The sequence below is a fragment of the Piscinibacter defluvii genome, from assembly GCF_004011805.1.
Lineage (GTDB): Bacteria > Pseudomonadota > Gammaproteobacteria > Burkholderiales > Burkholderiaceae_C > Piscinibacter > Piscinibacter defluvii.
In genome coordinates, this window is sequence record NZ_RCHJ01000003.1 from 613917 (window position 1) to 670012 (window position 56096).

General features: G+C 67.7%; 55 protein-coding genes (2 of these 55 cut by a window edge). 17 read left to right on the forward strand and 38 right to left on the reverse strand.

Annotated features, from left to right (window positions below; all coding sequences use genetic code 11):
- The 35 genes from D9C15_RS12415 to D9C15_RS12590 all read right to left on the reverse strand — a co-directional run.
- On the reverse strand, window positions 1–8 hold the 5' end (the start) of the coding sequence (locus tag D9C15_RS12415; RefSeq protein WP_112184008.1) for a four-helix bundle copper-binding protein. It extends 322 nt beyond the left edge of the window; only the first 8 of its 330 coding nucleotides appear in the window; the start codon lies at window positions 6–8; its stop codon lies beyond the left edge, outside the window.
- A 532-nt stretch (window positions 9–540) separates the two neighbouring features.
- On the reverse strand, window positions 541–1635 hold the full coding sequence (locus D9C15_RS12425) for a hypothetical protein (protein ID WP_127997740.1): 1095 nt from the start codon (window positions 1633–1635) through the stop codon (window positions 541–543).
- A gap of 384 nt (window positions 1636–2019) precedes the next feature.
- Entirely contained in the window at window positions 2020–2472 is a 453-nt protein-coding gene (locus D9C15_RS12430) for a hypothetical protein (protein ID WP_127997741.1), read from the reverse strand.
- Window positions 2473–2486: 14 nt separating this feature from the next.
- Window positions 2487–3083, reverse strand: a complete 597-nt coding sequence (locus D9C15_RS12435) for a hypothetical protein (protein ID WP_127997742.1) — start codon at window positions 3081–3083, stop codon at window positions 2487–2489.
- A gap of 30 nt (window positions 3084–3113) precedes the next feature.
- The gene (locus D9C15_RS12440; RefSeq protein WP_240668387.1) at window positions 3114–3353 is read right to left on the reverse strand and encodes an SHOCT domain-containing protein; all 240 of its coding nucleotides are present in this window, start codon (window positions 3351–3353) and stop codon (window positions 3114–3116) included.
- Between the two features lie 24 nt (window positions 3354–3377).
- Window positions 3378–3824 carry a DUF302 domain-containing protein gene (locus tag D9C15_RS12445; protein WP_127997743.1) on the reverse strand — a complete coding sequence of 149 codons (447 nt, stop codon included), beginning with the start codon at window positions 3822–3824 and terminating at the stop codon, window positions 3378–3380.
- Window positions 3825–3837: 13 nt separating this feature from the next.
- Window positions 3838–4245 carry a hypothetical protein gene (locus D9C15_RS12450; RefSeq protein WP_127997744.1) on the reverse strand — a complete coding sequence of 136 codons (408 nt, stop codon included), beginning with the start codon at window positions 4243–4245 and terminating at the stop codon, window positions 3838–3840.
- Window positions 4246–4418: 173 nt separating this feature from the next.
- Window positions 4419–4652 carry an SHOCT domain-containing protein gene (locus D9C15_RS12455; protein WP_127997745.1) on the reverse strand — a complete coding sequence of 78 codons (234 nt, stop codon included), beginning with the start codon at window positions 4650–4652 and terminating at the stop codon, window positions 4419–4421.
- A gap of 25 nt (window positions 4653–4677) precedes the next feature.
- Window positions 4678–5712 carry a type II glyceraldehyde-3-phosphate dehydrogenase gene (locus tag D9C15_RS12460; RefSeq protein ID WP_127997746.1) on the reverse strand — a complete coding sequence of 345 codons (1035 nt, stop codon included), beginning with the start codon at window positions 5710–5712 and terminating at the stop codon, window positions 4678–4680.
- 29 nt (window positions 5713–5741) lie between these two features.
- Entirely contained in the window at window positions 5742–7307 is a 1566-nt protein-coding gene (locus D9C15_RS12465) for an ABC1 kinase family protein (RefSeq protein ID WP_240668388.1), read from the reverse strand.
- A gap of 52 nt (window positions 7308–7359) precedes the next feature.
- Window positions 7360–8421: an NAD(P)-dependent oxidoreductase gene (locus D9C15_RS12470; RefSeq protein ID WP_127997748.1), complete on the reverse strand. Its 1062-nt coding sequence runs from the start codon at window positions 8419–8421 to the stop codon at window positions 7360–7362.
- Window positions 8418–9110, reverse strand: coding sequence for a class I SAM-dependent methyltransferase (locus tag D9C15_RS12475; protein ID WP_127997749.1), 693 nt, complete (start codon window positions 9108–9110; stop codon window positions 8418–8420). The genes D9C15_RS12470 and D9C15_RS12475 overlap by 4 nt, the downstream gene beginning before the upstream one ends.
- Window positions 9110–9781, reverse strand: coding sequence for a DUF6629 family protein (locus D9C15_RS12480; protein ID WP_127997750.1), 672 nt, complete (start codon window positions 9779–9781; stop codon window positions 9110–9112). Before D9C15_RS12480 ends, D9C15_RS12475 begins: the two co-directional genes overlap by 1 nt.
- A complete protein-coding gene (arcC, locus tag D9C15_RS12485; protein WP_112183984.1) occupies window positions 9781–10710 on the reverse strand; it encodes a carbamate kinase in 930 nt (309 codons plus the stop codon). The genes D9C15_RS12480 and arcC overlap by 1 nt, the downstream gene beginning before the upstream one ends.
- 19 nt (window positions 10711–10729) lie before the next feature.
- Window positions 10730–11728, reverse strand: a complete 999-nt coding sequence (argF, locus tag D9C15_RS12490; protein WP_127997751.1) for an ornithine carbamoyltransferase — start codon at window positions 11726–11728, stop codon at window positions 10730–10732.
- Window positions 11729–11762: 34 nt separating this feature from the next.
- Complete coding sequence (locus D9C15_RS12495; protein WP_127997752.1) at window positions 11763–12980, reverse strand: arginine deiminase; 1218 nt, start codon at window positions 12978–12980, stop codon at window positions 11763–11765.
- 43 nt (window positions 12981–13023) lie between these two features.
- Window positions 13024–14490: an arginine-ornithine antiporter gene (gene arcD / locus D9C15_RS12500; RefSeq protein WP_127997753.1), complete on the reverse strand. Its 1467-nt coding sequence runs from the start codon at window positions 14488–14490 to the stop codon at window positions 13024–13026.
- A gap of 76 nt (window positions 14491–14566) precedes the next feature.
- A complete protein-coding gene (locus D9C15_RS12505; RefSeq protein ID WP_164886713.1) occupies window positions 14567–15157 on the reverse strand; it encodes a VTT domain-containing protein in 591 nt (196 codons plus the stop codon).
- A 12-nt stretch (window positions 15158–15169) separates the two neighbouring features.
- Window positions 15170–16336: a S1C family serine protease gene (locus tag D9C15_RS12510; protein ID WP_127997754.1), complete on the reverse strand. Its 1167-nt coding sequence runs from the start codon at window positions 16334–16336 to the stop codon at window positions 15170–15172.
- A complete protein-coding gene (locus D9C15_RS12515) occupies window positions 16333–17232 on the reverse strand; it encodes a ribose-phosphate pyrophosphokinase (RefSeq protein WP_127997755.1) in 900 nt (299 codons plus the stop codon). Before D9C15_RS12515 ends, D9C15_RS12510 begins: the two co-directional genes overlap by 4 nt.
- The gene (locus D9C15_RS12520; protein WP_127997756.1) at window positions 17229–18767 is read right to left on the reverse strand and encodes a thymidine phosphorylase family protein; all 1539 of its coding nucleotides are present in this window, start codon (window positions 18765–18767) and stop codon (window positions 17229–17231) included. The genes D9C15_RS12515 and D9C15_RS12520 overlap by 4 nt, the downstream gene beginning before the upstream one ends.
- A complete protein-coding gene (locus D9C15_RS12525) occupies window positions 18764–20122 on the reverse strand; it encodes an MBL fold metallo-hydrolase (RefSeq protein ID WP_127997757.1) in 1359 nt (452 codons plus the stop codon). The genes D9C15_RS12520 and D9C15_RS12525 overlap by 4 nt, the downstream gene beginning before the upstream one ends.
- Window positions 20123–20145: 23 nt before the next feature.
- Complete coding sequence (locus tag D9C15_RS12530; protein ID WP_127997758.1) at window positions 20146–20643, reverse strand: TPM domain-containing protein; 498 nt, start codon at window positions 20641–20643, stop codon at window positions 20146–20148.
- Between the two features lie 2 nt (window positions 20644–20645).
- Window positions 20646–21527 carry a TPM domain-containing protein gene (locus tag D9C15_RS12535; RefSeq protein ID WP_127997759.1) on the reverse strand — a complete coding sequence of 294 codons (882 nt, stop codon included), beginning with the start codon at window positions 21525–21527 and terminating at the stop codon, window positions 20646–20648.
- Window positions 21524–22138, reverse strand: a complete 615-nt coding sequence (locus tag D9C15_RS12540; protein WP_127997760.1) for a LemA family protein — start codon at window positions 22136–22138, stop codon at window positions 21524–21526. The genes D9C15_RS12535 and D9C15_RS12540 overlap by 4 nt, the downstream gene beginning before the upstream one ends.
- A gap of 2 nt (window positions 22139–22140) precedes the next feature.
- Entirely contained in the window at window positions 22141–23463 is a 1323-nt protein-coding gene (locus tag D9C15_RS12545; protein WP_127997761.1) for an MFS transporter, read from the reverse strand.
- 21 nt (window positions 23464–23484) lie between these two features.
- Window positions 23485–24180 (reverse strand): copper resistance protein B, encoded by a 696-nt coding sequence (locus D9C15_RS12550; RefSeq protein ID WP_164886714.1) that lies wholly within the window; start codon window positions 24178–24180, stop codon window positions 23485–23487.
- A gap of 26 nt (window positions 24181–24206) precedes the next feature.
- On the reverse strand, window positions 24207–25928 hold the full coding sequence (locus D9C15_RS12555) for a copper resistance system multicopper oxidase (RefSeq protein WP_205854782.1): 1722 nt from the start codon (window positions 25926–25928) through the stop codon (window positions 24207–24209).
- 67 nt (window positions 25929–25995) lie between these two features.
- Window positions 25996–28494, reverse strand: coding sequence for a heavy metal translocating P-type ATPase (locus tag D9C15_RS12560; protein ID WP_127997763.1), 2499 nt, complete (start codon window positions 28492–28494; stop codon window positions 25996–25998).
- A 24-nt stretch (window positions 28495–28518) separates the two neighbouring features.
- Window positions 28519–29391, reverse strand: a complete 873-nt coding sequence (ppk2, locus tag D9C15_RS12565) for a polyphosphate kinase 2 (protein WP_127997764.1) — start codon at window positions 29389–29391, stop codon at window positions 28519–28521.
- Between the two features lie 9 nt (window positions 29392–29400).
- The gene (gene petA / locus D9C15_RS12570) at window positions 29401–30006 is read right to left on the reverse strand and encodes a ubiquinol-cytochrome c reductase iron-sulfur subunit (RefSeq protein ID WP_127997765.1); all 606 of its coding nucleotides are present in this window, start codon (window positions 30004–30006) and stop codon (window positions 29401–29403) included.
- A 77-nt stretch (window positions 30007–30083) separates the two neighbouring features.
- Entirely contained in the window at window positions 30084–30734 is a 651-nt protein-coding gene (locus D9C15_RS12575) for a methyltransferase family protein (RefSeq protein WP_127997766.1), read from the reverse strand.
- Between the two features lie 12 nt (window positions 30735–30746).
- Window positions 30747–31046, reverse strand: coding sequence for a DUF2933 domain-containing protein (locus D9C15_RS12580; protein ID WP_127997767.1), 300 nt, complete (start codon window positions 31044–31046; stop codon window positions 30747–30749).
- Window positions 31047–31124: 78 nt separating this feature from the next.
- Window positions 31125–31556, reverse strand: a complete 432-nt coding sequence (locus D9C15_RS12585; protein WP_127997768.1) for a hypothetical protein — start codon at window positions 31554–31556, stop codon at window positions 31125–31127.
- A gap of 197 nt (window positions 31557–31753) precedes the next feature.
- Window positions 31754–32194: a hypothetical protein gene (locus D9C15_RS12590; RefSeq protein ID WP_127997769.1), complete on the reverse strand. Its 441-nt coding sequence runs from the start codon at window positions 32192–32194 to the stop codon at window positions 31754–31756.
- Here D9C15_RS12590 and D9C15_RS12595 point away from each other — a divergent pair.
- The 4 genes from D9C15_RS12595 to D9C15_RS12610 all read left to right on the forward strand — a co-directional run bounded on the left by D9C15_RS12595 (window position 32193) and on the right by D9C15_RS12610 (window position 38112).
- Window positions 32193–32771 carry a MerR family transcriptional regulator gene (locus D9C15_RS12595; RefSeq protein WP_240668389.1) on the forward strand — a complete coding sequence of 193 codons (579 nt, stop codon included), beginning with the start codon at window positions 32193–32195 and terminating at the stop codon, window positions 32769–32771. The two genes, D9C15_RS12590 and D9C15_RS12595, sit on opposite strands and share 2 nt — an antisense overlap.
- Before the next feature lie 546 nt (window positions 32772–33317).
- A complete protein-coding gene (locus D9C15_RS12600; RefSeq protein ID WP_240668390.1) occupies window positions 33318–34607 on the forward strand; it encodes a type II restriction enzyme NmeDI-related protein in 1290 nt (429 codons plus the stop codon).
- 115 nt (window positions 34608–34722) lie between these two features.
- Window positions 34723–37263: a cation-translocating P-type ATPase gene (locus D9C15_RS12605; protein ID WP_127997770.1), complete on the forward strand. Its 2541-nt coding sequence runs from the start codon at window positions 34723–34725 to the stop codon at window positions 37261–37263.
- Between the two features lie 87 nt (window positions 37264–37350).
- Window positions 37351–38112 (forward strand): helix-turn-helix domain-containing protein, encoded by a 762-nt coding sequence (locus D9C15_RS12610; RefSeq protein WP_127997771.1) that lies wholly within the window; start codon window positions 37351–37353, stop codon window positions 38110–38112.
- On the opposite strand, the gene D9C15_RS12615 is transcribed toward D9C15_RS12610, so the two are convergent.
- Window positions 38096–39001, reverse strand: a complete 906-nt coding sequence (locus D9C15_RS12615) for an alpha/beta fold hydrolase (protein ID WP_127997772.1) — start codon at window positions 38999–39001, stop codon at window positions 38096–38098. The genes D9C15_RS12610 and D9C15_RS12615 overlap by 17 nt on opposite strands.
- Window positions 39002–39049: 48 nt before the next feature.
- A complete protein-coding gene (locus D9C15_RS12620; RefSeq protein WP_127997773.1) occupies window positions 39050–40612 on the reverse strand; it encodes a molybdopterin-dependent oxidoreductase in 1563 nt (520 codons plus the stop codon).
- A 280-nt stretch (window positions 40613–40892) separates the two neighbouring features.
- Between D9C15_RS12620 and D9C15_RS12625 the strand changes: the two genes are divergently transcribed.
- From D9C15_RS12625 to D9C15_RS12670, 10 genes are all read left to right on the forward strand, one after another.
- Window positions 40893–41186 (forward strand): CopK family periplasmic copper-binding protein, encoded by a 294-nt coding sequence (locus tag D9C15_RS12625; protein WP_127997774.1) that lies wholly within the window; start codon window positions 40893–40895, stop codon window positions 41184–41186.
- 43 nt (window positions 41187–41229) lie between these two features.
- Window positions 41230–41733, forward strand: coding sequence for a cupredoxin domain-containing protein (locus D9C15_RS12630; protein WP_127997775.1), 504 nt, complete (start codon window positions 41230–41232; stop codon window positions 41731–41733).
- Window positions 41734–41829: 96 nt separating this feature from the next.
- A complete protein-coding gene (locus tag D9C15_RS12635) occupies window positions 41830–42195 on the forward strand; it encodes a copper-binding protein (protein WP_127997776.1) in 366 nt (121 codons plus the stop codon).
- A 258-nt stretch (window positions 42196–42453) separates the two neighbouring features.
- Window positions 42454–43377, forward strand: a complete 924-nt coding sequence (locus D9C15_RS12640; RefSeq protein ID WP_127997777.1) for an NAD(P)/FAD-dependent oxidoreductase — start codon at window positions 42454–42456, stop codon at window positions 43375–43377.
- A 240-nt stretch (window positions 43378–43617) separates the two neighbouring features.
- Complete coding sequence (locus D9C15_RS12645) at window positions 43618–44055, forward strand: hypothetical protein (protein WP_127997778.1); 438 nt, start codon at window positions 43618–43620, stop codon at window positions 44053–44055.
- A gap of 150 nt (window positions 44056–44205) precedes the next feature.
- A complete protein-coding gene (locus D9C15_RS12650) occupies window positions 44206–44670 on the forward strand; it encodes a hypothetical protein (protein WP_127997779.1) in 465 nt (154 codons plus the stop codon).
- Window positions 44671–44845: 175 nt separating this feature from the next.
- Window positions 44846–46162 (forward strand): TolC family protein, encoded by a 1317-nt coding sequence (locus D9C15_RS12655; protein WP_127997780.1) that lies wholly within the window; start codon window positions 44846–44848, stop codon window positions 46160–46162.
- Window positions 46159–47841, forward strand: coding sequence for an efflux RND transporter periplasmic adaptor subunit (locus tag D9C15_RS12660; RefSeq protein ID WP_127997781.1), 1683 nt, complete (start codon window positions 46159–46161; stop codon window positions 47839–47841). Before D9C15_RS12655 ends, D9C15_RS12660 begins: the two co-directional genes overlap by 4 nt.
- 12 nt (window positions 47842–47853) lie before the next feature.
- Window positions 47854–51036 (forward strand): efflux RND transporter permease subunit, encoded by a 3183-nt coding sequence (locus D9C15_RS12665; RefSeq protein ID WP_127997782.1) that lies wholly within the window; start codon window positions 47854–47856, stop codon window positions 51034–51036.
- 10 nt (window positions 51037–51046) lie between these two features.
- Window positions 51047–51502 (forward strand): DUF411 domain-containing protein, encoded by a 456-nt coding sequence (locus D9C15_RS12670; protein WP_127997783.1) that lies wholly within the window; start codon window positions 51047–51049, stop codon window positions 51500–51502.
- A gap of 114 nt (window positions 51503–51616) precedes the next feature.
- Here D9C15_RS12670 and D9C15_RS12675 read toward each other — a convergent pair whose 3' ends face one another.
- Window positions 51617–51913, reverse strand: a complete 297-nt coding sequence (locus tag D9C15_RS12675; protein ID WP_127997784.1) for a CopK family periplasmic copper-binding protein — start codon at window positions 51911–51913, stop codon at window positions 51617–51619.
- Between the two features lie 307 nt (window positions 51914–52220).
- Here D9C15_RS12675 and D9C15_RS12680 point away from each other — a divergent pair, with 307 nt between their 5' ends.
- The 3 genes from D9C15_RS12680 to D9C15_RS12690 form a co-directional block, all read left to right on the forward strand.
- Window positions 52221–53429, forward strand: a complete 1209-nt coding sequence (locus tag D9C15_RS12680; protein WP_127997785.1) for a DUF1173 family protein — start codon at window positions 52221–52223, stop codon at window positions 53427–53429.
- A 199-nt stretch (window positions 53430–53628) separates the two neighbouring features.
- Complete coding sequence (locus D9C15_RS12685) at window positions 53629–54807, forward strand: putative sulfate/molybdate transporter (RefSeq protein ID WP_127997786.1); 1179 nt, start codon at window positions 53629–53631, stop codon at window positions 54805–54807.
- A 236-nt stretch (window positions 54808–55043) separates the two neighbouring features.
- A protein-coding gene (locus tag D9C15_RS12690; protein WP_127997787.1) for a recombination directionality factor crosses the window boundary here: on the forward strand, window positions 55044–56096 show its 5' portion. It continues 216 nt past the right edge of the window; only the first 1053 of its 1269 coding nucleotides appear in the window; its start codon is at window positions 55044–55046; its stop codon lies beyond the right edge, outside the window.

Here is a 56096-nt window from a genome sequence, read left to right on the forward strand (position 1 = left end):
TTGGGCATAGTGGTTCTCCAAGTGTGTGTGACGGAACCAAACGATCGTCCTCCCTGTGCCGCCCAGCAGTCGTAGGACGGCGGCGGCGACGGGCGTAGAAGAGATTCGTGGCTGGTTGAGGGGCAAGGGGCGTTCCAGGCCTCGCCAGCCTCAGCGCAGGAAATCGCGCATCAGGCCCCCAGCGACGCGTCGGTCTTCTCGATGGATCTCGCCGAATCCGACTTTATGCCGGGGAGAGCCCGGATCACGATCGCCTGGTTGAAGACCTGCTGGAGCCACCTCCCACATGTCACCACGTGGGCGGCCAAGATCGGCCATCAAATCGACCGTGCCTGTTCATCGCCACGATTCCGTCCAACGAGAGCACGAACGCGATTCGCGGTGCCGCCCGGAGCGCGGCGAGCACCTCGTCGCGCGTCGCCGGCCGGGTGAGTTTGGCCCAGAGTTGTGCGCCGCATTCACCCGCGATCGTCACCACGTCGAGGCGGCAACGACGGTGCGGGCGTCCGAACTCCGACCCTTGGGGTAAGGCCTCTGTACTCAGAACATGAACCACCCCATCAGGAACCAGTTGTTGTTGTCGGCGGCGTTGCGGCCGAAGCCGTCGTAATCCGTGCTGCCGCCGTTGAACTTGCGATAGGCAGTGCGTCGCAGGGCCAGCTTGACGTTCTCGACGGGAAGGTAGTCCAACTCGGTAACCCAACCGGCGGTGTCCGGCCTGCCGTTGGCGCTGCCCATGACCGGACCCATACCGTAGCGCCTCGAGTCGGCGCTGCCGCGCGTCGAGAACACCTGAACCCCGCCACCAAGCGTGCGGCGGTAGGCGTAGTGGGCTCCGATGCGGGCAGTCTTGAGGGAGTTGCTCTCGTTGGATGCCATCCCTTGCGCGAAGCCGGCCGTCAGACGCTGCCGTTCACGCATGTACAGCGCCTGGTTCGAGAAGGCATGCGCACCGTCGATGTACTGGTACTGGGCATCGAACGCGATGTCACGAAACCGATCGCTGGACATCGAGGGGTCATTCCGATCGAGCCAGACCTTGGTGTTCAGACCGAGCAGGCCGGCGGCGACGCTGTGCGATCCGAACTCGCGCTGGAGCGCGAGGCGCCAGTAGGGAGCGTATCCATCGACGACGCGTGCTTTCTCGACGCCCCAGCCCAGCGGCCTCATCACGCCGGTCTTCGCGGACCGATAGAAGCCGGCCTCGGCGTACACGAGGTTGTCGAAGAGGGCATAGGCCGTAACCCCGCCGACCTGAGAGTTCAACTGCATGTCGAGCATCGTGCTCGCGGCCGGCATCACGCCGGCGGAGTCGACGTGCGGAAACATCGGCATGCTGTTCCACACATTCGTGAGCGTCGGCGCGTTGTTCAGGGTGACGCCGAACAGCAGGTCGCGCCCCCCGGCGATCGTCGTGGAGTCGGCAAACCGCATGTCGGCCATCTCCACGCCCCACCGGCGCTCGATGCCGTCATGGCTGTACTGGACCATCGCACCCGTGCGCTCGGTGATTCGTCCTGCGTAGTAGACGCCCGCCGTCTGCGCGATGGTCTGCCGATCGCGCGGCAGCACCTCCGCGTCGACGCCGGACGCGCTCGCGGTCGAGGTGCGCGTGATCTGAAGAATGGCGGACACCGGGAGGTTCGCAGGGAACGCGGCATCGGCGTTCGCATTGCCAAGCGTGTAGGCCTGCAGCTTGAACCGACGCCCGAAGCTGTTCAGCTACGGGAACACGGTGTGGCAGCCGGAGCACTGCGTGCCGGTCCGGCGCGCGAAGCTCGGCACGGCATGAGCGGTCCGCGGCATGAGGGTGAACAGGAACAGCGAGAACAAGAACCAGAGATGCAGCGCGTGCCGAGACGGGCTCGGCTGTAAACGTGACGAGGCCATGGGAGTCTCCGTGGGCATGAAGTGAAGGCGTGCGTGCGCCCGTGGCGAGCACGTTGCACGAGCCGATGCAATGGGCGCCTCAGAGCGAGGCTGAAGCGCGCGTGGGGGCGCGAGCGACCCGTCCCGGGTCTAAATGGTCAAGCGCATGAATCGCATGGTGAGCGGCGCCTCCGGAGGAGGCGCAGCGCCCAGGCGGGCTTGCAGGACCAAGGCCGCAGAGGGCGGCGAGCTCCAGATCACTGCCGTGGTCGAGCTTGCCATGGGCGCGACCTCGAGGGCCTTGTCGTGCTTGACTACCGTCGTGGCTTCGTCGTCGCAGAACTTCTGGCACGCCGGCTTGAGCGTGCGTGACCCGTCGGCACCGCGGGCCTGTTCGGTGCCGGTCGACGCACCAGCGCCGTGATCATGCCCGGCCATGGTCGCCTGGTGCTCGCCGCTGGCATGCGACGAGTCAGGCCTACCGGACGCGCACGCGTTGGCAATGCCGACCAGCAACGCCAACACCCACACGCCGAGCATCACGATGGCGGTGCGTCGGCGGGTGCGGGTGTACGCGAAGAGGGGCATGGGCTGCACGAACATCGATCCGCTCAATGTCATTGCTTCGGCGTGGCCGGTCCTTGAACTGGATCAACGTTCTCAGAGGCGAGACCCGACGCCTCACGCGCGCGCGAGGAACGCCACAGCCACAGGCCCGCAACGCCGAGCACCGCGTAGTTCAGCGCCATGAACCAGGGCGTGGGCCAGGCGATGCCGTCGAATCCTCGATCGGTGATCGGATAGAGCACCGGCGAAGGGTAGTACTCGCTCGAATGCGTGAAGACGTCGATCACGATGTGCGACCACCAGCCGGCCAGCGGAACCAGCAGCCATCGCCACCGAAACCAGGCGAGCATCGTGACGACGGAGGCGACGACGGCGCTGTGCATCACACAGTGCAAGGTGTGCGACCAGGCCTGCACTGCGGCCGGCAACCAGGGCTCGGCGCCCGGCGTCGCGAACGCATAGCCCTGGAGTGCCTGCCAGGAGCCGCCGCCCAGCAGTCCCCAGAGGGCGATGGGGATCAGGTGTCCGATGTCGGGCAGTGCCGCGAGCGCGACGGCTGTGCGCGCCTGGCTGGTGCTGACCGGCCAACGGCGCGCCACCGCCGCGACGCCCAAGCCGGCCCACAAGGAGTGTGCAACGATGTCCATCGCGTGCGACAGCTCACATCATGGGGCGGCTCAGCCCGAACTGCCGGCGTCGCGGTCGAGCAAGGCCTTTCGCTGCTCGTACTCCTGCGCGTCGATCTCGCCGCTGGCAAGGCGTCGCCGCAGCACGTCGTGCGGTGTCTCTCTTGAACCGCGCCGGCGCCCAGACGGACGACCCCATGCCGCGTGGGCCAATGCGCCGATCAGCACGATCCAGAAGAGCCACCACAGCCCGTGCATGCCGCCCATGTAGAAACCATTGCCGAAGTACATCAGTGCTCCTCGGTCCGCGTTGCGTCAGTCGGTCGTTGTGCCGTCGAGCGCCGATCGCACGCGCTGCAACTTGCCTCTCACTTCCTGGGCCACTGCAGCGACCTCCGGATGCGCCGTCAACTGCAAGACGGCCTCGGGGTCCATGAAGCCGACCACCAGCCGACCGTCACTCTCCTGGCGAACAACGACATTGCAGGGCAGCAGCAAGCCGATGTCCGGCTCCGCTGTCAGCGCACGGTGTGCGAGGGGCGGGTTGCAGGCGCCCAGAATCCGGTAGGGCGGTACGTCGATCCCGAGTTTGGCCTTCATCGTGGCCTGAACGTCGATCTCGGTCAGGACACCGAAGCCCTCGGACTTGAGGGCGGCCGTGACCTGCTCGACAGCTCGGCCGAAGTCGCGCTCCCGCAGCACGCCATGGAAGCCGTAGGCCGACGGCGCGGCGGCGCGGGTGGGGTTGTTGGAGTTCGTCACGATGCGGCTCCCGTCACTTGGCCGCCGGCGCAGGCGCCGTGCGGTCCATCATCATCTGCATCATGGACTGCATCATCTCCATGCGCTTTTCCATCATCTGCTGGCGCGTGGTCATGTCCATCGGTGCACTCGCGGCCCCCATCGGTCCCACCCCTCGCATGCCTCCCATGCCCATGCCGCCCATCATGTCCATGCCGCCTTGCATCAGCTTCATTTGCTCGGCCATGAGCTTGCTGCGCTCTTCTGGCGTGCGTGCCGCGAGCAGTTTGTTGCGCATCTCCTGCATGGACTGCATCTGCTTGTCCATGTTCTGGCCCCAGGCTGACGGCGTTGCCGGTGCCTGAGTCGCGGTTGATTGCGCCCATGCCGGCACAGCGGCTGCCAACATGGCGAGGACCGTGAACGTACGAATGGATTTCATGAAGACTCCTGAGTGATGTGATGAGAAGCCCGCGCCCGACGGGTGTCGGTGCGGGGATACATACCGGACACAAGCCGCCGGAAAAAAACCATGACCATGCTTACGTTGGTGCGAAAAAAGCTGCCCTGGTTTCAGCATCTTGAGCAGACGGCACCACGTCGTGTTGATGCAGCTCAGCGCGATTGGCTCGGGTCGTCGCCGAGCAAGCGAAGGCGCCGCTCGTAGTCCTCCCGCGAGATCTCGCCATCCTCCAGGCGCCGCAAGAGCTCCTCCTGAGCCGTGCCGCGCCGACTGCCGGTCTTCCAGAACGAGCCTTGGCCCAGGAAGATGACCCAGCCGGCAACGGCAACCCAGAACAGCCACCAGGCACCGGCTGTGCTGCCGAGGAAATTCAGGTCAAGGGACACTGGGAACCTTCCAGACCCTGCTGCGTCAGCGCAGGAAGTCGCGCCGCATTCCCAGCGAGGCGTCGGTCTTCGCGATGGACCTCGCCGGGTCCGTCTCGATGCCGGTCAGAGCCCGGATCGCGTCGATGGTTTCCGGGATCACGATCGCCTGGTTGAAGACTTGGTAGGTGTAGTACGCCTGGTCGCCATCGACGGCCAGCACGTCCTCCCACAGCGCCACCTCCCACATGTCGCCGCGCGGGCGGCCAAGGTCGGACATCAGCTCGACCGTGCTGTTCAGTGCCACGATCCCGTCCGACGAACGCACGAACGCGATCCGCGGCGCTGCCTGGAATGCCGCGAGAACCTCATCGCGCGTCGCCGGCCGGGTGAGTTCAACCCACCAGGTGTGCAGGTGGCTGGAGTTGTGTGCGGCCTTCACGGCGATCGTCACGACATCGAGATCGGGGATGACGGTGCGGGCGTCCGGACCCTGATGGCTGGGAATGACTTTCTCGGGGACCACCGTGTTGACGATGCCGTCGGCATGCGCCTCCCAGGGGTCGGAGGCGCGACGGATCAGCGTGCCGCGCGCACGCTTGAGCAGGCCCGCCGCCTTGAGCGCCCCGAGCGTGCGAACGATCGATGTCGTGTTGCACGACACGACGCGCGTCGACGAGCGCCCCAGGGCCGATGCATAGTTCGCCTGCGCGACGAAGGAATGTCCGGTGAGCGCATGCGATTCGCCGCCGTGGAAGATGGCCTTCACGCCAGCCGCCTCGTACACGCCCTTGTTGATCGTGGCCACCTTCTTCGGCGTGCAGTCGACGACGACATCGGATTGCGCGAGCAGTTCGGCAAGGCCGCCTGTAACCGCGATGCCGGCTGCGCGCATCGGTGCCTCGGCCTGCGGCGTCGCCGCATGGACGGGCAGCCTGGCGCCGGCCGCGACCTGCAGCCGGTAGTCGTCGACGATGTCGGCCACGCCGGCGAGCGTCATGTCGTCCTGCAGGCGAACCGCGTCGGCGACGCGCTTGCCGATGACTCCGTAGCCGTTGACGGCAACCCTGATCCTGTCCATGTCCACTCCTTTGACGGCGAATTCCCCGGTCAGCGCAGCGCGCGCCCGCGGGCGATGGAAAACGTGAACCGGATGGCGAGCGCATAACCCGCCAGCGCGAGCAGCGGCATGCCGCCCCATTGCGGGCCCACGGCGTGCTGCATCAGCAGGCTCGAGGCGATGTACAGCCCGAGCGTCACCAGCGCGAGCGCAATGCGCCGGCTGGCGCGGTCGACACCTTCCTGCAGGCGCGCGTCGGGCACGATCGCGATCTCGAACAGGCGCCCGCGGGCGAGTGCGCCGTGCAGCCGCTGCGCCAGCAGCGCGGGCAGGGCGCTCGCCGCGCTGCTCATCTCGAAGGCCAGGCGCTTCGATGCTTCCGGCTGCGGCGCCTGCCGGAGCGGGCCGGCCGCGGCATGGCGCGACAGCGTCTCGAAGATCGAGAACGCCGGCGCCAGTGCGCGGACCGTTCCCTCGAGCAGCAGCATCGTGCGGGTCAGGACGAGCAGGTCCGTGGGCAGGCGTACCGCCTGTGAGCGGCCGGCGGCGACCAGCCGTCCCAGCGCAGCCGGCAGCGACCAGTCGCGCAGCGGCCGCTCCGCACAATCGGCCAGCAGCGACTGCACCACCGGCAGGAAGGCGCGGCGCTCCACCTGCGCCCCCATCAGGCCCATGTCGAGCCAGGCATCGACCACCCAGTCGGCGTCCTGCTCGACGAACGCGAGCGCGAACGCCGTCAGCGCGCCGCGCAGGCGGCGGTCCAGGCGGCCGACGATGCCGAAGTCGTGGAAGCAGATCCGCCCGTCGGCCATCATGAACAGGTTGCCCGGATGGGGATCGCCATGGAACAAGCCGTGCTCGAAGAGCTGCGTCACGTAGCTGTCTACGAGGCGGCGCGCGCAGGCCTCGCGTTCGGGCGCGGCGGCGGCGTCGATACGCACGCCGCTGCTGAAGCGCTGCACCATGACGGAAGATGCACACAGGCCGTCGACCACGTCCGGGATGTCGACATCGGGCGAGCCGCGCCACGCATCGGCAAAACGCCGCACGAAGCGAGCCTCGCGCGCGAGGTCCATCTCGAGCCGCAGGTTGCCGGCGATCTCGTCGACGATCGCCATGAGGCCCCAGCGCCGCAGCGGTGGGAGCAAGGCCTGCGCCACAGTGGTGACCGCGTGCAGGATGCGCATGTCGGATTCGACGGCCTCGGCGGCGCCTGGCCGGCGGATCTTGACGATGACCTCGGTGCCGTCGGGAAGCGCGGCACGGTGGATTTGCGCCACCGACGCCGCGGCCAGCGGTGCCAGGTCGAAGCGTGTGAAGAGCTGCGAGCAGGGGCGGCCAAACGCGGATTCGACGGCCAATTGCGCCTGCTCCGATGGAAACGCACCCACATGATCCTGCAGCCGCGCCAGGGTTTGCTGTGCCGTGTCAGGCAACAGGTCGGCGCGCAGGCTCAGATGCTGGCCAAGCTTGACGAAGGTGGTGCCCAGCCCTTGCAGGAGGGCCGCGAAGCGTTCGGCCACGGGATGGTCGTCGCAACGCATCACGCCGCGGTGCCAGGCCCACCACAGCACGAAGCCGGCAAAGGCCAGACCGATCCGGAGCGCGCGCCCCACCGGGGATCGGCGTTGCGACGGCGTGGAAGGAGCCTGTGCCGTGTCAAACATCTCAAGCCACACGGTGTCGAGGCCGGCCAGCCTTCCAGGCCGCGATGTTCTCGACCGTCTCGTGCAGGATGCGCGCGACCGCCTCACGGGTGTTGAAGCCGACATGGGGTGTCGCGAGCACGCGCGGGTGGCGCAACAGCGGGTGCGACGCCACCCAACCGCGGTCGCAGCCCAGGCCGCCGCAGCCCATGGGGGCCTCGGGTGCGGCTCCGCCCTCGTGCTCGAGCACGTCGAGACCGGCTGCGGCGACCGTGCCGCGGTCGAGCACGCGCAGCAGCGCTTCCTCGTCGATCAACGCGCCGCGCGCGGTGTTGAGCAGCAAGACGCCAGGCTTGACGCGGGCGAAAGCCGCGTCGTCAAGAAGGTGGTGCGTCTCCGGGCTCAGCGGCACGTGGAGACTCAGGACGTCGCTGCGCTCGAGCAACTCGGACCATCCGACAAACTCGATGCCAAGGGCAATCGTGGCTTCCGGCCGCGGTCGTGGGTCGAACGTCACGACTTTCATCCCGAAACCGTGCGCGATACGCGCGACATGCGTTCCGATGCGTCCACAGCCGACGACACCCATCACCTTGCCTTCCAGCTCAAAGCCGGTGAGGCCACGGTACGAGAAGCTGCCCTGGAGTGCCCGGGCGCGGGCCTCGCACAGGTGGCGGGCAAGCCCCAGCAGCAGCGTGAAGGTGTGTTCGGCGACGGTAGCGGCCCCATAGTCGGGCACGTGACTGACCATGATGTTGCGTTCCCGGCAAGCCGCGAGGTCGATGTGGTCGACGCCGGCGGAGCGTGTTGCCACCAGGCGCAGGGCGGGCATGCGCTGCAGCAACTCGCGCGACACCGGCGTGCGGACGAACACGCACAGCACCTGCGCCAGCGCGGCCGCCCCGTCGTCGGTGTCGAGTTGCGCGTCGGGCAGGAAGCGTGGCCACCACGACCGTTGGCACAGCGGTTCGAGCGTGGCCCGGTCATCGGGTCCGACGTCGACGAACAAGACTCGCAGGGCCCCAGGGGCGCCTTCCGCGGGCGCTCCTGGGGGCGGCTTGTGCTGGCTGGGTGAGGTGTTCATGCCGTGCTTCCAGCCGGGTGCTGTTCCGACGAAGCCCCGCCCTTCACGGCCCGATACAGCGAGACAACGCCGAAGACCGTGGGTATGCGGCGCGTCTCTTCGACATGGCGGAAGCCCGCCGACGCGAACACGACCGGCAGCAGTCCGGCAACGTTGTCGCTTGTGGTGTCGAAGCCGTCCAGGAGCTGGATCGCCAGAAAGGCGGTCCGGCTCGCCAGGCCGCCTGCGCGGCCCCAATCGGCGACGTGCAGTTCCCCGGCGGGGCGCAGTACGCGGTGCATCTGGCGCGCCGTCAGCAGCTTGTCACCCCAGGACAGGTGGTGGAAGAAGAGGCTCGACAGCACACGGTCGAAGCGCGCGTCGGAGTAGGGCAGAGCGGACGAGCGCCCCAGGTCGAAGGCGATGTCGACGCCCGCCTCGCGTGCTTTGCGCGTCGCAATGGCGAGAACCGTGGGGTCGGCGTCGAGCCCCGCCACGCGCACCCCCTGCTTTCGACGCTGTGCCGCTATCGCCAGCGTGCCGGTGCCGCATCCGACATCCAGTACTTGCTGGCCCGGCTCGATGACTGCCTGATCGAGCAGTGCACCCTTGAAGGTCCGCTCGCGCGTGGTCACCGCCACCACGCGGTCGTACAACGGCGTCAACAGGTGAAAGCCGAGCGCGGGCGTGAACCCCCTCGTCTCATCCATCACTGCACCTCCGGTTCCGGTGGAGCGCCGGGGACCGGCACGGTGCGACGCGGCCCCTTGAAGTACAGGAACACGATGACGCTGAGCACGCCGGCGAAGAAACACCACACCGAGATGAACCATGTGGCGTAGAAGGCATAGGCCGCCACCGCGGATGCGAACGAGGCCACTCCGAAGGCAACGACCCGGGCGTGGCTGGAGAACATCAGGCTTGCGCACGTGCCCAGCAGGTAGAGCGACATCGCGGCCAGTGCATAGAAGTGCGGCGACTCGTAGGCGATGTGCTGGCCCTTCACCGTGGCCACGATCGGCAGCGTGAACAAGGTTGCCAGCAAGTACAGCCCTACGGCGCTGCCTGCGATGGCGATGACGGCAAGGATCCGCCGCCGCCAGGGCACGGTCTCCAGCGCCAGTGCGGCCAGCGGCACGTAGATCGGCCACAGCACGTGCGAGAAGAACGAATAGGCGTGCGTTAGCACCGTGTTCAGCAGCGGCGCGCGGTCCGGGAAGGTCAGCCAGAGCGCGCCCTCGAGCAACTGCTGGATGCCGAAGAGGACCGGGATCCAGGCGTACGGCAGCTCCGCGCGAACGCGCGCGCGCCGCACGGTGGCTGCACCGACGAGAAGCAACACGGTGCCGGCGGTAAAGCTCGCTTGCGCGGAGAAGCACATCAGGCGCTCCTTTCGCGTCCGGCCGTCGGGACGACTTCGGTTCCTGCACGGCCCTGCACCATGGCCTCGATGTGGTCCAGAGAGCCGATGACGGCGCGGCGCCCGGTCGCCGCCACAAATGCACGGGCGGCCTCGACTTTCGGTCCCATGGAGCCGGCCGGAAACTTCATGCCCGACAGCGCATCGACGTCCACCTGGCGAAGCGCACGTTGGCCCGGCGTGCCGAAGTCCAGGTAGACCGCATCGACGTCGGTCGCGATCACGAGACAGTCCGCCTGCAGTTGGCGCGCCAGCAGGCTGCTGCACAGATCCTTGTCGATCACGGCTTCGATCCCCTGCAGCGACCCGTCGGGCGGGATCGCCGCGACGGGAATTCCGCCGCCCCCGGCCGCGATCACCAGAGCTCCGTGCGAAAGCAGCCACTGGATCGGTTGCAGGCCGAGCACGCGCTGCGGCGACGGAGACGCGACGACGCGGCGGATGCCCTTGCCGTCTGGCGCCATGGACCAGCCTCGCTGAAGGCCGATGCGCTCAGCCTCGGCCGCTGTGTAGACCGGACCGATGGGCTTGGTTGGAGATGCGAATGCCGGATCCGAGGGATCCACCTGAACGCGGGTCATGAGGGTCGCCACCACGCGCGAGGGCAGGATGTTTCCCAACTCCTGCTCGAGCAGGTAGCCGATCATCCCGTCGGTCTGCGCACCCAGCACATCCAGCGGAAACCCTTCGCCCGCCGCATGTTCGGCAGCCTGGAGGGCGAGCAGGCCCACCTGTGGTCCGTTCCCATGGGTGAGCACGACCTCGTTGCCGTCCACGATGCGCGCCAGCTGACTGGCTGCGCGGCGGATGTTGGCGAGCTGATTCGCAGAAGTCAGCGCTTCGCCCCGGCGAAGCAGCGCGTTTCCGCCCAGGGCGACAACGATTCTCATTGGGGGTTCTCTCTGCAGTTCAACCGAGGCTCGCGACGAGCACGGCCTTGATGGTATGCATGCGGTTTTCGGCCTGGGTGAATACGATCGAGGCCTCGGACTCGAAGACCTCGTCCGTCACCTCGAGCTCCTTGAGACCGAACTGCTCGTGGACCCAGCGGCCGACTTCGGTGTCCAGGTTGTGCAACGCCGGCAGGCAGTGCATGAAGCGCGTCCGCGGGTTGCCGGTGGCGGCCATCAAGGCGCTGTTGACTTGGTACGGCAGCAATTGGTCGATGCGGTCCTTCCAGACTTCCTGCGGCTCTCCCATGGAAACCCACACGTCGGTGTAGAGGAAGTCGACGCCTGACACTGCACGCACCGGGTCGGACTCGATCGTGATCCGAGCACCGGTCCGCTTGGCGAGCGCCCGCATCCGAGCTACCAACTCTTCCGGGGGGCGCAGGCTCTCCGGTGCGGCGATTCGAACATCCATGCCCATCTGAACACCGCCGACAAGCAGGGAGCAGCCCATGTTGAAGCGGGCATCGCCCAGGTAGCAGAAGGACAGCCGGTGAAGTGGCTCTTGGCCAAACTCCTCCATCGTCAGCAGGTCGGCGAGGATCTGCGTCGGATGCGCTTCGTCGGTCAGCCCGTTCCACACCGGAACGTGGGAGTAGCGCGCGAGCTCCTCGACAACGCTCTGGTGGAAGCCGCGATACTCGATCCCGTCGTACATGCGCCCGAGGACGCGGGCTGTGTCCTTCAAAGACTCCTTGTGGCCCAGCTGCGAGCCCGTTGGGTCGATATAGGTGACGTGTCCGCCCTGGTCGTGAACTGCGACCTCGAACGCGCAGCGCGTTCGCGTCGAAGCCTTCTCGAACACCAACGCGATGTTCTTGCCCTTCAGGCGCTGGTGTTCGTTGCCGACGTACTTCGTGCGCTTGAGCTCTGCCGACAGGTCGAGCAGGTAGCGGATGTCCCGGGGCTCGAAGTCCGCGAGATCAAGCAGGCTGCGATTGCGCAGGTTGAAACTCATGATGGGTTCCTGATGTTCGTGGGTAACGGACGGATCAGACGGGGTCGCGCTCGATCGGGCAGGACATGCAGTGGCTGCCGCCACGGCCGCGGCCAAGCTCCGCGCTGGGGATCGTGATGACCTCGATCCCCGCCTTGCGGAGCAGCGTGTTGGTGTAGACGTTTCGGTTGTACGCAACCACGACTCCGGGCGAGAGGGCGAGCAGGTTGTTGCCGTCGTCCCACTGTTCCCGCTCGGCCTCGTACGTGTCTCCCCCGGTCATGACCGTGCGCAGGCGCTTCAGACCCAGAGCACGGCTGATCACGTCGAGCAGCGGTCCTGACTCAGGTCGGACGTCCAGCGTCCCCTCCTTGTTCCCGGGACGAAGGCTGTGCGCACGAATCTCGGCCACGACGTCGGGGAATGCGGTCACCAGGTCGACGTCGCAGAAGGTCAGTACCGTGTCCAGGTGCATGGCTCCTCGCGACTTCGGCATGCGAGCGGCGATGACCTGCGCTGCCGCGCTGCGCTCGAAGAGGCGGCGCGCGAGCTGGCTGACCGCCTGAGGCGACGTGCGTTCCCCCATGCCGACCAGCACGACGCCGTTGCCCAGCGGAACGACGTCGCCTCCTTCCAGCGAGGCCATGCCGTGGTCGCGATCCGGATCACCCCACCACTCGACCGCCTGGCCGCGAAACGTCGGGTGGAAGCGGTAGACGGCAGTAAGCAGCAGCGTCTCCTGGCGCCGCGCCGGCCAGAACATCGGACTCAGCACGACCCCACCGTAGACCCAGCAACTGGAATCGCGGGTAAACAGCGTGTTCGGCAGCGGCGCGAGCAGGAAGTCGGAGGGCGACAGACAATGAGCCGCGAGTCCTTCCAGATCGACGGGGACCTCGCCGCGCAGGAGCCCGCCAATCAGATGCTCAGCGAGGCGATTGGCCTGGAGGGCTTCCAGCCAGGGGCGCAAGCGTGCCGCCGCCTCGGGATCGATGAAGTCCTCGCCGAGTTTGCGATCGAGCAGCCAAGCCCGCGCGTCCTGCTGCGCAACGACGTCGGCCAGCAGGTCGTGCAACTCGAGCACTTCAACGCCTCGCTCGGTCATCACATTCGTGAAGGCGTGGTGGTCGTTCTTGGCCTGGGAGACCCACAGCACGTCGTCGAAAAGCAGCTCGCGGCAGTTGGCCGGCGTCAGCCGGGCCTGGGCAAGTCCCGGTCTGCAGACCAGTACCTTGCGCAGTCGGCCGACCTCTGAAAATACTCCGAGCGTCATGTGAGTACTCCTGTTGAATCAAAGGTGACGGACGAGGTCGCGGTCACAGGCTGAGTCCGCCGGTGGCCAGCAGGTAGGCAGCTAGCACTGCCAGCAGCAGCAGGACCGCGGCAAGGCCGATCTCGAAGCCCTTGAACGGGCGCGCGCCCTGTTCGCGCCTGGCCCACATGAACAGCAGGGCGCCCGGCACATACAGCAAAGAACTCAACAGCAGGTACTTCGGACCCGCGGCGTAGAGCAGCCAGACGCAGTAGAGCGTGGCCCCCGCTGAGACGGCCAGGTCCGAAGGATGAACGCTGGCGGCAGATCCTTCGCGCCGGGCCGCGAGCGTCAAGCCGTAGATCGCGCTGAACAGATACGGCAGCAGAATCATCGCCGTGGACAGCGAGATCAATGCCAGGTAGGAGGCCTTGGAAAACAGTGCCACCAGCAGGAAGACCTGCACCATCGCGCTGGTGAGCCACAGCGCGTTGGCAGGCACGCCGCGGGCGTTCTGGCGCGCGAGACCGCTGGGCATCACGCCGTCGCTGGCGGGCGAGAACAACGATTCGGCGGCCAGCAGCGTCCACGCGAGGAAGCCCCCGCCGACGGAGACGATCAGCCCGCCATAGATGAGCACGGCGCCCCATGTGCCGACAGCTCTTTCGAGCACACCGGCCATCGACGGATTCTTCAGCCCGGCCAGCTCGGGCTGCTGGAGCACCCCCAGGGAGAGGATCGAGACGGCCATCAGCAGGAGCAGCGTTGCGCCGAAACCGATGACGGTTGCGCGTCCCACGTCTTCGCGCTGGCGCGCGCGAGCGGAATAGACGCTTGCACCTTCGATGCCGATGAAGACCCAGACCGTGACCAGCATCGTGCTCTTGACCTGATCGAGGACGCTGCCCAACTTCGCGTTGCCCCAGAAGTCCAGGCTGAAGGTCTCGACGCGAAAGGCGGTCGCCACAAGCACGATGAACAGCAGGAGCGGGAGCACCTTTGCCAACGTCACCACCGCGTTGAGGACCGCGGCGCCGCGAATGCCGCGAAGCACCATGAAGTGCACGAGCCAGAGCACTGCCGACGCGCCAGCCACGGCGGGTGCCGTGTTTCCGTCGCCGAACGCCGGGAAGAAGTAGCCGAGCGCTCCGAAGGCAGCGACGAGATAGCCCACGTTGCCGATCCAGGCACTGACCCAGTAGCCCCACGCCGAGTTGAAACCGACGTAGTGGCCCGCAGACTCCCGTGCGTAGGCATAGATGCCGTTGTTCAGTTGCGGCTTGCGCAACGCAAGCATCTGGTAGACCCGAGCGAGTGCGAGCATGCCGATGCCGGTGATGAGCCACCCGATGAGGATCGCTCCTGCGGACGCACCCGCGGCCATGTTCTGCGGGAGACCGAAGATGCCGCTGCCAATGATCGATCCAACGACGAGGGCGATCAGCAATCCGAGGCCGAGACGGTCGTCGGTGCGAGTGGTTGGCCGAGACGGGGATGCCGCGCCGGCTGCTCCCGGGATGTAGGTGCTCATGGTGGTGTCTCTCGTGGGTTGCGGTTGATGGAACAAGTCGGACAGCGCGGCGAGACTGCCCGGGTCGGACTAGGCTTCATGGAACTCCCGATCGCACTTGCTCCTGTCCTGCGCGCCCGAGCACGGCATTCAGGGTCGTCAGGCGGCCACGGGCGCGCGCGATCCAGAGGCTCGGGAATGCCGATGCCAACGCCGCGTAGACGAGGTACTTGGCCAACTTGCCGACCCAAAGAGCCAGAACCACTTCGGCGACGGGAAGCCGGGAGATCGCGGCGAACATCAGCGCGGGGGTGAGCGGCAGGGGCAGTGCGGCAATGACGAGGAGCGAGGCCACCCCGTACATGCTCAACCAGCGCGTGGCGTCCTGCCACGCCACCGAACGAACCACATCGGGGTAGGCCGCGAAGAGCCGGGCCCAGCCGAGGTGGTGGAAGACGAGATAGAGAATGCTCCCGCCGAGGGCCGCGCCGAGGCTCGACCAGAGCGCGATGGCGACCCACCGGCGAGGCGCCATCAGTACCGCGGCCACCAGCAGGCCGGCGAAGGGCACGGACATCGACAGCGTCGCCACAACGGCGACCGAGGCGACCACCATCGGGAACGCGCGTGTGTCGGCACGGCGCACAAGCGTGCGCACCAAACCGGATTCGAGTGCGTTGCGCAACACGATGCCTCGGCATCACGGTTTGCGGGTGATGGGGCGCTGCCCCAGTTCGACCGCCAGCGAAAGCGCCTCACGGCCACGCATGACCTTGAACTGTGCTTTCGTCCCCGGATTCAGCGCAGCGGTTTCGTTGATCAGCGCAGCCGTGTCGCCGATCTCTTTGCCGTTGATCGAGACGACGGCGTCACCGGCCCGCAGTCCGGCGCGGTCCGCCGGGCCGCCGCGCTGCACAGCGACCAGCGCGGCGCCGACCGCGGCACCCGTGGTTTCGTGGATGACGTCGCGTGCACTCACGCCGAGCCAGCCGCGGCTGACGCGGCCGGTGGCGATGATCTGCTCCATCACCTGCCGAGCGAGACTCACCGGGATCGCGAAGCCGATGCCTTGCGATCCGCCGCTGCGCGAGTAGATCGCCGTGTTGATGCCCACCAGGTGGCCGGACGTGTCCACCAGCGCGCCGCCCGAGTTGCCGGGGTTGATCGCCGCATCGGTCTGGATGAAGTTCTCGAAGGTGTTGATGCCGAGTCGATTGCGGCCCGTGGCGCTGACGATGCCCTGCGTCACCGTCTGGCCGACGCCGAACGGATCGCCGACGGCCAGCACGATGTCGCCGACCTGCACCGAGGCAGGATCGGCGAAGGTGATCGGCTGCAGGCCCTTGGCGTCCACACGCAGCACGGCGAGATCGGTCTCGGGATCGGTGCCGACGACGCGCGCCTCGGCCACCTTCCCGCCGGGCAGCATCACGGCGATCTCGTCGGCGCCCTCGACGACATGGTTGTTGGTCAGGATGAAACCCTGGGCGGCGACGATGACGCCGGAGCCCAGGCTGGATTGCCCCTGCGCCGCCTCTTCGTCGGAGCCGCCATAGGGTCGCAGCCAGCCAGGCAACTGGCGTGGGGGTGTCTTGCGTGTGTAGATGTTGACGACCGAGGCCGACGCCTTGGCCGACGCAGCACGGAAGCCCGCTTCGAGGCGGGTCGAGACGGCCTTGCCGGCCGGTGCCGACGCCGATGCATCGGCATGGGGCGCCTCACGCAGCGCCACGACATCGGTGCGGGCCGGCGCCACGGGTTCTGGCCCGAAAGCCTTCCAGGCGATCAGCAGGCCGGCCGACACCGCGATCACCTGCGCGACGAGCAGCCACAGCCGCCGGACAAGGGTCGGTTGATTGTTGTTCACGACGTGGTTCCCTCCATCAACTCTTCAAGCGCGCGCGCCATCGGTTCGACGACGCTGATTTCGTTGGATGCGTGCGGCACCGTGTCGCAGGTGAGCACGCGGGCCGGCCGGCTGGCCAGCAGTTCCTCGTAGGCGCCCGGCGCGAACAGCGCGTGCACGCCGATGCACAGCGGCGCCGGCAGGCCGACGCGACGCAGGCTGGCCACGGCCTGGATCATGGTGCGTGCGCTCGAGACGATGTCGTCGACCAGCACCGGCTGGCGGTCGCGCCACGCCGAGATGTCCGGCAGGCTGACCTCGACATCGCGGTCGCCGCGGCGGATCTTCTGCAGCACGGTCCACGGCGCGCCGGCGGCGGCGGCGACCTCCGAGACCCATTGCTCGCTCTCCGAGTCGGGGCCGATCAGCAGCGGACGTACGACCTGTGCCGCGACCCAGCGGGCGATCAGCGGCGCCGTGTGCACGACCCGTGCCGGAATGCGGTAGATCTCCTCGAGCGCGTGGTAGCGGTGCAGATGCGGATCGGCCGTCACGAGCGCATCGAAGGCGGTCGACAGCAGCGCCGCGTAGGAGCGCGACGTCACGGCCTCGCCGGCATGAAAGCGCCGGTCCTGCCGCAAGTAGGCGAGGTAGGGGGCCGCCAGCAGGACCTTCGCCGCGCCGAGGTCGCGTGCGGCGTCGGCCGCGAACAGCAGCGGCAGGGTCTTCTCGTCGGGCCGCGCGAGGCTGCAGGTGAGCACCACGGTTCGGCCCGTCACGTCGGCGTCCAGGCGGACCAGCGATTCACCGTCCGGAAAGCGGTGCAGTTCCAATGCGGCACGCTCGGCCTGCAGCGCACGCACCAGCCGATCAGCGAAGCCCTCGTCGCCGGGCAGATGAAAGACGATCGGTCTCAAGACGCCTCCGAGATCTGGAAGATGGGTGGACGGCCTTCGACGTACTGCCGCGCGTAGGCCAGTTCGCCTGGCGCCTGCGCATGGAGCGTGAAGAGCGGCTGCCCGGCTCGTACGATGTCGCCGAGGCGGACGTGCACGTCGATGCCCGCCGTCGGCGCGTTCGGGGCGCCTGCGAGCTTGGCGGCCCGTGACAGCACCCGGTTGTCGATCACCGTGACGCGGCCGGCCGAGGGTGCTTCGACGACCTGGCGGTGCGACGCGACCGGTACGTCGCGCGGGCCGCCCTGGGCTTCGCAGATGGCGGCGAACTTGACCCAGGCCCGTCCGTCGGCGAGGACCTCGGTCGCCAGGCGCAGTCCAGAACCCGCCGCGGCGGCGCCGCCCAGTTCGAGGATGTCGCCGGCCAGGCGCAGCGCACGCTGCCGCAGATCGTCCGGCGCGTCGGCCTGTCGGCGCAGCACGGCCAGCACGTCGCGCGCCTCCAGGCCCGGGCCGATGCCGCGCCCGACCGGCTGCAGGCCGTCGGTGATGCGCAGTGCCACCTGCAACCCGATGGCCCGGCCGACCTCGACGAGGCGGCGTCCGAGCGTCTGCGCAGCCTCGGCGCTGCGGACCTTGGCCGTCGGCCCCACCGGCAAGTCGATCAGCACATGCGTCGAGCCGGCCGCTGCCTTCTTGGACAGCACGGAGGCGACCAACTGTCCCTCGCTGTCGAGATCGAGCGGACGCTCGACGCGGATCAGGATGTCGTCGGCCGGGCTCAGCCGCACCGATCCGCCCCAGACGATGCAGGCGCCAGTGCGCTCCACCGTGCGCCGCATCGCGGCGATGTCGAGGTCGACCGGGGCCAGCACCTCCATCGTGTCGGCCGTGCCGGCGGGAGAGGTGATCGCCCGCGACGAGGTCTTGGGCATCGTCAGCCCGCAGGCCGCGACGATGGGCACGACGAGCAGCGTCGTGCGGTTGCCCGGCAGGCCGCCGACGCAGTGCTTGTCGACGACCACGTCGCGGCCCCAGTCCAGCCGCTCGCCCACGTCGATCATCGCCCGCGTCAGCGAGACGGTTTCGTCGAGGTCGAGGTGGTCGCCTGCGCACGCGGTGATGAATGTGGCCAAGTGCAAGTCGGAGTAGCGGCCGGCCGCGATGTCGCCGATGACGGCGCGGAATGCGCCGGCATCAAGACGGCGGCCGTAGACCTTCGCGCGCACATGGCTGAGCGAGTCGAGCACCGGCGCGTGGCTGACGGTGATCCACTGGCCCGGCTGGGGATGCAGCGCCCTCCAGGCCGCCTCGGACAGACCCGCGATGCCGTGCCCGAGCCAAGGCCCATCCACGACACTGAGCGTGGCCACGATGCTGCCGGAGCCGGCATCGAGCTGGACGCGCGCCTGGGTCGTGAAGCCCTCGGAGCGGCAGACGGCGCAATCGCGCCGCATGTAGACGACCGGCTCCTGGTAAGTGTCGATGCCGGTGCGCCAGGCGCGCAGCGTGTTGTCGGTACCGTCACCGTGGGCGGAGGTCGGATCCGCGCTCATGACAGGTCCACCGTCTCCAGGTAGTCGGGCACGCGGCACGGCCAGCCCAGTTCGTGCTCGATGCGCGATCGCATCGCATCGGCCGCCGCCGGTTCGCCGTGCGTGATGAAGGTCTGCGTGGGTGGCGCGTCGAAGTCGCGCAGCCACTGCAGGATCTCACCGGCGTCGGCATGCGCCGACAGGCTGTCCAGCGACGCCACCTCGGCGTGGATCGGCACGTCCTCGCCATGAATGCGCACCGAGGTGGCGCCCTGCAGGATGGCCGCGCCGCGCGTGCCGCCGGCCTGGTAGCCCGCGAACAGGATCGTGTTGCGGCGGTCGGGCGCGAAGGCCTTGAGGTGGTGGACGACCCGCCCGCCCGTGGCCATGCCGCTGGCTGAGATGATGACCATCGGCCCGCGCCGCGCGCTCAGCGCACGCGAGTCATCGGGCTTGTTGACGATCGTCGCCGCATGGCACATCGCCTCGCACTGTTCGGGGCTCAGCCGGTGCTCGCTGCGGTGCGTGTGATAGATGCGCGTCGCGTCGGTGGCCATCGGGCTGTCGAGGTAGACCGGCAGGTGATGGATGACGCCGCGCTCCTTGAGCAGATGGATGCAGTACATCAGGTTCTGCGCGCGGCCCACGGCAAAGGCCGGGATCACCACGACACCGCCGCGAGCGGCCGTCCGGTTGATCACCTCACCGAGCTTGAGCAGCGGGTCGCTGGCCTCGTGCTGGCGGTCGCCGTAGGTCGACTCGACCACGGCGTAGTCGGCACCCGGGACGCGTGCCGGCGCGACCAGCACCAGGTCGTTCGGACGACCGATGTCGCCGGAGAACAGGATCGACCGCCGACCGTCGTCGATCCTCACGAAGGCGGAGCCCAGCATGTGCCCCGACGGATCCATGCGCGCCTGCAGTCCGGGAGCGGGGCTCCACGGGCTGCCGTAGGGCCGGGGGACGAACTGCTTCAGGCAGCGCTCGGCGTCCTCGCGGGTGTACAGCGGCAGCGCCGGCTTGTGCTTGGAGTAGCCGCGCCGGTTGGCGTACTCGGCTTCCTCCTCCTGCAGGTGGCCGCTGTCGGGCAGCAGGATGCGACAGAGCTCGTAGGTCGCTTCCGAGCAGTAGACCTTGCCCTTGAAGCCCTGGCGCGCAAGCAGCGGGACGTAGCCGCTGTGGTCGATGTGGGCGTGCGTCAGCACGATCGCGTCGATGCCGGCGGCCGGCACGGGCATCGGTGCCCAGTTGCGCAACCGCAGTTGCTTGTAGCCCTGGAACAGGCCGCAGTCGACGAGCAGCGTCGCGCCCTCGTGGCGCAGCAGGTACTTCGAGCCGGTGACGGTGCCGGTGGCCCCGAGGAATTGCAGTTGCATGGGAGTCCTCTTGTGGTGTGTGTTCAGAGCAGGAGCGGCGCATCGGGCAACTCGTTGCGGTCGCCGGACGCAAGAGGGAAATGGCGCGTCACCAGCTGCGTGACGGCTTCGATGCCCTGGACGGCGCCGCGGCCGAAGTCGCCGGCACCGAAGTCCGCTTCCATGCCGCGGCAGATGGCAGACCAGGCCTCGGCACCGGCCCTGGCATGGATGCCCCGGTCGGCGACGATCTCGACGCGCCGGTCCGCCAGCAGCACATAGATCAGCACACCGGTGTTGTGTTCGGTGTCCCAGACATGCAGTCGCGCGAAGAGCTCGATGGCGCGTTCGCGCGCCGTCTGGCCACGCAGCAGCGGCAGGCCGTCGAGCGCGCCTTCGACGACGAATCGAAGCTCGCCCGCATGGGTGGCCTCGCTCGCGGCGATCGCCTGCTCGATCGACCGCAGCGCGGACGCGGGAAACGCGCGACGCACACGCGCCGAGGTCGTCGCGAGGTGATGCAGGAGTCGTGCGAGATCCATGCTCACCACCTGCCGGAGGCACCGCCCCCGCCAAAACCGCCGCCGCCGCCTCCGAACCCGCCGCCTCCGCCGAAGCCACCGCCGCGGTGCCCGCCATGACCGTGCATGCCACCGTGGCCGCCCATGCCGATACCCAGCAGCGTGACGAAGAAGCCGGTCAGGCCCGCGGTGGCTGCGATGGCCAGGGTGCCGAGCGCGAACCAGGCGACGACGCCAAGCACGCCGCCGACAGCCAGGGCGCCGGGCACCCGACCCAGCACCTGCCGCAACACGCCGCCGAGCACCAGCGCGACGATGAACAGCACCGGCCAGCTTTGCCCCAGGCCGTTGTCAGCGGCTGCCGAGCCGCGCCGCGTTGGCGGTGGCAGGGCCTCGCCATCTAGGACGCGCACGATCTGATCCAGCCCTGCAGTGAGGCCCCCATAGAAGTCGCCCTGCCGGAAGCGCGGCGTGATGACCTCCGCGATGACCCGCGCAGCTGTCGCGTCGTTCAGTGCGCCTTCGATCCCGTAGCCGACCTCGATCCGTACGGCGCGGTCGTCCTTCGCAACGAGCAGCAACGCGCCGTCGTCGACCTTGCGGCGGCCCAGCTTCCATTGCTCGACCACCCGCAGCGCGAAGGGTTCGATCGCCTCCGGCCGCGTCGTCGGCACGATCAGCACCGCGATCTGCGTGCCCTTGCGCTCCTCGAACGCGCGCAGCGATTGCTCGAGCGCGGCGCTCTGCTGTGCCGTCAGCGTGCCGGTCAGGTCGGTCACCCGACCTTGCAGAGGCGGTACCGGGACCAGGTCCTGGGCGGCTGCGCCGAGTGCGGCCGAGCACAGGAGCCAGAAGACGGCGAGCCAGCGCAGGAAGCGTCCAACCGGGACGCGGGCTGCTGTCATTTCTTGGCACCCGAGGCGCCGATGCCGCCGAGATCGACCTTCGGCGGCACCGCGAGCGCCGCCTCGTCGGTGACGCTGAAATTAGCTTTGACGCCGTAGCCGAACACCATCGCCGTCAAGTTGCTCGGGAAGGTGCGGACTGCGACGTTGTAGTCCTGCACGGCCTTCACATAACGGCCGCGCGCCACGGTGATGCGGTTCTCGGTGCCTTCGAGCTGCCCGCGCAGATCCTGGAAGCCCTGGTTGGCCTTCAGGCTGGGGTAGTTCTCGGTGACCACCAGCAGGCGCGACAGCGCGCTCGACAGTTCACCCTGCGCGGCCTGGAACTTGTTGAACGCCTCGGGATTGTTGACCAGCTCCGGCGTGGCCTGGATCGAGGTGGCCTTGGCGCGCGCCTCGACCACCTTGGTGAGAGTCTCCTGCTCGAAGTTGGCCTCGCCCTTGACGGTGGCGACGATGTTCGGGATCAGGTCGGCGCGGCGCTGGTACTGGTTGAGCACCTCCGACCAGCTGGCCTTGATCTGCTCGTCGGTGGACTGGAAGGTGTTGTAGCCGCACCCGGACAGCGCGAGCGTCAGCACGGCGAGAAGGGTGACGAGGAAGTGGCGCATGGTCAGGGCTCCTGGGGGTGTCGTTGGGGAAGGGGGTCGGAAGGAACACGCGGCGACCGGGGCAGAGGGTCCTCGAGAGACCACCACGCGGGCCGCACGATCAGGGTGCCCAGCGTGGCGAGCAGAGGCAACGCAAGCCACGCGAAGCTGAGCTGGGCCACCGCGCCGAAGAGCCAGCCGGCGGCCGCCGAACCGAGCGTCTGCCCGAAGCCCGCTGCCGCAGCCAGCCCGCCCATCGTCGCGCCGAGCCGCCGCCGGGACGCTCCGGCCGCGAGGTAGGAGATGGTCGGCAGCACGAGGCCGGTGCCCGCGGCGGTGAAGCTGACGCCGACGTACATCCAGGCGTCGCTGCGGTGCTGCGCCAGCATCGCCAACCCGGCGATCGCCAGCACGAGCCCGGCCGCCATCACGCCGCGGCCGGCGGCGCGCTCGAGCAGCCCGGTGAAGAACAGCAGCGCGTTGACGCCGAGCATCACGAGGCTGCACTCGGCGAACATCAGCGAGATCTCGCGCGACGACAGCGTCGGGTGCTGTTGACCCTGCAAAACGATGCCGAGTTCGAAGCCGGCCAGCACGAACATGACCGTGCCGTTCAGTCCCCACAGCGCCATCGCGCGCTTGCGATCGGCAGACGCCGGCAGCGTGTCGTCTTCGGGGGCGGCTGGTGCGACGCGCGGCAGGGTGGCGGCCAGTCCCAGCATCATCAGCCCGCCCAGCGCCGCCGACATGACGATCACCAGATCCGTCGGATCGAAGGCGCCGGCGCCGGCGCTGGCGAGCGCGGTGGACACCTGCACGGCGCCGGCATTGAGCCCCGGTCCGAACAGGAAGCCCAGCAACGACATGGCGCCGAGCCACGCGAACCGGCGGGCGCGCTGGGCCTGCGGCGTGTGCTCGGCGACGAGCGCGGGCACAACAGGTACGACGGCAGCGACGAAGAAGCCGGTGGCCCCGCGCGACGCGTAGATGCCGGCGAGCCCGATCCAGTCAGGCCGCAACATGGGCAGCAGGCTGGCGACATAGCCGACCAGGCCAATCACCAGGATGCGGCTCCGGCCCCAACGATCGGAGACCAGGCCCCATAGTGGCGCACCGACCAGCACCCCCGCGGCGTACAGGCCGCTGAGCAGGCCGACGTGGCGCGAGACCTCAGCCTGGCCGTCGGCCGCCATCAGCGGCGCCAGCCAGGCCGGCAACAACGGCATCAACGCGCCATAGCCGGCGGAGACAACGAAGACGGCAGCCGCCAGCCACGTCAGTTGCCACGCCCCCAGCCCCGACGCCGCCGGCGATCGCTGTGGTCCGATGTGGAGTGGGCGGTTCATCGCGTCGACCCGGCGGATGGATCAGAGCACCAGCCGCAGTCCGGCCCGCACCGAGTTCACGCTCGCGCCGCCGTCGGCGCCGCGCTGCCATTGGCGGCTGACCTCCAAGTACGGGGCGACGGCGCGCGCGATTTCGTAGCGCACGTTGAGTCCCCACTCCGACGACCTCACCCCGGCCTTGATGCCGTCCGAAGGGATCGATCGGGCCGCCCAGTCGATACCGACGAAGGGCCTGGCGATGAGGCGGTTCGTGAACAACATGTCGTACTCGGCGCGGGTGCGGGCGAACAGGCGCCCGTCGCTGCGTACGAACGCGGCCACGTCGACATCGAAGGCGTAGGGTGCCAAGCCGCGCACGCCGATCACACCGAAGTTCCGTGCCTCGGGTTTGAGTTCGCGGCGCAGGCCGAGCTGCAGGTCCCAGAAGGGCGCGACATAGCGGCTGTACAGCGCCTGCACCTCGGCGTCCTCGAGACGGCCGTCGCGGCGCGAGCCCTCGGTGCGCCAAGCGAAACGGTTGTAGTCGGTACCGATCCAGCCATCGGCGCGCCAGGCCGCGACGCTCTTCGAGTCGCTGCGGCCGGCATCGACCTCGATGCGGGTGGCCTGGAAGATCGCGTCGTCCTCCATGGCGCGGGCGGGGCCGGCCAAGCGGGCCAGTGCCGCGGCGAGCGCGAGCGCCAAAGAGCCGGCCCGGTGGTTCTTCTTCGTGTTCATGCGTGCGTGTTCCATGAGCGAACGGTTCACTTGACGACGATGGCCTGCACCATGCCGGCGGCCGCGTGATAGAAGAGGTGGCAGTGGAAGACCCAGGGCCCCGGTTCGTCGAAGCTGGTGTGCACCGTGATGGTCTCGCCCGGCTTGACGATCACGGTGTGCTTGAGCGGAGCGCGCTCGCCCTTGCCGTTGTCGACCACGAAGAACGCGCCGTGCATGTGCATCGGGTGTTCCATCATGGTTTCGTTGATCAGGCGGATCTCCAGACGCTCGCCGACGCGCGCCTCGAAGAAGGTGGCCTGCGACAGCTTCTTGTCGTTGATCGACCAGATGTAGCGGTTCATGTCGCCGGTCAGACGCATGTCGATCTTCTTCGCCGGGCCCGCGGGCAGCCGCAACGGCGTCAGCGCCTCGAGATCGGCGTAGGCGAGGCGGTCGTTCAGTCCGTCGCCGAGCGAGTCGGTCGCCTTCGCGTCTCCCATCGGCATGCCTTCCATGCCTTTCATGCCACCGTGCATCGCGTGCGGGTCCGCGGTCAGGGCGGCCTGGGACGCCGGCGCGGCACCGTGGTCACCCCCATGCGCGCCGGCCATCTCGGCCATGCTGCGCACGGGCCGAGGGCCCATGGGCGGGATCTCGCCCTCCATGCCGAGTTCGGGCGCGAGCGTGCCGCGCGCGAAGCCGATGCGCCCCGAGGTCGCGGCGAACAGCGTGTAGGCCTTGCGCTCGGTGGGCTTCACGATCACGTCATAGGTCTCGCCGTTGCCCATGCGCAGCTCGCGGACCTTGACCGGCCGCACGTTCTGCCCGTCCGCCTGCACGACGGTCAGGTCCAGGCCGGGGATGGACACATCGAAAAAGTTCATCGCCGACGCGTTGATCAGGCGCAGGCGGATTCGCTCGCCGGGCTTGAACAGCGCGGTCCAGTTGTCCTCGACGCGCTGGCCGTGCACGAGGAACCGCCACTGGCTCCCGCCGTCGGTGGCATCGGTGGGATCCATGCGCATGCGCGCCCAGGCCACGCGCTCGTTCCAGATCGCCTCGCGCTCTTGCGGACTGCGCGCCGCCTTCAGTTCGGCATAGAGGTCGGGCAGGGTCTGGCGGCGGTCGTTGTAGTAGCCCTCGACCTTCTTCAGGTTCGCCAGCACCTTCTCCGGCGGCGTGTCGACCCACTCGGACAGCATCACGACGTACTCGCGGTCGTAGCCGAAGGGCTCGCGGCCCTGCGGGTCGATGATCAGCGGGGCGTAGAAGCCGGCGGGTTCCTGCAGGATCGCGTGGCTGTGGTACCAGTAGGTGCCGCTCTGCCGCAGATCGAAGCGGTACTGGAAAGTCTCGCCTGGCTTGATGCCGGGGAAGGTCACGCCGGGCACGCCGTCCATGTTGTTCGGGACCTTCAGCCCGTGCCAGTGCGCCGCGGTCACCTCGTCGAGACGATTGGTCAGGGCAATCGTGACCTCACGACCTTCGTGCATGCGCAGCAGCGGGCCCGGAACCGTGCCGTTGAGGGTGATGGCCGACGCCGCCGTGCCGGTGAAGTTGACCTGGGTGCGCGCCAGCGTCAGTTCGAACTTGGTGTCGACCCGCGAGGACGACAGCGGCAGGGCGAGGTGCGATTCCTTCACGACGGCATTGGCGCCGAGCGGCCAGGCCAGCATAGCGGCCATGCCGGCCGTGCCCTGCAGGAAGCGGCGCCTCGGCAGGGCGTGGCCTGCGGCGGCCCTCCGGCCGGCGTTGTGGGGGTTCATCGAAAGGACTCCTGTGGGTTCGACGATGGGGTCGGGGATGTGTGGGTCGGCCGGTTGCAGCTCGGCTTCAGGCCGACGCGCCCTGCGCCACCGGCGACGGCGCGGCCGGCGAGGGGTGGGGGCTGCGGATGCCGGCGAGCTTGGTGCGCTTGAGCATCAGCGCGTTGATCGCGACGATGGCCGAGCTGCCCGACATCGACAGCGCCGCGACCTCGGGCGAGAGCGTGAACGGATAGAACACGCCCGCCGCGAGCGGGAAGGCGATCACGTTGTAGCCCACCGCCCACCACAGGTTCTGGTGCATCTTGCGCAGCGTCGCGCGCGACAACTCGATCGCGCCGACGACGTCGTAGGGGTCGCTTTTCATCAGCACCACCTGCGCGCTTTCCATGGCCACGTCGGTGCCCGCGCCGATGGCGAAGCCGACATCGGCCTGCGTGAGGGCCGGGGCATCGTTGATGCCGTCGCCGACCATGGCGACCTTGTGGCCCTGGGCCTGCAGTTCCTTGATCTTCGAGGCCTTCTGACCCGGCAGCACATCGGCCAGCACGATGTCGATGCCGAGTTCCTTGCCGATGCGCTCGGCGGTGGCTTGGTTGTCGCCGGTGATCATGGCGACCTTGACACCGCGTTCCTGCAGCTTGGCGATCGTGGCCTTGGACGTCGGGCGCACCGCATCGGCGATCGCGATCAGGCCGATCAGGCGGCCGCCGCGCGCCACGTGGACGACCGTACGGCCGCCGCCTTGGAGCCGTGCCGCCTCGGCCGCCAGTCCTGCCAGGCTGACCTGCTCGGCTTCCATCAGCTTGCGGTTGCCGAGCAGCACGACGTCGTCACCGATGGTCGCGCGTGCGCCCTGACCGTCGATGTTGGTGAAGGCGGTTGCCGTCTCCGGCGTGTCCGGGCCGGCTCTCTTGAGCACCGCCAGCGCAAGCGGGTGCTCCGAGAACTTCTCCACCGCAGCCGCGGCGGACAGCAGCTGCGCCTCGGTCGTGCCGGGCGCCGGGACCATCTCGACGACGTCCGGCTGGCCCAGCGTCAGGGTGCCAGTCTTGTCGAAGACAACCACCGTCAGCTTGGTGGCGTTCTCCAGCGCCGCGGCGTTCTTGAACAGGATGCCGTTCATCGCGCCCAGGCCGGTGCCGACCATGATCGCCATCGGCGTGGCCAGGCCGAGCGCGTCCGGGCAGGCGATCACGAAGACGGTGATGGTGAGCGTGAGGGCGAACAGCAGCGGCTGGCCGAGGACCCAGAACCACACCGCGAAGGTCGTCAGGCCGACGAGGATGGCGATCAGGACCAACCACTGCGACGCCTGGTCGGCCAGCAACTGACCCGGCGCCTTCGAGTTCTGCGCCTCCTGGACCAGCTTGACGATCTGCGCGAGCGCCGTGTCGGCGCCGACCTTGGTGGCCTGGTAGCGGAAGCTGCCGCTCTTGTTGATGGTTGCGCCGATCACGGCGTTGCCGACCACCTTCTTCACCGGCATCGACTCACCGGTGAGCATCGATTCGTCGACTTGCGATGCGCCCTCGGTGATCTTGCCGTCCACCGGGATCTTGTCGCCCGGCTTGATGACCACCGTCTCGCCGACCAGCACCTCGGAAGTCGGCACCTTGGTCTCGACGCCGTTGCGCAGCACGGTGGCCATCGGCGGCGCCAGATCCATCAGCGCGCGGATCGCGTCGGAAGCGCCGGCGCGCGCACGCATTTCCAGCCAGTGGCCGAGCAGGATGAACACCAGCAGCACGGAGGCCGCCTCGTAGAACACCTCACCTTCGTAGAAGAAGGTGGCGCCGAGGCTGAACACGTAGCCGGTACCGACGGACAGCACGACCAGCGTCGCCATGTTCGCCACCTTGTTGCGCGCCGCGCGCCAGCCGGCGAGGAAGAACGGCCAGCCGGGATAGGCAATGGCGCCGGTCGCGACGATGAACAGGAAGAGGTTGCGATCCATCCCGAACGGCGTCGCGAAGTCGCCGAACATCTTGCCCATCGGCGAGTAGAGGAACACCGGAATCGCGAACAGCAGCGCGACCAGGAAGCGATTGCGCATGTCGTTGGCCATGTCCTGCATCGACATGCCGGGCGCGTGGCCCATGTCGTGCATCATGTCGCTCATCTGGTGGGCGGCCTCGCCGCCGTGGCCGGCGTGTCCCGCATGTGGCGTGGGGGGTAAGGCCTTCGTGGTGACAGAGGTCGAGGCGGAGGCCGTCGCGGCGGCATGCCCACCGTGACCGTGAGCAGCATGCCCGGCGTGGGCGCCATGCGCGGCATGGTCTTCGTGGCCAGCGTGCGCTGCGTGCCCGTGGGCCTCGGAATGCCCCTCGGGTGGGCAGACGTGCGCGGGCAGCATCTCGCCGCGGCAGTGGTAGCCGCACTCGATGACGCGCCGTCGGATGTCCTCCAGCGAGGTCTTCGTCTCGTCGTAGTGAACGGTGGCGCTCCCGGCGACGTAGTTCACGTCGACGTGGTGAACGCCCGGCAGCGCGGCGATCTGGCGCTGCACGCCGGCGGCGCTCAGGCTCGAGACCAGTTCGCCGACTTCTACGGTGCTTGTCTTCATGGGGAGGATCCTTTGGATGGGATGTCAGCGGGCCAGGCGGCCGGCCTCGAGGCAATCGGGGGAGAACACGAACACGATGTCGGGGTCGGGTCGCACGAGCTTGTCCTTCCGGCCCGCGTAGTGGAGCCGCGAAAGGATGTCGCGCATCAGGTTGAGCCGGGCCAGGCGCTTGTTGTCGGCACGCACGATTCGCCACGGCGCCGTCGCCGTATGCGTGCGCATCAGCATGGCGTCACGCGCGGCGGAGTACGCCTTCCAGTGCTTGACCGCCACCGCGTCGATCGGGCTCGACTTCCACTGCTTGAGCGGGTCGCGGCGGCGTTCCTCGAGGCGCTTGACCTGTTCGTCCTTGCTGACGTCGAGGTAGTACTTCAACAGCTTGATGCCCGATCCGACCAGCATCTCTTCGAACTTCGGCACCGAGTGCATGAACTCTTCGTGCTGCTCCTTGGTGCAGAAGCCCATGACGTGCTCGACGCCGGCACGGTTGTACCAACTGCGGTTGAACAGCACGAGTTCCTCGGCCACGGGCAGGTGCGGCACATAGCGCTGGAAGTACCAGCCGCTGCGTTCGCGGTCTGAAGGCTTTCCCAGCGCCACGACGCGGGTCTCGCGCGGACTGAGGTACTCGACGATGCGCTTGATGCTGCCGTCCTTGCCGGCGGCGTCGCGGCCTTCGAGCACCACGAGGATCCGGTCCTGGCAGCGGATGAAGTGGCGTTGCAGCTTGACCAACTCGACCTGCAGCACGTGCAGTTGCGCCTCGTACTCTTCCCTCGACAGGGATCGGTCCGAGGGCGTTGCGCCGTCCGACCTCGGTGTGGCCGCTCCGCCTGCGCTGTCCGCGCCGGAGCCGACCTTGTCGTGCTTGTCTTGCTTCTTGTGCTTCTTAGTCATGGCGGGCCTTCAGGCGCTTGGGTCCGCGCCGATCAGCAGCACGGCCTCGGAGAGGAAGCGGTGCGGCGGCACGGTCAGGTTGGTCGGTGCCGGCACGTTCTTGAACACGCGGCCGGCGAGGTCGAACTTCGACCCGTGGCAGGGGCAGTAGAAGCCGCCCGGCCACTGCGCGCCGATGTCCGGGCTCCCGGGCGTGGGTCGGAAGCTGGGAACGCAGCCCAGGTGGGTGCACACCGCCTCGATCACCGCCAGGTCGGGCCGGCTCGAGCGCAGCGCATTGCGCACGGCTTCGGGCTGCTCCGACCGGCGCGACTGCGGGTCGGCGAGCAGCGCGTCGTGCCGCGTCAGCGCATCGACCATCTCGGGCGTGCGGCGCAGCACGAACACCGGCTTGCCGCGCCACTCCACGGTGCGCAGTTCGCCGGGGCGCAGGCTGGCCAGGTCGACGTCGACCGGTGCGCCCAGTGCACGCGCCTTCTCGCTGGGCGCGAGCGAGGCCACGAAGGGCGCCGCAGTGGCGACCAATCCCGCGCCGCCGGCGGCCGTTGCCGCGCCGAGCCAGAGCCGGCGGTCCGCATCGTCTGGCGAATCGGCAGGGAGGACATAGTTCGTCACGGTAGTCTCCCGCAAGGCTGTACTACGTTGTGGACCACGGTGCAGCTCCGGTTGTCTTTCGCATGCGCTCGCTGGCCTCAGGCAGCCGAGGCGCGGTTGCCCAGTGCGGGGACGAAGCGTGGGGTACGCGCGGCGTAGGCGTCGAACTCGGCGCCGAAGCGCTCGCGCATCTCGCGTTCTTCCGTGACGGCAAGACGCCCGTACATGGCCACCAGGATCGGGAACATCACCAGCGTCAGCAGCGTGGGCCACTGGAGCAAGAAGCCCAGCAGGATCATCACGAAGGCGACGTACTGCGGGTGGCGGATGCGCGCATAGGGACCGGTGGTCGCCAGCCGCTTGGCGCGCTGGGCGTGGTACAGCACGTTCCAGGCCGCGGACAGCAGGTAGAAGCCCAGCCCTAGGAAGACGTAGCTGGCGATGTGCAGCACCCCGAAGTGCGGGTCGCCCTTCTCACCGAGCAGCGTCGACCAGAGGTGCCCGCTGTTGTGCGACATCAGGTCCAGGGAGGGGTACTTCGTCTGCAGCCAGCCCGACATCAGATAGATCGTCAGCGGGAAGCCGTACATCTCGACGAAGAGTGCGACCACGAAGGCCGCGAAGGCCCCGAAGGTGCGCCAGTCGCGGCCGGTCTGCGGCTTGAAGAAGCTGAAGGCGAACATCAGGAAGATGGCCGAATTGAGGATGACCAGCATCCACAGTCCGTAGCCGGGTTGGTCGTGATTCATCTGCAGATCCCCTCAGTGGTGGTGGTGCGTCTTCCGGGAACGCCCGTCGGACGCTCCTGGACCTGCAGCGCGGTCGTCCGAAGGCCCCTTGTCATCGTGCGCATCACCGTGGCTGTGGCCGCGGTGCATGAAGATGTGCAGGAACGGTGACGCAGCCAGCAGCAGGTAGGGCAAGGCGCCCAGGGTGTGCGCGCGGTGTTCGGTCAGCAGGAAGAACAGGGCAATCGCTGCGAACACCAGCAGTCCGATGGCATATCGGCTGCGCCAGAAGCCGCGGGCTCGGCGGTTTGGCTCGTCGTGGTCATGATCCATGGAAGGACTCCTGTGCTGCTCTCGGTTCGGCCCGGCGAATCGAAGGGTTCGACCGGTGCTTTCGGGCGCGTACGAGGATCACTTGGCCGGTGCGGCCGGAGACATGGGCATGCGGTCCATCATCATCTGCATCATCGACTGCATCATGTCCATGCGCTTCTCCATCATCTGCTGGCGCGCGGCGGCGTTGGGTGCCTTCCCGGGCACCGTGCCTCCCATCATCGACATGCCTTCCTGCATGAGCTTCATGTGCTCGGCCATCAGGGCCTCGCGCTCCGCCGGCGTCTTCGCGCTGGCCATCTTCTCGTGCATCGCCTGCATGGCCTTCATGTGCTTGTCCATCATGGCCATGTCGGGCATGCCCGCGGGCTTGCCGGTGGCCGGTGCAGGCATCGCCGCGGAAGCTGCGCCGGCAGGGTGATGGGCCTTGTGCTGGTCGTCCTGCGCGAACGAAGCCACGGACACAGCGGCGAGGGTCGCAACAACGGCGAGGGTGCGGAAACGGAACATGGAAGCCTCCTGGAAGCGAGAGAACGATCGGTCGGCGGTTGGTCGGCCCGGTGGCCGGTCGAGGGTGTGATGCCGCGACTTGCGGTCCGACTGTGCGATCCGTAGTCGGCTACGGAGTCAACAGGTCGGCGCTGCGCGGCGGGCCGCCAGCAAGGGACGCGCTGGATCGTCCGTCGCTGCGACCCGGGGGTGGCGCGCTACAGCGCGAGCCGGGAGAACTGCACCCGCGGAGGGGGTGAGGGCGGTGGAACCGCTGCAAGAGCGGCGCGGACCAGGGCGGCCGGCGCCATGTGCAGGTCGCTGGCCTGCCTGTGAGGCGCAGGAACCAGGACCAACTGATCAGGCGTGTCGAACTTGGGAAGTTGCTTCAGCAGCGTCTGCGACGACGCGTCGCAGGACTTCTGGCACGGCGCCTTGTCGGGGTGCTCGCCGTGCTGCGCTTGATCCGCCGCGTGGGGTTGCACAGCGGCTGGCGCCGGATGGTCTGCCTGCAAAACCTGCGTGCCGGCATACGCCAGTTCGCCGCGCGGTTCCGTCAGACAAGCATTCGCCACTCCCGACAGCAGCGCAAACACCCACACGAGCAACATCGTGAGGGCGATGCTGCGCTTGTGGTGGCGGCTGGCGGTCAGGGTCATGTTCAAGCAGTTGCGTGCGCAGATTCGCAGAATCTACCGTGGAAGTTTCGCCGGATATTGCATCGGAAAGGTTGATCGTCGTCAAACCAGCTCTGGGGTCAACTACGGAATCCGGACATACCATTCCGCCATGAAAAAAAGGGTGGTCGCAGGCCCCCCGTCACTGGAGACACCCTCTCCCTTGACCATTGGACGCCTTGCCAAGGCAGCCGGGGTGGGCGTGGAGACGGTGCGCTACTACCAGTCTCGCGGACTGCTGCGTGTGCCGGCGGCGAACGGCGGCTTTCGCGTCTATCCCGCTGCGACGATCGACCGAATCGCGTTCATCAAGCGCGCGCAGACGCTCGGTTTCACGCTGGACGAGGTGCGTACCCTGCTGGACCTGGAAGACGGCCGCAACCGCCGGGCCATCCAGTCGGTCAGCCAGGCGCGGCTGGGCCAGATCGAGGACAAGCTTGCGGACCTGCATCGAATGCGCGGGGCGCTGTCCGAGTTGCTGCATCGCTGCAAGCAGACCGGGCCAATGCAGGCCTGCCCGATCATCGAAACTCTGGCCGGCGCGAGGTCTCCCACCTGATGGGGCGTGACCGGGACGGACGGCCCATCCGTCAAAGTCGCTTGGCGCGCGCCAAAGGGACGCCCGACACATTCACCGCCGACGCCACGGGCGTCGCCGCAGTCAGTCGCTGTGCGCCCAAGCCGACCGTCGCTTGACGCATCGGAACGCCCGACAGCCCCACCTCGGCAAGGGCGGTCGACGGCGCGTTTCCGCCGAGGCGCTTGGCGGCCACCTGCGGGACGCCGGTGCCGGCACCTTCCGTTCCGGCGGATGCCGCCGACGCCAAGCCGACTGCCAGACCGGCGAGCGCCAGCTAGACTGCGATAGTCCTCATGTCCATCTCCTTTTTCAAAGTGCGCGCTTCCCGGGATTGGCAGCGACGTGTTCCCTGGCTTGCTGCAGGGCAGGAGATCACGGTACGCGGCCTTGGCCGACCAGAACCTGACCGATTGATGACGATGTCGTCAGGATCGACCGACAGACGCTGCCGGGAGTGGACATGCCCTGCTCGCACCGCACGCGGCCGCGGTGGCGCCACTGGCGATGGCGCTAAGCTTGCAGGCCATGGAACAAGCTGTTTTGCCGATGACCCCTGCCGCACAGCGGGACGCCCTGATCGACCGTTGGAAGGCCGATCCGCATGCGACGTACCGCACCTGGTTCCTGTGGGAAGAGCGCCTGAAGAACTTCCGCTCGATCCGGCGCGGCATCGGGCAGATCGTGCGCGAAATCGAGGGTGGAAGTTTCGGCAACGTCTATCGGGGCTCGACGCTGGAGACCGTCGTGTCGTCGATCGCCGAGCAGCGGCAGATCTTCAAGGGTGCGGACCACGCCTTCCTGTGGAAGCCCAAGCTGCGCATCCCGGACATCTACGAGAGCGAGGACAACCAGCGTGCCTTCGGGCGACTGCTGCACGCCTGTGACTGCTGTGACACGGCCGAGGCAGTGATCGATGCGATCCGCCGGCTTGACGCCCAGCAGGTCAAGGGCCTGGGGCCGGCCGTGGCCAACCTGCTGTACTTCATCCACCCGACACTTGTCGTCCCGTTCAACACCGCGATCGTGCGGGGCTACAACGCGCTGACCGGCAGCAACGTCAAGCTGGGGCGCTGGGACCACTACCTTTCGATGCGCGAAGGGGTCATGCGCCTGAACGCCGACCATCGCTCGCGCCTGTCCAACGACCTTGGCGCGGTCGCGGGCCTGCTGTTCGACATCGGCTCCGGTCGCTACGACGCGCCGCCGCGCGAGCACGACCCGGCGGCGGCGCGGTCGTGGCAGGCGGACCTCGCGCGCGTGCGGGAGGACACGGCCGCGCAGCACCGGCAGTGGTCGCTCGAGCGCGAGAGCGACACCACGCATACGGAGATCCAGGGTTGGCTACGTGATCTCGGCCTCGGCCTGGGCTTCCAGGTGTGGATCGCGTCGAACGATCGCTCGCGCGACTACCTGGACGGACGACTCGGCGACGGCTGCCTCGAGTGTCTGCCCGTCGAGCTCGACGGCGCCGCGGAGTCGGTACGCCTGATCGACGTGGTCTGGCTCGAGGCTGCGGGCGGGCGCGTCGCGGCCGCCTTCGAGGTCGAGCATTCGACCTCCATCTACTCAGGCATCGTGCGCATGCTGGACTTGGCGCTTGGCAGCGCGGTGGCGGCGGGCACCACGATGTTCCTGGTCGCGCCCGACGACCGGCGCGACGAGGTGGCGCAGCAACTGCGGCGCCCGGCATTCTCTCGCGTGTCCGAACTCGGCATCCGCTACCTGCCGTACGGTGAGCTGCGCACGCACCGCGCAGCCATCGGCCGCTTCGGCGCGGGGCTCAGGCCCCTCCTGGAAATCTCCGAGGCCTTGTGACCGGCGCAAAACCGCGCCTGCCCCTGCACCACCCATGACAGACTTCCGCGGCACGACTCCGCACGGCGAAGGCACGTCGCCGACGGCGCCACCCCCTGTGCGCTTCGATGCGCACATGCTGCCCGCCGACGAGGTTGCACGCCATCTCGGCGTCGAGGTCGACGCCGGGCTCGCGGCCGACGAGGTCGTCGTGCGCCGTCGGCGCCACGGCCCGAACCGACTGCCCGAGCCGCCACCGCGCCCGGCGTGGAAACGGCTGCTCGACCAGTTCAGCGACTTCATGATCCTCGTGCTGCTGGCCGCGGCGTTGCTGTCGGGCGTTATCGGCGACCTGACCGACACGCTGGTCATCCTGTTGATCGTCGCGCTCAACGCGGCGATCGGCTTCTGGCAGGAGTGGCGCGCCGACCAGGCCCTGCAGGCCCTGCAGCGGCTGGCGACCCCCCACGCGACGGTGCGGCGCGAGGGCGGGCAGGTGCGGGTGATCGAGACCGAGCAGCTCGTGCCTGGCGACGTCGTGCTGCTCGAGGCCGGCAACTTCGTGCCGGCCGACCTGCGGCTGCACGACGTCGCGCGGCTGCGGATCGACGAGTCGGCGCTGACCGGCGAGTCGGTCACTGTCGAGAAGTCGCACGGACACCTTTCCGCCGAGGCCGAGGCACTCGGCGACCGGGTCAACATGGCGTTCAAGGGCACCCTGGTCACGCACGGCCGCGCGGCAGGGGTGGTGGTGAGCACGGGGGAGCAGACCGAGCTCGGCCGCGTTGCGACGCTGCTCGGTGCCACCGAGAGCCGGGCGACGCCGCTGCAGCGCCGCCTGGCCGCGTTCGGCAAGCGGCTGTCGATCGTCGTGCTCGCGATCTGCGCGCTGGTGTTCGCGATCGGCGTGTTGCGCGGCGAGCCCCTGCTGCTGATGGCGCTGACGGCGGTCAGCCTGGCGGTGGCGGCGATCCCCGAGGCGCTGCCGGCGGTGGTCACGGTGCTGCTCGCGCTGGGTGCACGCCGGCTCGTCGCCGTGAACGCGCTGGTCCGGCGCCTGCCGAGCGTCGAGACACTCGGTTCGGTCAGCGTGATCTGCTCCGACAAGACCGGCACGCTGACGCTCAACCGCATGCAGCTGCGCCAGCACCGCGCCTGGGGCGTTCCCGACGACGCGCTCTGGACTGCGCTGGTGCTGTGCAACGACGCGGTGGCGGGCGCCGACGGCTGGATCGGCGACCCGACCGAAACGGCACTGCTGCAGGCTGCGCAGGGCGCTGGCCTGGACGTCACCGCGCTGCAGCGTGAGCGGCCGCGCCGCCACGAGTGGCCGTTCGATTCTGACCGCAAGCGCATGACGACGCTGCACGCGCACGACGGCGGCTGGCGTGCCTACGTGAAGGGCGCGCCGGAGGCGGTGCTGCCGCGCTGTGGCGGCGCCGGCGACGAGCCGGCGGCGATCGCGCAGGACTGGGCGGCGCAGGGCATGCGCGTGCTCGCGGTGGCGCAGCGCGACGGTCACGCCGACGTGGTCGCGGTCGATGCCGACCAGTTCGAGCGGGGACTGACGCTGGTCGGGCTGGTGGGCCTGATCGACCCACCCCGGCCCGAGGCGCGCGCCGCGGTGGCCGAATGTCTGGCCGCTGGTATCCGCCCGGTGATGATCACCGGCGACCATCCGGCGACCGCGCTGGCAATCGCACGCGACCTCGGCATCGCTACGGAGGGCGCCGACAGCGTCCTCAGTGGCCCCGGGCTGGCGAAGCTCGATGATGCGGCGTTGCGGGACGCTGCGCCCAAGGTGTCGGTCTACGCCCGCATGGACCCGGCGCAGAAGATCCGTGTCGTGCAGGCCCTGCAGGCGCACGGCCTGTTCGTCGCGATGACCGGCGACGGGGTCAACGACGCACCGGCGCTGCAGCAGGCCGACATCGGCGTGGCGATGGGCAAGGGCGGCACCGACGTCGCACGCGAGGCCTCGAGCCTGGTGCTGCTCGACGACAACTTCGCGACTATCGTCGGCGCGGTGCGCGAGGGCCGGCGCATCTTCGACAACATCCGCAAGTTCATCCGCTATGCACTGACCGGCAACTCCGGCGAGATCTGGGTGCTCTTCCTCGCGCCGCTGCTGGGCCTGCCGATCCCGCTGCTGCCGATCCACATCCTGTGGGTGAACCTGGTGACCGACGGCCTGCCGGGCCTCGCGCTGGCCTCCGAGCCGGCCGAGCGCGGCGTGATGCGGCGCCCGCCCCGTCCGCCGCAGGAGAGTGTGTTCGCGCACGGCCTGTGGCAGCACGCGCTGTGGGTGGGCCTGCTGATCGGTGGGCTGTGCCTGGGCGTGCAGGCCTGGGCGCTGGGGCAAGAGGATGGAACGGGGCCGAAGTCACACTGGCAGACGCTTGTCTTCACGGTGCTGACGCTCGCCCAGATGGCGCACCTGCTGGCGATCCGCTCCGAACGCGACTCGCTGTTCACGATCGGCCTGGCGAGCAACCGGCCGCTGCTCGGCGCCGTTGCGCTGACGATCGCGCTGCAGCTTGCGACCATCTACGTTCCGTGGCTGCAGCCGGTCTTCCGGACGCAGCCGCTGTCCGCCGGCGAACTCGCCCTCTGCTTCGGACTGGCCGCCATCGTGTTCGTCGCGGTGGAGCTGGAGAAGGCTTGGCGCCGTGCTTGATCCGTACCGCGTGGGGCGTCTCGCCGTCCGTCGATCGACAATCAACGAGGTTGTGCCGGAGAGCACGTGAACGTCGGAACAGTCCCGTTGCGCCTGTACCTGTGGCCGCATCGCTTGTTGTATGTCGGCCCCGGCCTCGATGCGCGCATGCACCGTCACCACGCCGCACAGGTCTGCTGGGGACTTGGCGGCCGGCTCCGATTGAAAACCGGGCCGCAGCGCGAATGGGAGGAACTGAATGGGTTCCTTGTCGCGCCGGACCGACCGCATGCGTTTGACGCCTCAGGGTCGACGGTGGCGATGCTGTACCTGGAGTCCGAATGCGTCGAGTTCGCGTCCATTCAAACTCGTATCGACTCTTGCGATGGCAGCGCAGCGTTTGAACCGCCACCAGTCGTGGCGGAGAGCCTGAGGGCTCTGGTGGCGGACGGCGGGTCGATCGACGTGGCGAACTCGACCTGCGTGTTGTGGCTCGGGCTGGACGGCGCCGATCCGGGCGCCCGTGACCGCGACCCGCGCATCGCACAAGCCCTGGCCCTGCTCAGTGCCCAGATTGATCGGCCGGTGCGCCTGCAAACGTTGGCGGGCGCACTGAACGTCTCGAGCAGTTGGCTGAGCCACCGCTTCGCCGAGGACACCGGGGTTCCGCTGCGCCGCTATGTGGTGTGGTTGCGCCTGCGGCGCGCGGTGGAGTCGGTGCTTCAGGGGGCGTCCTGGACCGAAGCTGCACACGCGGTCGGCTTCAGCGATTCGGCACACCTGTCGCGATCGTTCCGAGACACGTTCGGCATCACGCCGTCGTCGTTGTTCAGGCGCGGAGATCAGCTTTCGATTAGCTTTGCCAACTGAACTGGTGGGCGGGAGAGACGGTCGGCATGACCCGATCGGCGATGAACCGCCTGATCGCCGTTGCCACGGCCCGTGGCTGATCCTCGGTCACGAAAGGCCCGGAGTCCTCGATGATCTCCACCGCGGCGTCAGGAAAGACGGCCGCGAGTCGATGCGCGTGCTCCAGCGGAAAGAAGCGTCGCCGTTCCCGCGCCCAGACCAGCAACACGGGACGCCCAAAGCCAGCCAGTCTCTCGGCGATTGCCAAGGTGTACCGCGGGTGGATGTTTCGGACCAGCGCCGCGAAGTCGCGGCGCGTGCCCGCGTGTTCGCGCAGGGGAGCGGTGTAGGACCGCATGATATCGGCAGGGATGGCCCGCTCGGTCAGCCGGCCGAAGGCGATGGGCAGCCGTTGCACCCAGCGCCAGCGCAAGGTCTGCGCCAGCGCCCAGAGCCCCCACGACGTCCGTCCGAACAGGCGCAGGTGTCGGATCGGCAGGGGCACGAAGTTGTCGAATGCGTCGCAGGGTGTCAGCACGAGTGCTGCGATCCGCGCGGGGCGGTCGACGACAACGTACTGTGCCACGGCACCTCCGGTGTCGTTGGCGACCAGCACCACCTGGTCGAGACCCGCGGCGGCCAGAAACTCGTCGAACATCGCGGCGATGCCAGGCAACGAGAAGTCGGTGCCTGCCCTCATGGTCAGTCGGTGCGCGCCGAGCGGCCAGTCCGGCACGATGCAGCAGTGATCGCGCGAGAGATCTGCCACCACGCCGCGCCAGACATCGCCGTTGGCAATGATGCCGTGCAAGAACACGACCGTCGGGCCCCGTCCCGTGACCCGGTACTCGATCGGGCCTTCGGCAATTTGCAGGATGTGACGCTCTCCGAGTTCAAGCGACGTGGACATGTGACGGGACCTGTTGTGGGCGGGATTCAAGAGCGGGGCGGGGCAACGCTACTGGCGGCTGTGCTGGCGCCACGCGATCACGCCGGACCAGGCCAATCGCCATCTTTCGCGTCCCTGCGCCAGGAGCCACCAGCCCAGCTGGCGAGGCCGTGGAGTGCACCCCGACCTGACGTCGACCGCCACGCAGTGGTAGCCGCGTGCTCCATCGGGATACGGGGCGGCGGGCGCTTCGCTCTGCGCGCCGTCTCGACCCCAGGCCCGAACCTCCAGCGTATGGCGGCCGGGAGTGGCTTCCCACTGAGCTTCCCAGAGGACCCAGGCGTTGGGACCAAGCGCGGTCACCAGCGAGCAGGCCTGCCAATCCCCGCCATCGACACGCAACTCGACTTTCACGACGCCATGCGGCGGGCTCCAGGCGACGCCGGCCACGATCTGTCCGCCCGGCACAAGCAGAGCCGAGACGCATGGAACGTCGATCCTGGCGTTCGGTGCCATGCGCGATGGCACCCGGGGCCAGCCCTTTCGCTCGGCGTAGTCGATGGCCTCGCTGTACCGTGTGACCTCGATCGAGGCGAGCCACTTGATGTTTGCGTCGTATCCATGAATGCCCGGGACAAGCATCCGAACCGGGGCGCCGTGTTCGCGGGTGAGCGGAGCGCCGTTCATGGCGTAGACCAGCAGCGGCTCGAAGCCTTGCTCGAGCAGTGACAGGTTGACTCCGGCCGAGAATCCGTCGACGGCATGCAGGCGGACGTGATCCGCTCGCCGCGACGCGCCGGCACGGTCGAGCAGGTCGGTCAACCGCACCCCCTGCCATCGTGCATTGCCGACAAAGGGGCCGCCCACCGGGTTGTGCACGCACATGAGGACCGAGTCCACTTCAACGGATGGCATTGCCAGCAGTTCGGCGAACGTCAGGGACAACGGCTGCTCGACAAGGCCCCGCACCGTGAGCTGCCAGCGTTGCGTGTCCACGGTCGGTGCCGGAAACGTCACGTCGGTGACGAAGAATCGGTCGACCGGGGTAAAGAGCTCGGATAGCCCTGGGATTTGCGGGGCGGCCGACCGGGGCGGCGGTGGCACAGACATCGGAAGGATCGCGGGCTCTTTGCTTCTATGCCGGCGCCGGAGCCGGCGGATCGCCAGCGCGAGGACTGCCAGCACGAGTCCGAGAGTCAGGGAAGCGACAACGCCGAGCCAGACACCCAGCAATCCGGCACCCATTGCCAGCGATCCGAGAGGGAATGCGATCGTGCGGGGAAGTTCGACGCGGCGCCACAACGCATAGAGCCCGATGGATCCCTGCACAAGAATCGCTGCCACGAGTGCGGTTGTACCCGCCAGCGACGTCAGCGCTGGAAGGCCGATGCCGAGCAAGACCAGTGTTGCGCTAATCGCGGGTTTGTCGCCGCGACGAAGGAGTGCGATGCCCACGTCTATCAAGGGCGTTGGCAGTGCGTCGATCAGCCACTTGCCGACGGCTCGCAGGGGCGAGGTGTGCGTCCCATGGACCGCCGCGGCAAACTCGCCAGCTGCCAACTGCACGAAGGCTGCGCCCATACCCAGAAGCAACGCGTCGGACCAAGATGGCAGCATCTTTTGCTTGTGCATTGATGATGTCCGTAGCGTGCATCGGGATTGCGCATCCAGGCTTGAAGAAACTGGCAAATCCGCGAGTGACCGGGGCTAGCGGCGCAATCGCCAGGGATCGACACCCTTGCTGGAAAAGCTACTCCGCGGATCCTTGCGCCGCCAAGGGCACGAGACAAGCTTACGAACCTGTAATGTGCTCGTCGGCCGTTCGTCGGTTGCGGCTCCCTAGAGTGCACGGCATGCCAAGTGGCATGACGTTGGGGGAGCGAATCCCTCACTGCATCACGAAAGGTTCGACATGAAAGCAACTCTGTTCACCCTCGTCATCGCGTTTGCGGCCGCCGGTGTCTACGTGCCCGTCTTTGCGCGCGACGCGCTGCCGCAGGCCACGCAGCAGGCCCTGGCTCTGAAGGACGGTTCGACCCTGTACGTCTTCAAGGACGGCAAGATGGCCAAGGAGGATCGCTATGGCCGTGCCGCCTACCTCAAGCAAGGTGAGGTCCTCGAACTGGCCGACGGGCGCAAGGTCACGGCGGTCGGCAACGAGGTGGCTCGTTTGAGTGGCCTGCTTAACGACGGGCATCAGAACTGAATACGCGCCCCAGGCGCACTCACAGGGCTCCATCAAAAACCCCATGAACACAATTCGCAAGGCCGGCGTCGTGTCGGTACTCGTGCTCGCCGCGTCCGCGGTGATGGCAGGCCCCGGCCACGGCAGCAACCCCGTGGGCGAGCCCGGCAACGCCGCGCAGGCCGTGCGCACGGTGGAAGTCGACATGACCGACAACATGCGCTTCACGCCGGGCGAGATCTCGGTGCGACAGGGCGAGACGGTTCGCTTGCTCGTGAAGAACTCCGGCGCGGTCAAGCACGAACTGGTACTGGGCACGCCTGAGGAGTTGAGGGCGCACTACGCGATGATGTTGAAGATGCCGGGCATGGAACATGCCGACGACAACATGGTCAGCGTGGCGCCTGGCGCGACCGGAGAAGTCGTGTGGCGCTTCACCAAGGCAGGCAACGTGCACTTCGCCTGCCTACAACCCGGCCACTACGACGCCGGCATGAAGGGCCTCGTGAAGGTCGCGCAGACAGCCGGCGCCTCCAAGTCTGACGGCCATGGCGCCCATAAACACTGAGTGACGGCTGTCACGGCATGGCGGTGGCGCCTGGCACTGGCCGGCGGCCGGCGCCGTGAGCAGAATTGCTTTCTCACCCTTTTTGGATCGAAACACATGAAGACCTTCAAACTCCTCCTCGTTTCCCTGGCCTTCGCTACCTCGGCACCGTTCGCGATCAGCGCGCACGCCCAGGCAATGGATCACAGCAAGATGGGCGGCATGAACATGCCCGGCATGAAGATGGACACCACGCCCGCCTCGATGACCGAAGGTGAAGTGCGCAAGATCGACAAGGAAGCCAAGAAGATCACCCTCAAGCACGGCGACATCAAGAACCTGGACATGCCCGGCATGACCATGGTCTTCCAGGTCAAGGAAGCTGCGCTGCTGGACAAAGTCAAGGCGGGCGACAAGGTGATGTTCACCGCCGAAAAGGCGGACGGCGCGATCGTGGTTACCGCCATTGAGGCGGCGAAGTAACCCGAGAAGATGAGGCTCCCGCGGATGGACTCGTCCAGACGCCGAACCCTGCGGACCCGGAGAGCGACGAGGTGGTGTCTGCGTCACGAACCGGCTGCGTGACGCTTCCACTCACTGCGCATCTGTATCCAGGCCCGCAGGTGGATGAGCCGATGACGAGTCCGTCATCTGGTAGTCACCCATCTGTACTGTGCGCGCCGGCAGGATGCACGCCTTTTGCTTGTGCCGGGCCGGCGGCGCAGGCTACCGCGATTCAGCATGATTGAGGCGACCGACCTTCTCAGCGCTTCGGTCATCGGCGGGGACACTTTCGACGGGGTGGTGATTGGTGGAGGACCTGCCGGCCTGGCTGCAGCCATTCATCTCCGACGGCATGGTCGCAGCGTGCGCTTGGTGGATTCGGGCGCCAGCCGGGCGCAGCGCATCGCGCGTGCCCTCAACGTTGCCGGATATCCCGATGGCGTGGTCGGTGGACATCTGCTCGAGCGGATGCGACAACATCTGCGCGCAGCGGACGGACACGTCACCTACGATTCGGTCGAAGACATACGACGTTGCCCGGACGGCAGGCTCTTGCTCCGGCTAAGGCATGGAACACTCCTGGCGCGCAACATCATCCTGTGCACCGGAGCCACGGACCCGCCGATCAACCTGCCCGGGATCGACGACGTGGCGTCGGCAGGCCTGCTGCGGACCTGTTCTTGGCAAGGAGTCGGCGATCTCTTCGGCAAGCGTGTCGGGGTGCTGGGCGATTCGCGCCTCAGCGTGCCCGGCACGGCCGATCTGGGGAAGGCGTGTGCGGAGGCGAGGTTCATCGAGATCGACTGCGCGGCCGGGACGGCTAAATACTCTTCATTCCATGCCGGACTCGAGCGTGTGCCAGGCGTCGCATCCCATGTCGCGTTGGCTCGCAACAGCACCATCCTCGTGACCTGCGACGATGGTCGCACCCATGAGTTCGACGTGCTGCTGGCAGCATTCGGCGCGCGGCCGCGAACGTACCTGGCGAATCAACTGGCAGTTCGGCTCGACGTTCACGGCGCAATCGCGATCGGTCCGACCGGACTCACGAGCGCAGACAATGTGTACGCTGCGGGCGACGTCGCGGGAGTGCCGTGCCAGATTGACGTTGCGATCGGCCGGGCAGCGGTAGCCGCTGCAGCCGTGCACGACAGCTTGTAGGGTCCGGTTCGCGTCTTATTGCCGCCCCTGCGGAGACCGCAAGAGGCCGCCGAGCTTGCGCGCTCGCCGGGATGACCATCTGATTGATCTGTCGGAAGGCGGTGAGGGGATCGCGTTTCTGCGGCTGGCGTGTGATGACGAAAGTGTCATCGCGGCGTCGGTCGGCGGTTGGTGATGGCTTTCTAGAGTGTTCCTCGTGCGCGCCGTCGCGCACGCCATAGAACCCCGTAAGGAGCCTCCATGAACACCTACTTGAATCGCGCAGCGCTCGCGCTGAAGAGCCCGATTCTTGCGGCAACGATCGCCGGCCTCGGGCTGTTCCCGGTGCAGGGTCACGCCAAGGACTCGCCTCTGGCGACGTATCGCTGCGTGGTTTCGGGGCAAGCAGATCAGTGCCATGCGTTCGAATCGATGTCCGATGTTCGGATCGAGAAGCAACTCGTGCTCGGGCCCTATGCGCGCTACCTCGTCTACCGTGGCGAGAGCACGCGCGCCGCGGCTGCCAGAGCCCAAGCCCTTGGCGAGCAAATCGTTGAGCGAACGGTGAGGATCACGAAGAGAGAACTCGGTGCCTTCCAGCGATACCAGCGTGCCATCGGGGGGAGCGCCGAGTCGGACTACATCCTCCAGACGGTTTCTGAGGTGGCCATCGACGCCAGCGCCATCGGTTCTGACTGACCGCGGTTTCGTCCAGTACTCGTGAAGTCGGAGTCGATGAACGCACGGATCCCGGATGCACGGGCCAGCCCGGCGCGCGCCTTGACGATCCTCAAACCGACGCCCTGCCGCAAGATGCATACTTGATTCAACTTCTGGACTCGACCGCTCATGTTCCGCCGCCCTCAACAGCTCCGCCGCTGGGCCCTCCGGGTCCTGTTGGTGTGGCTGTTCGGTCTCGGTCTGGGCGTCGCCAATGCTTGCCTGGCCGCCCAGCAGTTCGCCGGGGGCGGTGACACGTTCCACGGGAAAGCCGAAGTGCAGGCCGCCGACTTTGCGGCGGCGCCCGCGGGGTGCGAGCATCACTCGGTCGCGGCGCCGGATCAGTCCCGACATGATCCGGGTGACTCTTCGCCCAAGTCGAACTGCGAGAGTTTCTGCGAGCGGGCCGGCGTGACGATCCCGCCGCAGAAGTCCGTTCTCGACAACTACCAGTTCCATGTCCTGCCGCTCCCGATGGCGGCGGCCTTGATCGTGCCGGCGTCCGTCGACGTGTCGGCAGATGTGGGGGCACCGCGCCGGGATGGCGCAAAGCCCCTGCCGATTCCAATCGCCTTCTTGCGCCTAGCGCTATAGGGGTCACGCGCAAGCAGCCGGCCTGCCTGGCCGCGCTGCCTGCGTGCATCTCGCGCTCTTTCGCAGGCCGTCTTCAACGGCGGCGCCTCGGAAGACTGACCGTATCGCCGCCGTGATCGGACTCCGGATCGCCCCTGTGTCCGGCCCTCCGAGCGGCACCCAAGGAGAAGACGAAATGACGACCGTACGGGGTCAATCGAATACCGCATGGCCAGGCCTGCCGCGCTGGGCTGGCTCGCTGGTGGTGGGGCTGGTTCTCGGTGCTGCCGGGCCCGTTGCCGCCGTCGCTCAGGAGGCGCCGTTGGGGCGCGACCTCCGGGGGTTGCTGGCCTACGCCCGTGCCCAGAGCCCGGAGATCCGGGCCATGCACGAGGAGGCAGAAGCCGCCGCGCAGCGTGTGGGACCGGCAGGGGCCCTCCCCGATCCGGTGCTGCGCGTGGAGCTCATGAACATCAACAACTACGGCAGCGACGCTTCGCCCAGCCTGCTGCCGTGGAAGGTCGGTGAAACCAAGTACACCTTGATGCAGGCACTGCCCCTCTGGGGCAAGCGGGAGCTCAAGCGGGACGCCGCTGCCGCAGATGTGCGGCAGGCCGAGGCCCGCGCGAGTGCGACCTGGGCTGAACTGGCGGCTCGAATCAAGGCGGCTTATGCGGAGTACTACCGTGCCGCAGGCAACGAGCGGCTGACCACGGAGGTGCTTGGACTGATGACCCGCCTCGAGCAGGTTGCCCAGGCGCGCTATGCGGGCGGACTGGCCGCCCAGGCGGACGCGATCCGCGCGCAGCTGGAGCAGACGGCGATGCGCTCGGAGCTGATCATGATCGACAGCGAGAAGCGCCAGATTCGCGCCCGGCTGAATGCGCTGCTGGCTCGCGAAAGCGGCGCACCACTGGCCGACGCCCAGGAACTGCGCGCTGTACCGACGCTGAACACCGCCGATGCCTCGTCGTTGGCGGAGCGGGCGCGGTCGGGCAATCCGCAGATCCAGGCCGAGCTGGCCCGCGTGGCCCTCGCACAGAAGAGTCGTGACCTCACCCAGCGCAATCGCTATCCCGACCTCACGGTCGGCGTGTCGCCGTCGCAGATGGGCTCGCGCATCACCACCTGGGGCGTGATGCTCGAGATGAACATCCCGCTGCAGCAGGAAGCCCGCCGTGGTCAGGAGCGAGAAGCCGAGGCGATGGTCGCCGCGTCGCGATCGAGAGCCGAAGCACTGCAGCAGCAGCTGGTGGGTGACCTGGCCGTGAACCTGGCCGGGCTCGATGCTGCACGGCGCAACGAGACGCTGCTGAAGACGCAGTTGCTGCCGCAGTCGGAACTCGGCCTCCAGTCGGCGCTGGCTGCCTACGAGAACGGAAAGGCGGAGTTCGCGATGCTGCTCGAGGCGCAGCGCCAGATTCGCAAGGCCCGCCTGGACATCCTGAAGACGCAGGCCGAGGCGCAGATGCGCCTGGCCGAGATCGAACGCATTGTGGGAGAAGACCTGTGAAGACCACCACGACCGTGCTCGTGATCGCCCTGATCGGCGCCGTCGGCGCCGGCCGCTACTGGCTGGGCTCGCAGTCGCGCAGCGCCGCACATTCGTCCGCCGAAGCCAGCCAGGAGTCGCCCTCCGCCGCTGCGCCGAAGCAGCGCAAGCTGCTGTACTACCGCAATCCCATGGGGCTGGCCGACACCTCACCGGTGCCGAAGAAGGACCCGATGGGCATGGACTACATCCCGGTCTACGAAGGCGAGGACGAGGCAACACCCGACGCCGGCCCAGGGGCTGCGGCCCAGGTGCGCATCAGTACCGAGAAGATCCAGAAGCTGGGTGTGCGCACCGAGCCGGCAGGCATGCGCTTGCTCGGCAAGAACATCCGGGCGGCAGGTCGCATCGAACCGGACGAGCGACGGACCTTTGCGGTGACCGCAAAGTTCGAAGGTTACGTCGAGCGGCTGCACGTCAGCGCGACCGGCCAACCTGTGGCCAAGGGCCAGCCGCTGTTCGAGGCGTACAGCCCGGAACTGGTCTCGGCGCAGCGCGAGTACGCGATCGCCATGCAAGGTCTCGAGGCGATGAAAGAGGCCGGCACGGAGGCGCAAGCGGGCATGCGCCAGTTGGCCGATTCGAGCCTCGCGCGTCTGCGCAACTGGGATCTGTCGGCGCCGCAGGTGGCGGCCTTGATGAAGTCCGGCCAGCCGCAGCGGACGATCTCGTTCCCTTCGCCGGTGACGGGCATCGTCACCGAGAAAAAGGCATTGCAGGGCATGCGCTTCATGCCTGGCGAGATGCTCTACCAGGTGACCGACCTGTCGGCCGTCTGGGTGATCGCCGATGTGGCCGAGCAGGACATCGCCCTCATCAAGACCGGTGCCAGGGCGCGCGTCATGACCACGGCGTATCCGACCGAAAGTTTCGAAGGACGCGTCACGTACGTCTACCCCACGATGAAGGCCGAGACGCGCAGCATCCCGGTGCGGGTCGAACTGCCCAATCCCGGCCAGCGTCTCAAGCCGGCGATGTTTGCCCAGGTGGAACTGGGTGTCGGCGGCAAATCGCCGGTGCTGGCGGTTCCGGATTCCGCCGTGATCGATTCAGGCACGCGGCGGATCGTTCTGGTCCAGGTCGGGGAAGGGCGTTTCGAGCCGCGCGAGGTCGAACTCGGCGCGCGGGCGGAGAACTACGTCGAGGTGCTGAAGGGCGTGCGTGACGGCGAACCGGTCGTCGTGGCCGCGAACTTCCTGATCGATGCCGAGAGCAACCTCAAGGCCGCGGTGGGAGGCCTCGGTGGGCACGCAGGACACGGCAGCCCGGCGTCTGGCGGCGCCGCGTCAGCGGTACCAGCGAAGTCGGAAAAGCCGATGCCGCCGGCGGCGGTCGGCCACAAGGCCGAAGGCACGGTCGACAGCATCGACGCCAAGAACGGTACGCTGAGCCTCAACCACGGGCCGGTCGCCGCGCTGAAATGGCCGGCCATGACGATGGAGTTCAAGGCCGCCAACGCGTCGCTGCTCGGCGGCCTCAAGCCCGGCCAGGCCGTGCGCTTCGAGTTCGTCGAAAGGCAGCCGGGTGACTTCGTGGTGACGTCCATCGCCCCGACCGGAGCAGTCCCTCAGGTGGCGCCGCAGGCCAAGCCAGCCGCACCGGCGGCAAGCGCGGGCCGATCCATCCACTCCGGCCACTGAGCAGAGGGCGCCATGCTGTCCAAGATCATCCAGTGGTCCGGAAGGAATCCCTTCCTGGTCCTGCTCGCGACACTGTTCATCGTCATCGGCGGCATTCTTGCGGTGCTGAAGACGCCGCTGGACGCCTTGCCCGACCTGTCCGACGTGCAGGTCATCGTCTACACCGAGTACCCCGGCCAGGCGCCACAGGTGGTCGAGGACCAGGTGACCTACCCGCTGACCACCGCGATGCTGGCAGTGCCGAAGTCGAAGGTCGTGCGCGGCTTCTCGTTCTTCGGGGCCTCGTTCGTCTACGTCATCTTCGAGGACGGGACCGACATCTACTGGGCGCGCAGCCGGGTGCTGGAGTACCTGAACTTCGCGTCCGGGCGACTGCCCAAGGGGGTGTCGCCTTCGCTCGGGCCCGATGCCACCGGCGTCGGCTGGGTGTACCAGTACGTGCTGCTGGCCAAGGACCGCACGCTCGCCGAACTTCGCACCATCCAGGACTGGTACGTACGCTACCAGCTCACCAAGGCGCCTGGCGTCGCCGAGGTCGCTTCGCTCGGCGGCTTCGTGCAGACCTACCAGGTCACGGTCGATCCGCTCAAGCTGCGCAGCTACGGCATCCCGCTGATGAAGCTGTCTCAGGTCATCCGCGACTCCAACCGCGACGTGGGCGGCCGCGTGGTCGAGATGGCCGAGACCGAGTTCATGGTCCGCGGCAAGGGCTATCTGCGCGGCAAGAACGACATCGAGACCCTGGTGCTCAAGAGCGAGGGCGGCACGCCGGTGCTGATCCGGGACGTCGCACGTGTCGAGATGGCGCCCGACGAGCGGCGCGGGCTGTCGGAGCTGAACGGCGAAGGCGAGGTCGTCTCCGGCATCGCGATGTCGCGTTTCGGTCAGAACGCGCTGGAGGTGATCCACAACCTGAAGGCCAAGGTGACGGAGATCTCCGCGGGCCTGCCGGATGGCGTGTCGATCCAGGCCGTCTACGACCGGTCGGACCTGATCCATCGGGCCATCGACACGCTCAAGCGGACGCTGATCGAGGAGAGCCTGATCGTCGCCGTGGTCTGCGTCGTGTTCCTGATGCACGTACGCTCGGCGCTGGTCGCCATCCTCATGCTGCCGGTGGGTGTGCTCATCTCGTTCATCGCGATGAAGCTGTTGGGCATGAACTCCAACCTCATGAGCCTGGGTGGCATCGCGATCGCCATCGGGGCAATGGTCGACGCGGCGATCGTGATGATCGAGAACGCGCACAAGCACCTCGAGCGGCTGCCGGCTGTCCACACCGTCAAGCAGCGTGCCGACGCGATGCTGGACGCCTGCAAGGAGGTCGGGCCGGCGCTCTTCTTCTCGCTGTTGATCATCACCGTCTCGTTCCTGCCGGTCTTCACGCTCGAGTCGCAGGAAGGGCGGCTCTTCGCACCGCTGGCCTACACCAAGACGTTCTCGATGGCCGGTGCGGCGCTGCTGTCGGTGACGCTGGTGCCCGTGCTGATGATGTTGTTCATCCGCGGCAAGATCATGCCGGAAGCGAAGAATCCGCTGAACCGTTTCATGATCTGGGTCTACCGCCCGATCATTGCCGGCGTGATGCGCTGGAAGAAGGTGACGATTGCGCTGGCCGTCATCGCCATGGCTTTGACGTACTTCCCTGCCTCCAAGCTCGGCAGCGAGTTCATGCCGACGCTCAACGAGGGCACGCTGCTGTACATGCCGGCGTCGCTCCCTGGCATGTCGATCACCAAAGCAGCCGAGGTGTTGCAGACCCAGGACAAGATCATCAAGAGCTTCCCGGAGGTCAGTTCGGTATACGGCAAGGCGGGCCGTGCGAACACCGCGACCGACCCCGCCCCCATCGAGATGTTCGAGACGGTGATCAATCTGAAGCCGCAGGAAGAGTGGCGGCCGGGAATGACCACCGACAAGCTGATCTCCGAGATGGACAAGGCGCTGCAGTTCCCGGGCGTGTCGAATGCCTGGACGATGCCGATCAAGGCACGCATCGACATGCTCTCCACCGGCATTCGCACGCCGATCGGCATCAAGGTCTTCGGCAAGGATCTCGGCGAGATGGAAAAACTCGCCAAGGAGATCGAAGCGGTGGTCAAGGCAGTGCCCGGCACGACTTCGGCCTTCGCGGAACGCCTGACGGGTGGCAGCTACCTGAACATCGAACCCAACCGCGAGGCACTGGCCCGCTACGGCCTGTCGGTCGGTGAACTGCAGGACATCATCGGGACTGCGCTCGGTGGCGAGATGGTCACGACGACGGTCGAGGGGCGTGAACGCTTCGGCGTGACGGTGCGATACCCGCGCGAGTTGCGCACCCACCCGGAACAGATCGAGCGCGAAGTGCTGGTGCCCACGATGGGCGGTGCGATGGTGCCGCTGGGGCAGGTCGCCAGAGTCAGCGTGGCGCGCGGCACGCCGGGCATCCGCACCGAGAACGCGTTGCTGTCCGCGTACATCTTCGTGGACATTCGTGACCGCGACATCGGTTCGTACGTCGCGGACGCCCGCAAGGCGGTGGCCGATCAGGTGAAGTTCCCGCCGGGCTACTACATCACCTGGAGCGGCCAGTTCGAGTACATGGAGCGTGCCGTCGAAAAGATGAAGGTCGTCATCCCGGTGACCTTGCTGACGATCTTCCTGCTGCTCTACCTGAACTTCAGGCGGTTGACGGAGACGTTGATCGTGATGCTGTCGGTGCCCTTCGCCCTGGTCGGTGGCGTGTGGCTGATGTGGTGGCTGGGCTACAACCTGTCGGTGGCCGTTGCCGTCGGCTTCATCGCATTGGCCGGGGTCGCGGCGGAAACCGGCGTCGTGATGTTGATCTACCTCGACCACGCCTGGGCCGAGGCCCGGGAGCGCTGCCGCGCCGAAGGGCGCTTGCCGGGCCCGGCCGACCTGTACGGCGCGGTGATGGAGGGGGCGGTCGAGCGCGTCCGTCCGAAGATGATGACGGTGGTGGCCATCATGGCCGGCCTGCTGCCGATCATGTGGGGCACCGGCACCGGCTCGGAGGTCATGAGCCGCATCGCCGCGCCGATGGTCGGCGGCATGATCTCATCGACCGTACTGACGCTCGGGGTGATCCCGGCGCTCTACGCGCTGGTCAAGCAATGGCAGCTCAGGAGGGAAGCGCGTTCTGCGCAGGCCCCTTCCACACAGGAAGCCTTGGGCCCTTCGGCGGCCGCGTGAGGACGGTGCCATGAGACGCAGAGCACTTCTGGAGAGGCTGGTAGCGATCGGCGTGTCATTGCCAGGCCTGGCGCGGGCGGCGACCCCGAAGGCCGAAGTACAGGTGTTCAAGAGCCGCACCTGCGGTTGTTGCGCGGTATGGGTGGGACACCTTCGCGAGGCCGGATTCAAGGTCACCGTGCTGGACGTGCACAACGCGTCGGCCGAACGCCGGCGCCTGGGCATGCCCGACCGTTTTGGCAGCTGCCATACGGCGCTCGTCGGCGGCTACGTGATCGAAGGACATGTGCCAGCCGCAGAGATGGAGCGACTGCTGGCAACCAGGCCGAAGGCCTTGGGGCTGTCGGTACCCGGCATGCCCGTGTCAGCGCCCGGCATGGCGGTTCCGGGCCGCTCCCAGCCCTATCAGGTACTCCTGATCGACCTTGCCGGGCAGGCTTCGACGTTTGCCAGCTATCCTGGCTGACTGCTTCCGGGCTCCTGGGTGGCGCGTGAGCGCGCGTCCGTGTGCGTCCGTTCAGGCCAGTCGTGAACTCGCGCCCTCGGGCTGCCCAGAAGGCGACGTCGATCGTCGCGTGCGCTATCCGCGGTGGTCCAGGTCCAGCAGTTGGCTCAGCCTGGCGACCTCATTGCTGGTCATGGTGATCTTGCGCCCGTCCTTCGTTTCGATCAGCGTCCCGACTTTCACGCTGGTCGCTCGTCCATAGCGGTCCTCCTTCGCCATGAGGCCGTCGTCGAACAGGTAGAGCGCCCCACCATCGGCAAGAGCGATCACCTGCTTGGCCGCCTCCCGGGCAGCATGGCCGGCGTGAGCGGGCGAAGTTGCGACTGCTGAAATGACTGCGATTGCAGCGACTTGGGCGACGCTCAGCTTCATGGCTACCTCCGTATGGTGGTGCATGGTGGGGCCCATGCACGTCGGAGAATCTAGCCCTCGCGTACTGACAGTTCGCAGACGCTGGCATGACGGCCCAGTCATCTTCTCCAGGAAGAACTCACCGCGGCCGCGCAATGCGCGGCATCCGTCTCACGACGTCACACTGCCTGGCTTCACGGTATCGCCGCCGTTCAGGCCACGACCCCGTTCTTGCTAAGCCGAATGACGGCTGATCGCGATTGACCCCCCAATCGCGTTGCGTTTCGGGCTGGTGCACTGGGAGCAGGGGCCTGAACCATCGGGCCTCATGGACACCCAGCGATTGTCGATCCGAGGCCGCATCCTGGAGCCCGACGACCCAGCGATTCAGGATGCGCTGTCTGCTGTCTACGAAACACTGGAGCGCCCGCGCTGCCTGTGCGTGCCCGGCGGCGTCGAGATGTACGTGGCCTTTCACCGCCGCTACCAGGCCAAGCGCATGCCCGACACCGGCAGCCAGCACCATCCTTCCTGCGCGTCGTTCGAGCCGTCACCGCAGCAATCGGGTCTGGGCGAACTGGTGGGGGACGCGGTGCTGGAGTCCGAGGGCGCGGTGGAACTGCGGGTCGACTTCGCGTGGAGCCGTCAGGCTGGTGGCCGCGCGCCGGGCGGGCGCGCGGACGATGACCCGGGCGAGATCGAGGCGCCGCGGCGCCGCATGAGCCTGCGCGCGCTGACGCATTTCCTGTTCGAGCGCGCGGGCTTCAACCGCTGGTCGCCGGCGATGGCCGGCAAACGATCGCAGGGCGTACTGCACAAGTACCTGCAGCGCGCCGCCGAGCAGGTGAGGGCGAAGGGCATCGTCCTCGGCGAGCGCCTGTACGTGCCCGAGCAGTTCAACGAAGCGACGCATGCGGAAGCGGCGCAGCGCCGCCGAGAACGCCTGGGGGTGTTGCGGCCGCACGATGGCGTGGCGCCGCTGGCGGTGGCGGTGGCGGAGTTCAAGGCGGCCGAGGCCTGCCCGGGCGGCTACCGGATCTGGTTGAAACACATGCCCGACGCGCCGCTGCTGGCGTCGGCGAAGACCTGGGAACGGATCGCGAAGACCTATGCGGCGGTACTTGAAGCTCGTGACGCCGATCATGGCCAGCGTGTGCGCGCGGTGATCACGGCCCTGATACGCGCGCGGCGCGAACACACCTACGAGATCGACACCGCGACCCTGCTGCTGGCCAGCGATCAGTGGATCCCGGTCGAAGGCGTGCATGAACTGCCGCTGCTGCAGGCGCTCATCGATGCGGGGCGGTACTTCGTGAAGCCGCTGCGTTACGACGCGCGCTGCGCAGCCGCGTTCGCCAACGCGCTGCTGCTGGACACGGGCGCCGTGCCGCTGCCGCTGCATGTCCTCAGCCCCTTCATGACCCGACGCGAGCGTGAGGCCAAGGCCGCCACGCTGCGCGCAGCGGGCGGCGGCTGGGTGTGGTCCACCGACGAGCCGATGCCGGCGCTGCCGCCGGCCGCACCGCGGCGAACTTGAACGCGGTGCACCTGAACCGGCACACTTAAAGCGTGAGCGTCCGGTCAATCCACCTTCAAAAGTCGCACCCCGCGACATAGCAGAGGAACTGTGTGCCTGCAGGTCCACAGAGGCTCCCATAGCAGCCACCTGCACGATGGAGTGAGAAAACCCTCGCGCTGGCTGAAGCCCTACGACGCAATGCAGGAAAATCGCCCGCATGAAAGCCGCCCCCGAGACCAGCGAAGTACTGACCGCACCATACGAACTCTCGAATGCCAGCTGGCGCGGCGATCTCGGCGGCGCGCTGGGCGACCTGGGCACCCTGCTGCCCTTCCTGGTCGGCTTCATCGTGGTGACGGGCGTGCACCCGACATCCATCCTGCTGGCGTTTGGGCTGAGCATGATCGTCGTTGGCTGGCGCTTCGGCATTCCATTCCCGGTGCAACCCATGAAGGCTGTGGGCGCAGCGGCGCTGGCCAGCGCTGTGGTGTCAGGGCAGAACATGCCCGCGGTACTTGCGCTTGCCGCGCTGATTACCGGGGTGTTCTGGTTGATCGCCGCCTGGAGTGGCCTAGCGCACTGGCTGTCCCGCTACGTCTCGCGCGACGTGACCCACGGCGTGGTGCTCGGCCTGGGTATCGCTCTCATCATCGCTGGACTGCGCCGCATCGAGGGCGACGCGGTGTTGGGTGCGGCGTCGGTGGTGCTTGCGCTGATTTTGCTCGGCCGTGGCGGCTGGCTCACCATGCCGGCGCTCATGGCTGTCGGGTGGTCGGTCGGCGCATGGCGCCAGCCCGATCTTGTACAGACGCTGGCCGACACACCCTGGGCGCTGCACCTGCCCGAGCCACAGTGGCCAGCGTTCAACCAATCCGGTGTCTGGTTCGCTGCCATCAGCTTGGCCGCGGCACAAATACCGCTGACCTTCGGCAATGCGATTCTCGGCATCGTGGCCGAAACGCGCCGCCTGTTCCCCGCCGTCGCGGTTGACGAAAGCCGAGCCGCTCGCGGCACCGGCCTGATGAACCTGCTGGCCGGCGGGTTGGGCGCGCCACCCATGTGCTTCGGCGCGGGCGGCATGGCCGCGCAAGTAGCCTGCGGCGCAAGAACCGGTCGCGCGCCCATCTTCCTCGGCAGCGTGTTGCTGCTTGCGGGCTTGTACGCCAGCGGCCAACTCACCGCGCTGCTGAGCCTGCTGCCCGCCGGTACCCTGGGCGCCATGCTCTTCGTCGCTGGCTTCTCACTCACCATTGGCACGGCCGGGAGCGCCCGCGACAAGGAAGCGCGCGCCGTGCTGCTCACCACCGCCGCCGTCTCGGTTTGGAACGCCGGGGTTGGGGTGATCGTGGGAGTCGTATTGGAGGCAGGCTTGAGGTCGAAGGTGATGCGGATCTGAGGCTGTGTCAGGGCTTCTTCATCTCGCCATGTCCTGAATGGCCTGCTGTCCAGCATGACCCGCCATCCCATCGTTGCTGGGATGTGTGGGCGTCCACCAAGTTCAGGTGGCCACTATCGTCAGGACGTCGTCAGGGCAAGTTGGGATAGCCAGACGCTCGCCTTGAAGTGGCACGTTTCCGCGAGAGCATTAATTGCCGGGATGTCCCGGTGCACGCCTCGCCAAGGAGCGCCGCCATGACCGCCGCATCCGCACTGCCCACCGTCACCTTGCACGGCGGCCCTTCGACCCCGGCCACCTTGCTCGGACAGGGCACCGCCCGCATCCCCACCGCCGGGAAGATCCGCGCCGGCATCAAGGTGCTGACCAAGCGCGCCGCGGCCGAGCCGCGCGCCTGCGAAATCTACGAGCGCGGACTGCGCGACGGCCACTCGTTCGACCGCATCGAGCAGGCGCTCGCCGAGGCCTTGCCGCAGCTGAAGAATCCGCTGGTCCCGCGCAACGTGCCGTGGTTCACCGTGCGCGCGCAGGACTTCGGCAACCCGGCGCTGGCACGTGAGCTGATCGAGGCCTACGGCGAGGATCGCGGCGAGGGGCTGCACCTGTACCGCTTCCCGGTGGTGTTCCCGTCCGACCAGTGGCAGACCGTGATGCCGCACGAACTGGCGGCCTGGGGAACGCACGACAAGCGCTACTGGTCGGAGTACGCGCCCAATGGCCGCGTGCGGCACTGCATGTGCCTCGCGCCGGTGCCGGTGGACGCGCAGGGGCGGCGCGCGGTGCGCCTGTTCGGCGGGCGCAAGACGGTGATGCGCGAGGCCAACGGCGGCGTGTGCGAGCCCGAGGCTTGCCGCGAATACCAGCAGCGCGAATGCAACCTGACGGGCCGCTTCCTGTTCTTCGTGCCGGGCATCCGCTCGCTGAGCGCGTTCGAACTGCACACCACCAGCTTCTACGCGATGAACGCGGCGATCCAGAAGTTCGAGACCGTGGCCTTCCTGCGCGGCGGGCGCATTTCGGGCTTTCTCGACCGCCAGCGCACGCCGTTCTACCTGTCCAAGCGGCTGATGGAGGTCAGCCACATCGACGAGCAGGGCCGGGCGGTGCGGGTGCCGCAGTGGATCATCGACCTCGAGGCACCGGTGGACGTGAGCGCGCTGTTGCGCGACCGCGAGGACGACGAGGCCGTCGTCGTGCAGGCGCATGCGTCTTGCGGCGTGCTCGAAGGCGAACCCGCCGGCGCTACCGCGGCAACCGCCGAGGTCGCGGACGCCGATGGGGTTCCGTCT

What these genes read in the sequence shown, in the direction of transcription:
- D9C15_RS12430 (WP_127997741.1), bottom strand. Translation starts at nt 2,472, where the DNA reads ATGTTCGTGCAGCCCATGCCCCTCTTCGCGTACACCCGCACCCGCCGA.
- D9C15_RS12435 (WP_127997742.1), bottom strand. Translation starts at nt 3,083, where the DNA reads ATGGACATCGTTGCACACTCCTTGTGGGCCGGCTTGGGCGTCGCGGCG.
- D9C15_RS12440 (WP_240668387.1), bottom strand. Translation starts at nt 3,353, where the DNA reads ATGTACTTCGGCAATGGTTTCTACATGGGCGGCATGCACGGGCTGTGG.
- D9C15_RS12450 (WP_127997744.1), bottom strand. Translation starts at nt 4,245, where the DNA reads ATGAAATCCATTCGTACGTTCACGGTCCTCGCCATGTTGGCAGCCGCT.
- D9C15_RS12460 (WP_127997746.1), bottom strand. Translation starts at nt 5,712, where the DNA reads ATGGACAGGATCAGGGTTGCCGTCAACGGCTACGGAGTCATCGGCAAG.
- D9C15_RS12470 (WP_127997748.1), bottom strand. Translation starts at nt 8,421, where the DNA reads ATGAACACCTCACCCAGCCAGCACAAGCCGCCCCCAGGAGCGCCCGCG.
- D9C15_RS12475 (WP_127997749.1), bottom strand. Translation starts at nt 9,110, where the DNA reads ATGGATGAGACGAGGGGGTTCACGCCCGCGCTCGGCTTTCACCTGTTG.
- D9C15_RS12480 (WP_127997750.1), bottom strand. Translation starts at nt 9,781, where the DNA reads ATGTGCTTCTCCGCGCAAGCGAGCTTTACCGCCGGCACCGTGTTGCTT.
- arcC (WP_112183984.1), bottom strand. Translation starts at nt 10,710, where the DNA reads ATGAGAATCGTTGTCGCCCTGGGCGGAAACGCGCTGCTTCGCCGGGGC.
- argF (WP_127997751.1), bottom strand. Translation starts at nt 11,728, where the DNA reads ATGAGTTTCAACCTGCGCAATCGCAGCCTGCTTGATCTCGCGGACTTC.
- D9C15_RS12495 (WP_127997752.1), bottom strand. Translation starts at nt 12,980, where the DNA reads ATGACGCTCGGAGTATTTTCAGAGGTCGGCCGACTGCGCAAGGTACTG.
- arcD (WP_127997753.1), bottom strand. Translation starts at nt 14,490, where the DNA reads ATGAGCACCTACATCCCGGGAGCAGCCGGCGCGGCATCCCCGTCTCGG.
- D9C15_RS12520 (WP_127997756.1), bottom strand. Translation starts at nt 18,767, where the DNA reads ATGAGCGCGGATCCGACCTCCGCCCACGGTGACGGTACCGACAACACG.
- D9C15_RS12525 (WP_127997757.1), bottom strand. Translation starts at nt 20,122, where the DNA reads ATGCAACTGCAATTCCTCGGGGCCACCGGCACCGTCACCGGCTCGAAG.
- D9C15_RS12530 (WP_127997758.1), bottom strand. Translation starts at nt 20,643, where the DNA reads ATGGATCTCGCACGACTCCTGCATCACCTCGCGACGACCTCGGCGCGT.
- D9C15_RS12535 (WP_127997759.1), bottom strand. Translation starts at nt 21,527, where the DNA reads ATGACAGCAGCCCGCGTCCCGGTTGGACGCTTCCTGCGCTGGCTCGCC.
- D9C15_RS12540 (WP_127997760.1), bottom strand. Translation starts at nt 22,138, where the DNA reads ATGCGCCACTTCCTCGTCACCCTTCTCGCCGTGCTGACGCTCGCGCTG.
- D9C15_RS12545 (WP_127997761.1), bottom strand. Translation starts at nt 23,463, where the DNA reads ATGAACCGCCCACTCCACATCGGACCACAGCGATCGCCGGCGGCGTCG.
- D9C15_RS12550 (WP_164886714.1), bottom strand. Translation starts at nt 24,180, where the DNA reads ATGAACACGAAGAAGAACCACCGGGCCGGCTCTTTGGCGCTCGCGCTC.
- D9C15_RS12555 (WP_205854782.1), bottom strand. Translation starts at nt 25,928, where the DNA reads ATGAACCCCCACAACGCCGGCCGGAGGGCCGCCGCAGGCCACGCCCTG.
- D9C15_RS12560 (WP_127997763.1), bottom strand. Translation starts at nt 28,494, where the DNA reads ATGAAGACAAGCACCGTAGAAGTCGGCGAACTGGTCTCGAGCCTGAGC.
- ppk2 (WP_127997764.1), bottom strand. Translation starts at nt 29,391, where the DNA reads ATGACTAAGAAGCACAAGAAGCAAGACAAGCACGACAAGGTCGGCTCC.
- D9C15_RS12575 (WP_127997766.1), bottom strand. Translation starts at nt 30,734, where the DNA reads ATGAATCACGACCAACCCGGCTACGGACTGTGGATGCTGGTCATCCTC.
- D9C15_RS12580 (WP_127997767.1), bottom strand. Translation starts at nt 31,046, where the DNA reads ATGGATCATGACCACGACGAGCCAAACCGCCGAGCCCGCGGCTTCTGG.
- D9C15_RS12585 (WP_127997768.1), bottom strand. Translation starts at nt 31,556, where the DNA reads ATGTTCCGTTTCCGCACCCTCGCCGTTGTTGCGACCCTCGCCGCTGTG.
- D9C15_RS12595 (WP_240668389.1), top strand. Translation starts at nt 32,193, where the DNA reads ATGTTCAAGCAGTTGCGTGCGCAGATTCGCAGAATCTACCGTGGAAGT.
- D9C15_RS12590 (WP_127997769.1), bottom strand. Translation starts at nt 32,194, where the DNA reads ATGACCCTGACCGCCAGCCGCCACCACAAGCGCAGCATCGCCCTCACG.
- D9C15_RS12600 (WP_240668390.1), top strand. Translation starts at nt 33,318, where the DNA reads ATGGAACAAGCTGTTTTGCCGATGACCCCTGCCGCACAGCGGGACGCC.
- D9C15_RS12605 (WP_127997770.1), top strand. Translation starts at nt 34,723, where the DNA reads ATGCTGCCCGCCGACGAGGTTGCACGCCATCTCGGCGTCGAGGTCGAC.
- D9C15_RS12615 (WP_127997772.1), bottom strand. Translation starts at nt 39,001, where the DNA reads ATGTCCACGTCGCTTGAACTCGGAGAGCGTCACATCCTGCAAATTGCC.
- D9C15_RS12620 (WP_127997773.1), bottom strand. Translation starts at nt 40,612, where the DNA reads ATGCACAAGCAAAAGATGCTGCCATCTTGGTCCGACGCGTTGCTTCTG.
- D9C15_RS12625 (WP_127997774.1), top strand. Translation starts at nt 40,893, where the DNA reads ATGAAAGCAACTCTGTTCACCCTCGTCATCGCGTTTGCGGCCGCCGGT.
- D9C15_RS12630 (WP_127997775.1), top strand. Translation starts at nt 41,230, where the DNA reads ATGAACACAATTCGCAAGGCCGGCGTCGTGTCGGTACTCGTGCTCGCC.
- D9C15_RS12635 (WP_127997776.1), top strand. Translation starts at nt 41,830, where the DNA reads ATGAAGACCTTCAAACTCCTCCTCGTTTCCCTGGCCTTCGCTACCTCG.
- D9C15_RS12640 (WP_127997777.1), top strand. Translation starts at nt 42,454, where the DNA reads ATGATTGAGGCGACCGACCTTCTCAGCGCTTCGGTCATCGGCGGGGAC.
- D9C15_RS12645 (WP_127997778.1), top strand. Translation starts at nt 43,618, where the DNA reads ATGAACACCTACTTGAATCGCGCAGCGCTCGCGCTGAAGAGCCCGATT.
- D9C15_RS12650 (WP_127997779.1), top strand. Translation starts at nt 44,206, where the DNA reads ATGTTCCGCCGCCCTCAACAGCTCCGCCGCTGGGCCCTCCGGGTCCTG.
- D9C15_RS12655 (WP_127997780.1), top strand. Translation starts at nt 44,846, where the DNA reads ATGACGACCGTACGGGGTCAATCGAATACCGCATGGCCAGGCCTGCCG.
- D9C15_RS12665 (WP_127997782.1), top strand. Translation starts at nt 47,854, where the DNA reads ATGCTGTCCAAGATCATCCAGTGGTCCGGAAGGAATCCCTTCCTGGTC.
- D9C15_RS12670 (WP_127997783.1), top strand. Translation starts at nt 51,047, where the DNA reads ATGAGACGCAGAGCACTTCTGGAGAGGCTGGTAGCGATCGGCGTGTCA.
- D9C15_RS12675 (WP_127997784.1), bottom strand. Translation starts at nt 51,913, where the DNA reads ATGAAGCTGAGCGTCGCCCAAGTCGCTGCAATCGCAGTCATTTCAGCA.
- D9C15_RS12680 (WP_127997785.1), top strand. Translation starts at nt 52,221, where the DNA reads ATGGACACCCAGCGATTGTCGATCCGAGGCCGCATCCTGGAGCCCGAC.
- D9C15_RS12685 (WP_127997786.1), top strand. Translation starts at nt 53,629, where the DNA reads ATGAAAGCCGCCCCCGAGACCAGCGAAGTACTGACCGCACCATACGAA.